50 protein-coding genes and 11 pseudogenes (1 of these 61 running past the window's edge) are annotated in these 55541 nt (G+C 69.4%); 34 read left to right on the forward strand and 27 right to left on the reverse strand.

Annotated elements, in window-relative coordinates:
* A pseudogene (locus tag ACFYT4_RS28320) lies at positions 1 to 78 on the reverse strand (GNAT family N-acetyltransferase); the annotation flags it as partial.
* 56 nt (positions 79 to 134) lie between these two features.
* Here ACFYT4_RS28320 and ACFYT4_RS28325 point away from each other — a divergent pair.
* From ACFYT4_RS28325 to ACFYT4_RS28340, 4 genes and pseudogenes are all read left to right on the forward strand, one after another.
* Positions 135 to 398, forward strand: coding sequence for a DUF3703 domain-containing protein (locus tag ACFYT4_RS28325; RefSeq protein ID WP_389275145.1), 264 nt, complete (start codon positions 135 to 137; stop codon positions 396 to 398).
* Between the two features lie 237 nt (positions 399 to 635).
* Positions 636 to 1862 carry an IS110 family transposase gene (locus ACFYT4_RS28330; protein WP_389274942.1) on the forward strand — a complete coding sequence of 409 codons (1227 nt, stop codon included), beginning with the start codon at positions 636 to 638 and terminating at the stop codon, positions 1860 to 1862.
* Between the two features lie 240 nt (positions 1863 to 2102).
* Positions 2103 to 2635 (forward strand): annotated as a pseudogene (locus ACFYT4_RS28335) (winged helix-turn-helix domain-containing protein).
* Positions 2551 to 3117, forward strand: coding sequence for a transposase (locus ACFYT4_RS28340; RefSeq protein WP_389275148.1), 567 nt, complete (start codon positions 2551 to 2553; stop codon positions 3115 to 3117). Before ACFYT4_RS28335 ends, ACFYT4_RS28340 begins: the two are co-directional and overlap by 85 nt.
* Before the next feature lie 272 nt (positions 3118 to 3389).
* Here the strand turns inward: ACFYT4_RS28340 and ACFYT4_RS28345 are convergent, their stop codons facing one another.
* Complete coding sequence (locus tag ACFYT4_RS28345; RefSeq protein WP_389274945.1) at positions 3390 to 4763, reverse strand: tannase/feruloyl esterase family alpha/beta hydrolase; 1374 nt, start codon at positions 4761 to 4763, stop codon at positions 3390 to 3392.
* 235 nt (positions 4764 to 4998) lie between these two features.
* Here ACFYT4_RS28345 and ACFYT4_RS28350 point away from each other — a divergent pair, with 235 nt between their 5' ends.
* The 6 genes and pseudogenes from ACFYT4_RS28350 (at position 4999) to ACFYT4_RS28375 (ending at position 7820) form a co-directional block, all read left to right on the forward strand.
* On the forward strand, positions 4999 to 6228 hold the full coding sequence (locus ACFYT4_RS28350) for a sensor histidine kinase (RefSeq protein WP_389274948.1): 1230 nt from the start codon (positions 4999 to 5001) through the stop codon (positions 6226 to 6228).
* Positions 6225 to 6920 (forward strand): response regulator, encoded by a 696-nt coding sequence (locus ACFYT4_RS28355; RefSeq protein ID WP_389274950.1) that lies wholly within the window; start codon positions 6225 to 6227, stop codon positions 6918 to 6920. The genes ACFYT4_RS28350 and ACFYT4_RS28355 overlap by 4 nt, the downstream gene beginning before the upstream one ends.
* A 21-nt stretch (positions 6921 to 6941) precedes the next feature.
* A pseudogene (locus tag ACFYT4_RS28360) lies at positions 6942 to 7148 on the forward strand (type I methionyl aminopeptidase); the annotation flags it as partial.
* 53 nt (positions 7149 to 7201) lie between these two features.
* Positions 7202 to 7444 carry an aminotransferase class III-fold pyridoxal phosphate-dependent enzyme gene (locus ACFYT4_RS28365; RefSeq protein ID WP_389274953.1) on the forward strand — a complete coding sequence of 81 codons (243 nt, stop codon included), beginning with the start codon at positions 7202 to 7204 and terminating at the stop codon, positions 7442 to 7444.
* Complete coding sequence (locus tag ACFYT4_RS28370) at positions 7441 to 7590, forward strand: hypothetical protein (RefSeq protein ID WP_389274955.1); 150 nt, start codon at positions 7441 to 7443, stop codon at positions 7588 to 7590. Before ACFYT4_RS28365 ends, ACFYT4_RS28370 begins: the two co-directional genes overlap by 4 nt.
* Positions 7587 to 7820 carry a hypothetical protein gene (locus ACFYT4_RS28375; protein WP_389274958.1) on the forward strand — a complete coding sequence of 78 codons (234 nt, stop codon included), beginning with the start codon at positions 7587 to 7589 and terminating at the stop codon, positions 7818 to 7820. Before ACFYT4_RS28370 ends, ACFYT4_RS28375 begins: the two co-directional genes overlap by 4 nt.
* Positions 7821 to 7931: 111 nt before the next feature.
* On the opposite strand, the pseudogene ACFYT4_RS28380 reads toward ACFYT4_RS28375, so the two are convergent.
* Both ACFYT4_RS28380 and ACFYT4_RS28385 read right to left on the reverse strand, forming a co-directional pair.
* Positions 7932 to 8093, reverse strand: a pseudogene (locus ACFYT4_RS28380) (hypothetical protein); the annotation flags it as partial.
* A gap of 31 nt (positions 8094 to 8124) precedes the next feature.
* Positions 8125 to 8701 (reverse strand): annotated as a pseudogene (locus tag ACFYT4_RS28385) (HNH endonuclease); the annotation flags it as partial.
* Between the two features lie 655 nt (positions 8702 to 9356).
* On the opposite strand from ACFYT4_RS28385, the gene ACFYT4_RS28390 reads away from it, so the two are divergent.
* The 3 genes from ACFYT4_RS28390 to ACFYT4_RS28400 all read left to right on the forward strand — a co-directional run bounded on the left by ACFYT4_RS28390 (position 9357) and on the right by ACFYT4_RS28400 (position 13223).
* Positions 9357 to 10325, forward strand: a complete 969-nt coding sequence (locus ACFYT4_RS28390; protein ID WP_389274961.1) for a 3-hydroxyacyl-CoA dehydrogenase NAD-binding domain-containing protein — start codon at positions 9357 to 9359, stop codon at positions 10323 to 10325.
* A gap of 42 nt (positions 10326 to 10367) precedes the next feature.
* On the forward strand, positions 10368 to 11261 hold the full coding sequence (locus ACFYT4_RS28395; protein WP_389274964.1) for a 3-hydroxyacyl-CoA dehydrogenase: 894 nt from the start codon (positions 10368 to 10370) through the stop codon (positions 11259 to 11261).
* Positions 11262 to 11717: 456 nt separating this feature from the next.
* Positions 11718 to 13223, forward strand: a complete 1506-nt coding sequence (locus ACFYT4_RS28400) for a long-chain fatty acid--CoA ligase (protein ID WP_389274967.1) — start codon at positions 11718 to 11720, stop codon at positions 13221 to 13223.
* Positions 13224 to 13296: 73 nt separating this feature from the next.
* Here ACFYT4_RS28400 and ACFYT4_RS28405 read toward each other — a convergent pair whose 3' ends face one another.
* Positions 13297 to 14562, reverse strand: a complete 1266-nt coding sequence (locus ACFYT4_RS28405) for a PucR family transcriptional regulator (protein ID WP_389274970.1) — start codon at positions 14560 to 14562, stop codon at positions 13297 to 13299.
* Between the two features lie 309 nt (positions 14563 to 14871).
* Here ACFYT4_RS28405 and ACFYT4_RS28410 point away from each other — a divergent pair, with 309 nt between their 5' ends.
* From ACFYT4_RS28410 to ACFYT4_RS28420, 3 genes are all read left to right on the forward strand, one after another.
* Entirely contained in the window at positions 14872 to 16155 is a 1284-nt protein-coding gene (locus ACFYT4_RS28410; protein WP_389274973.1) for an acyl-CoA dehydrogenase family protein, read from the forward strand.
* 187 nt (positions 16156 to 16342) lie between these two features.
* Complete coding sequence (locus ACFYT4_RS28415; protein ID WP_389274976.1) at positions 16343 to 17563, forward strand: CaiB/BaiF CoA transferase family protein; 1221 nt, start codon at positions 16343 to 16345, stop codon at positions 17561 to 17563.
* A gap of 225 nt (positions 17564 to 17788) precedes the next feature.
* Positions 17789 to 18574: a crotonase/enoyl-CoA hydratase family protein gene (locus ACFYT4_RS28420; RefSeq protein WP_389274979.1), complete on the forward strand. Its 786-nt coding sequence runs from the start codon at positions 17789 to 17791 to the stop codon at positions 18572 to 18574.
* A 306-nt stretch (positions 18575 to 18880) separates the two neighbouring features.
* On the opposite strand, the gene ACFYT4_RS28425 is transcribed toward ACFYT4_RS28420, so the two are convergent.
* The 4 genes and pseudogenes from ACFYT4_RS28425 to ACFYT4_RS28440 form a co-directional block, all read right to left on the reverse strand.
* Positions 18881 to 19255 carry an electron transfer flavoprotein subunit alpha/FixB family protein gene (locus ACFYT4_RS28425; protein WP_389275151.1) on the reverse strand — a complete coding sequence of 125 codons (375 nt, stop codon included), beginning with the start codon at positions 19253 to 19255 and terminating at the stop codon, positions 18881 to 18883.
* Between the two features lie 33 nt (positions 19256 to 19288).
* Positions 19289 to 19849 (reverse strand): annotated as a pseudogene (locus ACFYT4_RS28430) (electron transfer flavoprotein subunit beta/FixA family protein); the annotation flags it as partial.
* A gap of 47 nt (positions 19850 to 19896) precedes the next feature.
* The gene (locus ACFYT4_RS28435; protein ID WP_389274982.1) at positions 19897 to 21063 is read right to left on the reverse strand and encodes an acyl-CoA dehydrogenase family protein; all 1167 of its coding nucleotides are present in this window, start codon (positions 21061 to 21063) and stop codon (positions 19897 to 19899) included.
* A gap of 56 nt (positions 21064 to 21119) precedes the next feature.
* Positions 21120 to 22319 carry a CaiB/BaiF CoA transferase family protein gene (locus ACFYT4_RS28440; RefSeq protein WP_389274985.1) on the reverse strand — a complete coding sequence of 400 codons (1200 nt, stop codon included), beginning with the start codon at positions 22317 to 22319 and terminating at the stop codon, positions 21120 to 21122.
* Positions 22320 to 22475: 156 nt separating this feature from the next.
* On the opposite strand from ACFYT4_RS28440, the gene ACFYT4_RS28445 reads away from it, so the two are divergent.
* The 5 genes and pseudogenes from ACFYT4_RS28445 to ACFYT4_RS28465 all read left to right on the forward strand — a co-directional run bounded on the left by ACFYT4_RS28445 (position 22476) and on the right by ACFYT4_RS28465 (position 26557).
* A complete protein-coding gene (locus ACFYT4_RS28445; RefSeq protein ID WP_389274988.1) occupies positions 22476 to 23414 on the forward strand; it encodes a LysR family transcriptional regulator in 939 nt (312 codons plus the stop codon).
* Positions 23415 to 23733: 319 nt separating this feature from the next.
* The gene (locus tag ACFYT4_RS28450; protein WP_389274991.1) at positions 23734 to 24606 is read left to right on the forward strand and encodes a hypothetical protein; all 873 of its coding nucleotides are present in this window, start codon (positions 23734 to 23736) and stop codon (positions 24604 to 24606) included.
* On the forward strand, positions 24603 to 25430 hold the full coding sequence (locus ACFYT4_RS28455) for an HpcH/HpaI aldolase/citrate lyase family protein (RefSeq protein ID WP_389274994.1): 828 nt from the start codon (positions 24603 to 24605) through the stop codon (positions 25428 to 25430). Before ACFYT4_RS28450 ends, ACFYT4_RS28455 begins: the two co-directional genes overlap by 4 nt.
* A gap of 190 nt (positions 25431 to 25620) precedes the next feature.
* Positions 25621 to 26337, forward strand: a pseudogene (locus ACFYT4_RS28460) (alkyl sulfatase dimerization domain-containing protein); the annotation flags it as partial.
* 79 nt (positions 26338 to 26416) lie between these two features.
* Positions 26417 to 26557 (forward strand): hypothetical protein, encoded by a 141-nt coding sequence (locus ACFYT4_RS28465; RefSeq protein ID WP_389274997.1) that lies wholly within the window; start codon positions 26417 to 26419, stop codon positions 26555 to 26557.
* A 2-nt stretch (positions 26558 to 26559) separates the two neighbouring features.
* Here ACFYT4_RS28465 and ACFYT4_RS28470 read toward each other — a convergent pair whose 3' ends face one another.
* The 3 genes from ACFYT4_RS28470 to ACFYT4_RS28480 form a co-directional block, all read right to left on the reverse strand.
* Positions 26560 to 27192, reverse strand: coding sequence for a TetR family transcriptional regulator (locus tag ACFYT4_RS28470; protein WP_389275000.1), 633 nt, complete (start codon positions 27190 to 27192; stop codon positions 26560 to 26562).
* A 149-nt stretch (positions 27193 to 27341) separates the two neighbouring features.
* Positions 27342 to 28487 carry an acyl-CoA dehydrogenase family protein gene (locus ACFYT4_RS28475; RefSeq protein ID WP_389275003.1) on the reverse strand — a complete coding sequence of 382 codons (1146 nt, stop codon included), beginning with the start codon at positions 28485 to 28487 and terminating at the stop codon, positions 27342 to 27344.
* Between the two features lie 421 nt (positions 28488 to 28908).
* A complete protein-coding gene (locus tag ACFYT4_RS28480; RefSeq protein WP_389275006.1) occupies positions 28909 to 29901 on the reverse strand; it encodes a hypothetical protein in 993 nt (330 codons plus the stop codon).
* Positions 29902 to 30112: 211 nt separating this feature from the next.
* Here ACFYT4_RS28480 and ACFYT4_RS28485 point away from each other — a divergent pair.
* The 6 genes and pseudogenes from ACFYT4_RS28485 to ACFYT4_RS28510 form a co-directional block, all read left to right on the forward strand.
* A protein-coding gene (locus ACFYT4_RS28485) for an IS5 family transposase (RefSeq protein WP_389275154.1) occupies positions 30113 to 30909 on the forward strand; the annotation gives its coding sequence in 2 pieces (ribosomal slippage) (positions 30113 to 30448 and positions 30451 to 30909; 795 coding nt in all).
* A 149-nt stretch (positions 30910 to 31058) separates the two neighbouring features.
* Positions 31059 to 31745, forward strand: a complete 687-nt coding sequence (locus tag ACFYT4_RS28490) for a hypothetical protein (protein WP_389275009.1) — start codon at positions 31059 to 31061, stop codon at positions 31743 to 31745.
* A 78-nt stretch (positions 31746 to 31823) separates the two neighbouring features.
* Entirely contained in the window at positions 31824 to 32267 is a 444-nt protein-coding gene (locus tag ACFYT4_RS28495) for a GNAT family N-acetyltransferase (RefSeq protein WP_389275157.1), read from the forward strand.
* A gap of 468 nt (positions 32268 to 32735) precedes the next feature.
* A pseudogene (locus ACFYT4_RS28500) lies at positions 32736 to 32897 on the forward strand (WhiB family transcriptional regulator); the annotation flags it as partial.
* A 125-nt stretch (positions 32898 to 33022) separates the two neighbouring features.
* Positions 33023 to 33193: a hypothetical protein gene (locus tag ACFYT4_RS28505; protein WP_389275012.1), complete on the forward strand. Its 171-nt coding sequence runs from the start codon at positions 33023 to 33025 to the stop codon at positions 33191 to 33193.
* Positions 33194 to 33245: 52 nt separating this feature from the next.
* A pseudogene (locus ACFYT4_RS28510) lies at positions 33246 to 33632 on the forward strand (hypothetical protein); the annotation flags it as partial.
* Here ACFYT4_RS28510 and ACFYT4_RS28515 read toward each other — a convergent pair.
* The gene (locus ACFYT4_RS28515; RefSeq protein WP_389275163.1) at positions 33614 to 33922 is read right to left on the reverse strand and encodes a hypothetical protein; all 309 of its coding nucleotides are present in this window, start codon (positions 33920 to 33922) and stop codon (positions 33614 to 33616) included. The pseudogene ACFYT4_RS28510 and the gene ACFYT4_RS28515 sit on opposite strands and share 19 nt — an antisense overlap.
* Here ACFYT4_RS28515 and ACFYT4_RS28520 point away from each other — a divergent pair.
* Positions 33914 to 34174, forward strand: coding sequence for a hypothetical protein (locus tag ACFYT4_RS28520; RefSeq protein ID WP_389275015.1), 261 nt, complete (start codon positions 33914 to 33916; stop codon positions 34172 to 34174). The genes ACFYT4_RS28515 and ACFYT4_RS28520 overlap by 9 nt on opposite strands.
* Before the next feature lie 372 nt (positions 34175 to 34546).
* Here the strand turns inward: ACFYT4_RS28520 and ACFYT4_RS28525 are convergent, their stop codons facing one another.
* The 3 genes from ACFYT4_RS28525 to ACFYT4_RS28535 all read right to left on the reverse strand — a co-directional run bounded on the left by ACFYT4_RS28525 (position 34547) and on the right by ACFYT4_RS28535 (position 37269).
* On the reverse strand, positions 34547 to 34912 hold the full coding sequence (locus tag ACFYT4_RS28525; protein WP_389275018.1) for a hypothetical protein: 366 nt from the start codon (positions 34910 to 34912) through the stop codon (positions 34547 to 34549).
* A gap of 150 nt (positions 34913 to 35062) precedes the next feature.
* Positions 35063 to 36373, reverse strand: a complete 1311-nt coding sequence (locus tag ACFYT4_RS28530) for an FAD-binding oxidoreductase (protein ID WP_389275021.1) — start codon at positions 36371 to 36373, stop codon at positions 35063 to 35065.
* A complete protein-coding gene (locus ACFYT4_RS28535) occupies positions 36370 to 37269 on the reverse strand; it encodes an LLM class flavin-dependent oxidoreductase (RefSeq protein ID WP_389275024.1) in 900 nt (299 codons plus the stop codon). The genes ACFYT4_RS28530 and ACFYT4_RS28535 overlap by 4 nt, the downstream gene beginning before the upstream one ends.
* 64 nt (positions 37270 to 37333) lie before the next feature.
* Here ACFYT4_RS28535 and ACFYT4_RS28540 point away from each other — a divergent pair, with 64 nt between their 5' ends.
* Entirely contained in the window at positions 37334 to 37684 is a 351-nt protein-coding gene (locus ACFYT4_RS28540; RefSeq protein ID WP_389275027.1) for a winged helix-turn-helix transcriptional regulator, read from the forward strand.
* 458 nt (positions 37685 to 38142) lie between these two features.
* Here the strand turns inward: ACFYT4_RS28540 and ACFYT4_RS28545 are convergent, their stop codons facing one another.
* Positions 38143 to 39381: an IS701 family transposase gene (locus ACFYT4_RS28545; protein WP_389275160.1), complete on the reverse strand. Its 1239-nt coding sequence runs from the start codon at positions 39379 to 39381 to the stop codon at positions 38143 to 38145.
* 165 nt (positions 39382 to 39546) lie between these two features.
* Between ACFYT4_RS28545 and ACFYT4_RS28550 the strand changes: the two genes are divergently transcribed.
* Both ACFYT4_RS28550 and ACFYT4_RS28555 read left to right on the forward strand, forming a co-directional pair.
* Entirely contained in the window at positions 39547 to 39951 is a 405-nt protein-coding gene (locus tag ACFYT4_RS28550; RefSeq protein ID WP_389275030.1) for a type II toxin-antitoxin system PemK/MazF family toxin, read from the forward strand.
* 964 nt (positions 39952 to 40915) lie between these two features.
* Positions 40916 to 41575, forward strand: a complete 660-nt coding sequence (locus ACFYT4_RS28555; RefSeq protein ID WP_389275033.1) for a transposase — start codon at positions 40916 to 40918, stop codon at positions 41573 to 41575.
* 165 nt (positions 41576 to 41740) lie between these two features.
* Here ACFYT4_RS28555 and ACFYT4_RS28560 read toward each other — a convergent pair whose 3' ends face one another.
* The 5 genes from ACFYT4_RS28560 to ACFYT4_RS28580 are packed head-to-tail and all read right to left on the reverse strand — an operon-like array spanning position 41741 to position 48239.
* On the reverse strand, positions 41741 to 43114 hold the full coding sequence (locus ACFYT4_RS28560) for an aldehyde dehydrogenase family protein (protein WP_389275036.1): 1374 nt from the start codon (positions 43112 to 43114) through the stop codon (positions 41741 to 41743).
* A 10-nt stretch (positions 43115 to 43124) separates the two neighbouring features.
* Positions 43125 to 44612, reverse strand: a complete 1488-nt coding sequence (locus ACFYT4_RS28565; RefSeq protein WP_389275039.1) for an APC family permease — start codon at positions 44610 to 44612, stop codon at positions 43125 to 43127.
* 41 nt (positions 44613 to 44653) lie between these two features.
* Positions 44654 to 45766, reverse strand: coding sequence for an alcohol dehydrogenase catalytic domain-containing protein (locus ACFYT4_RS28570; protein WP_389275042.1), 1113 nt, complete (start codon positions 45764 to 45766; stop codon positions 44654 to 44656).
* Positions 45767 to 45810: 44 nt separating this feature from the next.
* Positions 45811 to 47148: an aspartate aminotransferase family protein gene (locus tag ACFYT4_RS28575; RefSeq protein ID WP_389275045.1), complete on the reverse strand. Its 1338-nt coding sequence runs from the start codon at positions 47146 to 47148 to the stop codon at positions 45811 to 45813.
* A 5-nt stretch (positions 47149 to 47153) separates the two neighbouring features.
* Positions 47154 to 48239 carry a phosphotransferase gene (locus ACFYT4_RS28580; protein WP_389275048.1) on the reverse strand — a complete coding sequence of 362 codons (1086 nt, stop codon included), beginning with the start codon at positions 48237 to 48239 and terminating at the stop codon, positions 47154 to 47156.
* Positions 48240 to 48381: 142 nt separating this feature from the next.
* Between ACFYT4_RS28580 and ACFYT4_RS28585 the strand changes: the two genes are divergently transcribed.
* The 3 genes and pseudogenes from ACFYT4_RS28585 to ACFYT4_RS28595 all read left to right on the forward strand — a co-directional run.
* Entirely contained in the window at positions 48382 to 49611 is a 1230-nt protein-coding gene (locus ACFYT4_RS28585; RefSeq protein WP_389275051.1) for a helix-turn-helix domain-containing protein, read from the forward strand.
* Positions 49612 to 49675: 64 nt separating this feature from the next.
* Positions 49676 to 49945: pseudogene (locus tag ACFYT4_RS28590) on the forward strand (Imm21 family immunity protein); the annotation flags it as partial.
* 63 nt (positions 49946 to 50008) lie between these two features.
* Positions 50009 to 50519: pseudogene (locus ACFYT4_RS28595) on the forward strand (IS5 family transposase); the annotation flags it as partial.
* Between the two features lie 335 nt (positions 50520 to 50854).
* On the opposite strand, the gene ACFYT4_RS28600 reads toward ACFYT4_RS28595, so the two are convergent.
* The 5 genes from ACFYT4_RS28600 to ACFYT4_RS28620 form a co-directional block, all read right to left on the reverse strand.
* Positions 50855 to 51334, reverse strand: coding sequence for a hypothetical protein (locus ACFYT4_RS28600; protein WP_389275054.1), 480 nt, complete (start codon positions 51332 to 51334; stop codon positions 50855 to 50857).
* 291 nt (positions 51335 to 51625) lie between these two features.
* Complete coding sequence (locus ACFYT4_RS28605; protein ID WP_389275057.1) at positions 51626 to 52009, reverse strand: fic family toxin-antitoxin system, toxin component; 384 nt, start codon at positions 52007 to 52009, stop codon at positions 51626 to 51628.
* A complete protein-coding gene (locus tag ACFYT4_RS28610) occupies positions 52006 to 52302 on the reverse strand; it encodes a DUF1778 domain-containing protein (RefSeq protein WP_389275060.1) in 297 nt (98 codons plus the stop codon). Before ACFYT4_RS28610 ends, ACFYT4_RS28605 begins: the two co-directional genes overlap by 4 nt.
* A gap of 1193 nt (positions 52303 to 53495) precedes the next feature.
* On the reverse strand, positions 53496 to 55139 hold the full coding sequence (locus ACFYT4_RS28615) for a long-chain fatty acid--CoA ligase (protein WP_389275062.1): 1644 nt from the start codon (positions 55137 to 55139) through the stop codon (positions 53496 to 53498).
* A 302-nt stretch (positions 55140 to 55441) separates the two neighbouring features.
* Positions 55442 to 55541 carry the 3' portion of an SDR family NAD(P)-dependent oxidoreductase gene (locus ACFYT4_RS28620; protein ID WP_389275065.1) on the reverse strand. Its footprint extends 659 nt past the window's final position, so 100 of the gene's 759 nt are visible here — the last part of the coding sequence; its start codon lies beyond the right edge, outside the window; its stop codon occupies positions 55442 to 55444.

Below are 55541 nucleotides of genomic sequence, written 5' to 3' on the forward strand. Positions count from 1 at the left end.
GTTGATGTCCGCCATGGGGGCGAGGTCGTCGTCGTGCCAGCGGCGGAGGATGAGGCGGGGAGTGCGGATCTCGGTCATGCCCCCATCCTGCCGGAACTCGCCGCCGCGCCACCCCACCCGCACCGCTGCGGACCCTGCCGACCGGTGGCACCACCTGGAGCGGGCCCACATCCCAGCCCTGGCCCTGCCCCCACATCCGCCACCACATCGCCATGCTCGGACTCACCCAGCGACAGCGCGATCAGCGCGAGGCCCTCGGTCAGGTCATCCGGATCATCGTCGCCGCCCCCGGATCGGCCCTCAGCCGCTATCCGGAAGGCAACACCGGCAGAGCCAACGTACCCCTCACGCAGCCCATGCCTTTGCCCGACGACCTCGCTGCCATCCTCACCACCTAATGGGAGCCACCGGGTCGGAGAGACTCGGTGCCGTAGCCGCCAGCAGGTGAGCACTATCACCGCCGGAACCGTTCGAGTTCTGGGTTCAGACCGTGCCCCTGCTGGTGGTCGGGAGGCCTGACCGCTGATGGGGTGGCGTGCCCGCCCTGCGGGGCGTGAGCACTGAATCCATGAGGCCGCGCGCCGCGCCTTCCGCAGGCTGCACCGCCGTGCGAAGTACGTGACTGGGAGGGTCTGTTGCTGCTGATCGGTGATGACTGGGCCGAGGAACACCACGACGTCGAGCTCCAGGACGAGACCGGCCGCAAGCTCGCCACGGCGAAGCTTTCCGAGGGAGTGGAGGGAATTGCCAGGCTGCACGAACTCGTGGCCCGGCACGGCGGCGGGGATCTTGACCCGGCCGGCGTGGTGGTCGGGATCGAGACCGACCGCGGGTCGTGGGTGCAGGCCCTGATCGCCTCGGGCTACCAGATCTACGCGATCAACCCACGGCAGGTCGCCCGCTTCAAAGAACGCTACGGAACCTCCGGGGCCAAGAGCGACCGAGGAGATGCCCACGCGCTCGCTGACATGGTCCGCATCGACCGGGCCCAGTTGCGGCCGGTGGCCGGGGACAGCGACCAGGCCCAGGCCGTCAAGGTCGTCGCCCGCGCCCACCAGACCCTGATCTGGGAACGGACCCGCACCTACCAGCGCCTGCGCACGGCGCTGCGCGAGTACTTCCCCGCCGCTCTGCACGCCTACGCGGACCTGACCCTGACCAGCACCGAAGCGATGGAGCTGCTGATCAAGGCACCCACCCCGCAGGCGGCGGCAAAGCTGACCCGCACCCAGATCACCGCGGTCCTGGCCCGGCATCGCCGCCGCAACCGGGACGCGAAAGCAGCCGCCATCCAGGCGGCCCTGCGTCAGCGGCAGCTCGGTCTGTCCGAGCCGGTCACCGCCGCCTACGCGGCCGCCGCCACCGCCCACGCACGCCTGATCACCGCGCTGAACGAACAGATCGCCGCGCTGGAGGAGCAGGTGAAGGCGCATTTTCTCGCGCATCCGGACGCTGAGATCTACCTCTCGATGCCCGGCATCGCGGAGATCACCGGCGCCCGGGTGCTCGCCGAGTTCGGAGACGACCCCACCCGCTACGCGTCCGCGAAGGCCCGGAAGAACTACGCCGGCACCAGTCCCGTCACCCGGGCCTCCGGCAAGAGCCACACCGTCCAGTCCCGCTACATCCGCAACAACCGCCTGGCCGACGCTTTGCAGAACCAGGCGTTCGCCGCCCTGCGCGCCTCACCCGGCGCCCGCCACTACTACGACAAGCAACGAGCCCGTGAGGCCGGCTACAACCCCGCCCTCCGCCAGGTTGGCAACCGGCTCGTCGGCATCCTCCACGGATGCCTCAAGACCCGCACCCACTACGACGAAGCGACCGCCTGGTCACACCACGCCCACCCCCACGCCGCTTGACCTCAAACGACATGGAGTGTCTGAACCTGCGGGCAGCGGTCAGTCTCAAAGTGCAGCCACAACCTGGACCACGCCCGCCACGTGCGACATACCACCCATTTACTGACTTCGGCTCGTTAGGGTGATCTTTCTCGAAGTCCCTGATGGACCCGGAGTGTTGTCTGTATCCCATGGTGTATGAGGTATGCGGACGGGGGCGGATTGACCGCTGCGGGTCAGCTGCGCCGGGAGACGGTACGGATGCAGGCGGCTGAGTTGTTTGAGCAGAGGATCCAGCCGTCGGAAGTGGCGCGGCGTCTGCGGGTGAGCCGGAAGTCGGCTTACCAGTGGCACGAGCTGTGGCGGGATGGCGGTGTGCGGGCTCTGGCCTCTCGCGGCCCGAGCGGTCGCGGTGCCGTCTGTCCCCGCGCTGCCTGGAGAAGCTCGCCGCGTATCTGGAACAGGGCCCGGCCGCGCATGGCTGGGTGGAGGACCAGGTGTGGACCGCGGCGCGGGTGGCTACGCTGATCGGCCGGAAGTTCCACGTCTCCTACAGCGTCTCGGGCGCGACAAGGCTGATGCACCGGCTCGGGTTCTCCCCGCGGGTTCCCGTCCGGCGGGTGGCAGAGCGTGACGAGGAAGCCGTCGCGGTGTGGAAGGAGGCGACCTGGGCGGAGGTAAAAGAGCCCGGGCGGCCTGCGGGGGCTGCATCTGCTTCGAGGACGGGGCAGGCTTCACCCGCAGACCGCCCCAAGGCCGTACCTGGGGACGGCGGGGCCGTACCCCGCAGGTGACGGTCGGCGGGCGCCGCTCGGGGCGGTTGTCGGTGGCCGGACTGATCGCGATACGGCCCGGCTCCCGCACCCGGCTGTGCCACCGCCTGCGCACCCACCCCGCGGGCGGAGGCACACGCCGCAGTATGAGCGAGCGCGACTTCATCGCACTGATCGACGGCGTCCACCAGCTCGTCAAGGCCCCGATCGTCCTGGTCTGGGACCGGCTCAACACCCACGTCTCCCACGCCATGCGTGAGCTGATCGCCGAGCACGAGTGGCTGACGGTGTTTCTCCTTCCCGCCTACTCGCCCGACCTCAACCCCGTGGAGTGGGTCTGGGTACACGTCAAGCGCAGCCTGGCCAACCTCGCCGTGGTCGCCCTCGACCGGCTCGAAGCCCTCGTCCGCAACCGGCTCAAACGACTTCAGTACCGGCCCGCCACCCTCGACGGCTTCATAGCCGGCATCGGCCTCACCCTCGACATCCCAACGTCACCCTAACGAGCCGAAGTCAGCAGTAATGGCTGGCACAGCGGGCGCGGGCGGCAGCCGCGGCGGTGTGGGCGCGGGTCCGTCCTCAGGCGCCGGACGGGGACTTTCCCTGTTCGGAGGGTCTGCGGCCCGGAAGTCAGGGCACGGAGTGAGCCGAGGTGGTGACCGTAGGTCGGGCACAACTCAATCGGCCTTGATCCGGACACCGGGTCGCCACTCCTCCGATGGCGCAGGCGGGCGCCGGTTCCCCCGGGGGCACTGGCGCCCGCGCGCCCGGTGGTTCAGAGGGTGCAGCCGGTGGTGGCGTTGCCGATGGGCAGGGGCACGGTGTGGCTGGGCGGCGGGGTGACACCGCGCCGGGTCCACGCCACCAGCTCGTCGAAGGCCGCGGTGAAGCACGACTGCATCGGCCGGACGGCCTTCGGCGCGAGGTCGTGGAAGCCGTCGGTGTGGGTGCCGTTCTCGATCCGGTAGTACCTGTGCAGCTCGCCGCGGCCCGAGCCCTTCACCATCCGGTCGTACACGTCGCCGGTCCGGGTGATCGGCAGCTGGACGTCGAAGGTGCCCTGGATGGTGATCAGAGGCCGGGTGATACGGCCGGTCAGCGAGACCCGCCCGACCGCGTCGTGGACGCTGTCGGGCCTGGAGGCGTAGTCGTAGTCGGTGTCGCAGCCGGCGCCCGTCCCTTCGGGGCAGAACGGCGTGCCGGCCTCGGTGGCGCCGTCGTAGTCGGGGTCGAACTCCTCGCGGAAGATGCGCTGCAGCGGGTCCCACTGGTTCAGGTAGTGGGCCTTCCACAGGGCCTCGGAGCCCTTGGGGTACCCCTCGGCGTACATGGCCTCGGCCGCGCCGGGTTCGCCCCGCTCCCAGCGGGGGAAGGCACGCAGTGCCGGGGGCAGGTTGGTCAGCAGGTTGGGCTCGTCCCGGGTGAGCAGCAGGCCGTTCCAGTCGATGCCACCCGAGTAGAGCTGCGGGAAGCGCTCAAGCTGCCAGCGCACCAGGTAGCCGGCGGCGGAGAGGCCGGCGGCGTACGTCCGGGCGGGCGGCTTGCCGTAATGCCTGGCGGCCACCTGCTTGGCGGCGACGGTCAGCTGGGTGAGCCGCAGGTGCCACTCCATGACCGCGTCACCCGGCTTCGCGCCGTCCTTGTACAGCTCGGGGCCGGTGTTGCCCTTGTCGGTGGCGGCGTACGCGAAGCCCTTCGCCAGCACCTGGTCGCTGATGATCCGGTCGTTGGCGTACTGGCGCCGGACGCCGGGCGGGCCGGCGACGACCAGGCCGCCGTTCCAGTGCTCGGGCAGCCGGATCACGAACTGGCTGTCGTGGTTCCAGCCGTTGTTGGTGTTGGTGCGGGAGGTGTCCGGGAAGTAGCCGTCGAGCTGGATGCCGGGCACGTGCGAGGGGTTGACGGTGTTCAGGGCCTGGAGCTGGGCGTAGTCCTGCGGGTTGGTGAGGCCGAGCGGACGGGTGCCGGCCGTGGTCAGGTCGTCCAGGCAGTGGCTGACCAGGCGCTCCGCGCCGGAGACGCGCAGCCGCTGCCCTTCACAGACCGAGTCGGCGGCGCTCGCCCCGGCTGCGGGGAGGAGGCCGACCGCCAGCAGGGCGGGTACGAGGGCGACGCGGAGGCGCCGACGTCGTGACATCGGGCGGGACATGGTTCCCACACTCCTTGGGATGGGTGGTGCGGTGACAGGGACAGGCGGACCGTAGGCCGCGCGACCGGATGCCGAGGAGTGCCGGACGGTCACTCCTCCCGGCATCCGGCACCCCGTCGCGGCCACCCCCGTGCCGATCGGCACATGACCTGTGGCCAGACTTCGCGCGAGACCCGCACCCAGCGGCCCCGGTCCCGTATCGTCCCTGGCGAAGCGCTGCTTGGAGGGGGGACGGATGGCCTCGCCGCCGACCGCCGTACCGTGGATACCGCCCGTCCTGTACACGGCGGTCCTGGCCGGTGGCATTTACCACGCCGTCGTTTCGGACGGCCCCGTGCGCGTCGGGCGCACCGGGGGCTTCGTGGCGGGGCTGGTCCTGCTCGTCGCCCTCGAACTCGTCGAACGGCGCCGCTGGTCGCCGAGCACCCCCGTCCGTCCGGCGGCAGCCCTGCTGGCCGCCCGCCTCGCGCTGTTCTCGGCCGTGGCCGTGCTGGACGGCTCGGGTGTCTCGCGGGCCCTGTTCGTCCTGGTGCCGTTCACCGCCTACCTCGTTTTCGGCCGACGGACGGGGCTGGCCTGCGGCGCGGGCTGCGTCGTCCTGCTGGTCACCGGCTACACGCTGTGGGTGCCCCGGTGGTGGGTGCGGGTGGAGTACGTCTCCGACCTGCTGATGTTCGGCCTGGGGCTGGCGCTGGCGGTGTCGATGGCAGCCGTCGCCGTACGGGAGCAGCAGGGGCGGTCGCGGCTGGAGGGCGTCCTGGCCGAGCTGGAGAACTCCCACGAGCGGCTGTCCGAGTACGCCCTGCGGGTGGCGGAGCTGTCCACGGCCGACGAGCGCAACCGGGTCGCCCGGGAGATCCACGACAGCCTCGGGCACCATCTCACCGCGGTCGCCATTCAGTTGGAGAAGGCCGAGGCGTTCCGGGAACGCGACCCGCGGGCCTCGGCCAAGGCGGTGTCGGACGCCCGCTGGTCCGCCGGGCGCGCGCTCACGGAGGTCCGCGAGTCCGTGAGCGCGCTGCGCGACGCCCGGCCCTTCTCCCTCACCCGCGCGCTCGCCGACCTGGTCCGCCACCTCGGCGACGACCGCCTGACCGTGACCCTCCACGTCACCGGGGACGAAGCCGGGTACGACGCCGCATCGCTCACCGCCCTGTACCGGACCGCCCAGGAGGCGCTCACCAACGCCCACCGGCACGGGCGGGCGACCCGCATCGACGTCACAGCCGCCTACGGTGAGTCCACGGCCCGGCTGGTCGTCGCCGACAACGGGCGGGGCTTCACCGCCGACCCGGCCGCGCGTCCGAGCGGCACCGGCTTCGGGATCCGCGGTATGCGCGAGCGGGTCGAACTCCTCGGCGGACGTGTCGACATCGACGACCACTCGGACCCCCGGGCAGCCGACGGAGCGGTGGTCACCGTCACCGTCCCGCGCAGCCCGCTGCTCGCGGGGAGCTCCGGATGACCGGCCCCGAGGATCCCGATGCGCCGGTGCGCGTCCTGGTCGTCGACGACCAGGAGCTCGTCCGGGAGGGGATCGCCTCGCTGCTGGGCATCCAGCCGGGCATCACCGTCGTCGCCGCCGCGTGCGACGGACCGCAGGCCGTCCAGGCCGCCGTTGTCCATCGGCCGGATGTCGCCCTGGTCGACGTCCGGATGCCGGGCATGGACGGCATCGACACCACCGCCGTCCTCGCCACCCGGGTGCCCTCGTGCCGAGTCGTCATGCTGACCACCTTCGACGACCAGGACTACGTCGCCCGCGCGCTCGGGGCCGGCGCCGTCGGCTACCTGCTCAAGAACCTCCCCTCCGCCGAACTCGCCCGCTCCGTACGCCTCGTCCACGCCGGTGTCGCCCCGCTCGACACCTCGGTGGTGGCCCGTCTCGCCACTGCCCTGACGTTCCCCGGTCCGGCGGCTCCCGCCCCGGAGTCGTCACCCGGCCCCCAGGGCCCGGGCCCGGCCGAGGCACTGACCGGACGCGAGGTGGACGTGCTGCGCCTGATCGCGCACGGCTCGACCAACCGGGAGATCGCCTCCCGGCTCTTCCTCAGCGAAGGCACCGTCAAGAACCACATCTCCCGTATCCTCGGCCGCCTCAACCTCCGCGACCGCACCCAGGCCGCCCTGTACGCCCGCGACCACGGCCTGCTCTGAACGAAGCGCTCGGATCTATCGATGGACGCGATGCGGGAGGCGGGTCGGCTCGTAGCCCAGGCGCTGACCGCCGCGCGTGAGGCGGCGGGCGTCGGCGTCAGCCTGCGGGAACTGGACCGGGCGGCCCGCGCCGTCCTCGACGGGGCCGGAGCGGGTTCGCCCTTCCTCGGCTACCACCCGCAGTGGGCGCCGATGCCTCTCCCCGCCGTGCTGTGCGCCTCCGTGAGCCCGTGCAGGGCGCGGGCGGCCTCGCGACCCCGCCGCCCGGCTTGTTCGCAGCGATGAAGGAGGTGCTCGACGAGTACGGCATCCTCCTGGTCTCCGACGAGGTCCAGACGGGCTGGGGCCGCACCGGCGCGTCCTTCCTCGGCATCGGGGCCCATGGCGTGACCCCCGACGCGATCACCTTCGCCAAGGGCCGCGGCGACGGGCCCGCCGTCGGCGGTGTCGTTGCGCGCTCCGAGCTGATGGACAGTCTCACCGCGAACTCCATCTCCACCGCGGGCGGCAACCCGTCGCCATGACGGCAGGGCTCGCCACTCTCGACCACCTGCTCTCGCACGACCACCAGGCCAACGCCGACAAGGTCGGCGAGCGGCTGCTGACCGGGCTGCGCGCCATCGCGGACGGCTGTCCGCTGGTGGGGGCGCACGCGGTACGGGACTCATGATCGGGGTGGAACTGGTCCGTCCCGGTACCAAGGAACCCCATCCGGAGGCGACCGGCGCCGTCCTGGAGCGGGCGCGTGAGCGCGGACTACTGGTCGGCAGGGGCGGCCTGCTGGGCAACGTCATCCGGGTCACCCCGCCGATGACCGTCACCGGGGACGAGACGGAGGAGGCCTTGGCCGTGCTCGGGGACGTGCTCACCAACGTGAGCGACTCGGTGCTGAACGCCTGATCCAGCCCGGGCCCTGTCGTCAATCCGCCGGTCCGGGCCCGCGAGCGTGCCGCGACCGGCGGATCCGGTCGTCTCACTGCCAGGAGTGCCCTCGCGTCCCGTGCCGCGGGATCACGCTCCCGGTACCGGCGCCACCGTGGCCTGCGGGCGTTCGTCCTTGCGCCAGGTGACCGTCGCCCTGAGCGTGGCCTTACCCCCCGCTTCGGTGAGGACGCTCACCAGCTGGCCGCTCTTGACCGCGACCTCGATGGCGAACTCCGGCGCGACCTCGTCGGGCGAGGTTGCGCGGGAGTGTCCCCTCGGTCCAGCGGAGTTCGGTGGCCGGCCACTCGGAGAGGTAGCGGCACAGGGCGTCGGGTGCGGGCGGCAGCCACTCGGAGGGGTCCCGGTCGGCCTTCGAGCGGTTGGACCGCGCGCTCACGGCCACGAGGCTGCCGGCCTGACCCTGGTCGTTGGCGTACGCCTTGCGGCGCGCCGCCGTCCAGCCGTACGCGCCGGAGTCCCACGCCTCGGCGAGCGGACCATGTGGTCGATGTCGACCGAGGAGGCCGATTTCACGGCGGTGTCGTTGAAGTACGACCACCAGGTCCGCCGCTCAGCCCACACTGGACGCCCACCGTCGGCGCTTGGACGGCCTCCGGGATCAGCACTTCGTTGCGGTTGTGGCAGCCGTCGGTCGGGTTCAGCCCGGCGTTCCAGTGCTTGAAGGAGTCCCGGGTGCAGCCCGTGCGGTCCTCGACGGCCACATCGAGGAGGCCCGCCCCAACTCCGATGCGAGCGGACTGCTCTGCGGGCGCGGTCGGAGAGGCGGCGGCGTGGGCGGGAGCGGTGAGAGTGAGCGACAAGGCGGGGACGGCCGCGGCGACGAAGGCACGCTTCATGATGGTGATGACATGGCAGAGACAGCAGCGCGGTGTTGGGCGGGGGAGTGGAGCGGCGGGACCCCACCGCAACGGGTGCCTGCGCGAACGGGAGTCCCCTGGGCGAGTGCGGGCTCACGCACCGCATCACCTGTGGAGGCGCGGGGGACTGCGTGGCCGGTCGGCGGAGGGTGGTCGCGGCCGCCGCCCACGCACCACTCCATCCCGTCGAGCGTTACAGACCACGGCGGCCCGCGTGCAGGCGGCGTGGGGCTGGCGCGAGCGCCGCCCGTGCCTCGCAGGCCGTCCGGGCCGGCACGACCCGACGTCGGAATGTGATGGGAGAAGCGGCTCCTCGGTGGTCCCCGAGATGCCCTGGACGGGCAAGCGCCGCATCCTGGAACGGAGCCGACGAGTCGGGATGGACCGCCGATGGCGAACCTCATGCGAGTGGTCTCGCGCTAGGGCAGACGCCTGCACCAGGGGCAACGGAGCGCGGGACGGACCCCGGCCGCATGTACCCACCGCGTGGGAGGGGAAGGGAGCGCCGCAGTGCAAGTGAACGGGGATTTTCCCTGGGCGACCGACAGCACGGCCGAGTCGTCCTGACCACCGACCGCCTGGCCGTGATTGCCCTTGCCCACAGGCACCACACAACCAGGAGCAACCACCAGCCATGAACGCGTACAAACCAGTCCATCGCGTAGCGATCGTCGGCACCGGCACCATCGGAGCGAGCTGGGCGACGCATTTTCTCGCTCGTGGCTTCGACGTCACAGCAACCGACCCTGCCCCGGCTGCGGAGAAGGCCCTCAGGTCGTACGTAGACGCAGCCTGGGAGTCGGCAGCCACGCTCGGAGCCGAACCCGGAACCTCACCCGATCGCCTGAGGTTCACCGCCGATATGCGACAGGCCGTCGCGGACGCCGATTTCGTGCAGGAGAACGCGCCGGAGCGCCCGGAGCTGAAGGTCAAGCTGTTCGCCGACATCGACGAGACGACACCGCCGGACTCGATCATCGCGTCGAGTTCGTCGGGCATCACGATGAGTGTCATCCAAGCGGAGTGCCGGCGTCCGGAGCGCACCCTCATCGGGCACCCCTTCAACCCGCCGCACATCATCCCGCTGGTCGAAGTCGTCGGCGGAACGAAGACCGCCCCGGAGACGATCCGGGACGCAATGTCCTTCTACGCCGCGATCGGCAAGAAGCCGATTCACCTCAAGAGGGAGCTCCCCGGGCACGTCGCCAACCGTCTCCAGGCCGCGCTGTATCGGGAGGTCGTCCACCTGATCGAGCAGGGTGTGCTCGACGTCGCGGACTCCGACGACGCGGTGTCCTGGGGTCCAGGACTCAGGTGGGGTGTCATGGGACCCAATCTGCTGTGGCATCTCGGCGGCGGCGAGGGCGGTATCCAGCACTTCATGGACACCCTCATGCCTCGATTGACCGGGATGTGGCAGGACCTGGGCACCCCGGAGCTCACACCCGAACTCAGAGAGAGGATCGTCGACGGTGTCCTGGAAGAGGTGAACGGCCACTCGGTCGACGAACTGGCCGCCCAGCGTGACGCGATGCTGCTCAGTCTGCTGGCTGTGCGCGCCGCATCCGGCCCGCACAGCGGCACAGCCGGCCGGTCGGCATGAGACGGCACCCGTGCACTGGGTTCTCACCCGAGAGGAGAGACGGTGACACAGCGGCAGGAAAGACTGTTCGTGCTGGAACTCAGCGGTGACGGCCGCGTGTTCCGTGTGAACCCCGACGGTTCCGACAAGAAGGTCATCGTCACCGGATGCAGGTACCCGGATGGTGTGGCCGTCGATGTCGGGGCAGGTCACATCTACTGGACGAACATGGGGTCTCCGCCGGTGAACGACGGCTCGATCGAGCGCGTCGACCTGGACGGAAGCGATAGGACGACGATCGTTCCCAGCGGCGGAACGCACACGCCGAAGCAGCTGCACTTCGAGGCCGCCGGCAAGAAGCTGTACTGGGGCGATCGCGAAGGGATGCGCGTCATGCGCTGCGACCTCGATGGGTCGAACGTAGAGACCCTCGTGCAGACAGGGCAGGGAGACGACGACAGCCGCGACCAGACCCGATGGTGCGTCGGAGTCGCCGTCGACCCTGGTGGCGGGCACTTGTACTGGACACAGAAGGGCCCGAGCGATGCGGGACTGGGGAAGATCCTGCGGGCCGCAATCGACCTTCCCGCCGGCGAATCTGCTGCCGACCGCAGCGACATCGAGGTGCTGCTCCAGGGGCTGCCGGAGCCGATCGATCTGCAGCTCGACCTCGCTGAGCGCACGCTGTACTGGACCGACCGAGGGGACCCGCCGCGAGGCAACTCCGTGAACCGCACGCCGATGGATCCGCCGGACGGACAGCGAGAGCCCGAGATCTTGTGGACCCATCTGATGGAAGGCATCGGCATCGCTCTCGATCTGGACGGCGGCCGCATGTTCGTGACCGACATGGCCGGGACCGTCTACGCGGCGGATCTCGACGGATCGAACCGGCGGGAGATCCTCATCGCGCAGGGCAACCTCACGGGGATCGCCCATGCCGTGATTCCCACGTGATTTCAGCGACGGTGGTGGTGGTGTCGGGCTGCTGCTGCTGCTGCTTGCGTCGTGGGGCAGCCCCGTGGCGGGCGTCACCGCACATTGCACCCGACGTGACGGTGAGACCTGAGATGCGGCACCCGTGTGGTGCGGCAGAATGGACAGCGGAGCCTTCGTGCAGGCAAGCGGTGCATGCTTGGGGATTCGGTCGGCGATCGCTCGAGAGTCCGACGGCCCGGGCGCACATCCCGGGCGAGGTGTTGGCTCCGCCCGGGCGTCAGGGAGACCACACACCGCTGGGGACGCCGATGTCGCCATGGAGAAGGCCGCGGAGCGCAAGCCGCAACCAATGAGGTGATCTCGACGGCGATCACTTCCGGGTTCCGCCGAGCATGAGGGCGGCGCGGGCGAGTTCCTGCTCCTGCTGAGGCTACGCAGCCGACGAAGGCGAGCATGCTGAAGGGTGGCCCTGCCATGAACCTCGCGTCGAACGTCGGGCGAAGCGCCAGCGCCCGCCCGGACCGCGCCGCGCTGCGTCTGGGGGACGACATCCTCTCGTATCACGCGCTTGACCAGGTCAGTGCCCGCATGGCGGGACTGCTCCGGGACCGCGGCGTCAAACCAGGCGACCAAGTCGCGATCATGCTGCCCAACAGTCCGGATTTTGCCATCGCCTACTTCGGCGTGCTCCGGGTCGGCGGCGTCGTCGTTCCGATGAACCCCCTGCTCAAGGCCCGGGAGGTCGCCTACTACCTCGGTGACTCGGGCGCCCGGCTGCTGTTCGCCCGGCCCGCCTTCCCCGACGAGGTACGCACCGGCGCACAGCAGGCCGAGGCCGATGCGGTGGTCGTCGATCCCGGTGGATTCGACGCGCTGCTCGCCTCCGCCCCACTCGCTGAGGGCGTGATCGAGAGGCGCGAGGACGACACCGCGGTGATCCTCTACACATCGGGGACGACCGGTGAGCCGAAGGGCGCGGAACTGACCCACGCCAACCTCACCCGAAACTGCGACGTCGTGGCGGCCGAGTTGCTTCATCTCACCTCGGACGACGTGATCTTCGGTGGGCTCCCTCTGTTCCACGCGTTCGGGCAGAGCTGCACGCTCAACGCCACCGTCGCCTCCGGCGCGTGTCTGACATTGCTACCGCGCTTCGACGCCGGGCAGGCGCTGCAGATGCTGGCCGAGCACGGGGTGACGGTCTTCGCCGGGGTGCCGACGATCTTCAGCAGGCTGTTGCAGCCGCCGGACCGGGACGCCTATGACGTCTCCCGGCTCCGGCTGGCCGTCTCCGGTGGCGCGGCCATTCCGGTCGGGGTGCTGCGTTCCTTCGAGGCCGCGTTCGATTGCGTCGTGCTCGAAGGGTACGGGCTGTCGGAGACCTCGCCGGTCGCCTCGTTCAGCCGCGTGGACGCCCCGCGCAAGCCCGGCTCGATCGGCACCCCGATCCCTGGCGTGCAGATGCGGGTCGTCGACGACAGCGGCAACGAGGTGCCGCAGGGCGAGACCGGCGAGATCGTGATCCGCGGTCACAACGTGATGAAGGGGTACTGGCAGCGTCCCGAGGCCACGTCCGCCGCGATCCGCAACGGCTGGTTCCACACCGGAGACCTCGCCCGGGTCGACCCGGACGGGTACTTCTGGATCGTCGGCCGGCAGAAGGATCTGATCATTCGTGGCGGGTACAACGTGTACCCGCGCGAGGTTGAAGACGTGCTGTACGAGCATCCGGCGGTGGCCGATGCCGCGGTCATCGGCCTGCCCAATCCGGATCTCGGCGAAGAGATCGGCGCAGCCGTCGTTCTCAAGCCAGGCGCCGCTGCCACAGCCCAGGAACTGCGCGATTACGTCAAGCGCCAGGTCGCCGCGTACGAATATCCGCGGAAGGTATGGATCGTGGACGTGCTGCCGAAAGGGCCGACCGGCAAGATCCTCAAGCGGGAGATCGTCCCGCCGGCCGCCGGGCAAGCGCCGAGCTGACGCCGCGGGGCGAGGTTGTGGGCATCTGCTCATGCAGCCGGCGGGGTCGCCAGGATGTGCGGTCGGTGTACCGTCAGGAGGGGTTCGTTCGCAGGACGGACGGGCCGAGGTACTGAACGGCGAGCAGCGCCATCTCCAGATCGCGGCGCCGTTCCTGCAGTGGACGCCCTAGGGTTTGCTCGGCTTTTCGAATGCGGTATTGCACGGTGTTCCTGTGCAGAATCTGCTGGCTGGCGGTGGCGGTGTAGCTGCAGCCGGTGGCGAGGAAGGTCTGCAAGGTCTCCCGGAGTCGTGCGCAGTGTTCGTCGTCGACGGCCAGGGCACCCAGCACGCTCCACACCCAGGCGCGGGTGTCGTCCATGTTCGTGCACATCAATGCGATCGGGGCGACCTGGGCGTAAGCGGTGACCCTGGCTCCGGGACCTGCGGCCATGGCCAGTTCCTGCGCGCGGACAGCCTGGCGATGAGTGCGGCGGAAGCCTTCGACGCCGGGTTCCACGTCCCCCACGGCCGCCCTCGCCATGGGGTCGCCGTCCTCGATCGCACTCGCCAGCACGTCCCAGGAAAGGTCCCGGCGCGAGCGGAAGGGCAGCCAGGCCCAGGCCAGGGTTTCTTCCCGGGCGGCGAACAGCGGGTTGGCACAGCAGTTGAGTTCCGCGGCGATCCGGCGTGTCAGCCGGTCGAGCCGGGCGAGACCTTCACCGCCAAGGGGCCGCCGGGGCAGCCAGAGGATCAACCCCACGTGATGATGTTGACGTATACGGTAGTCGAGGGCTGATTCCGCCGAGTCGGCGTCCACGTGCTTTTCGGCCAGGACCTCTCGCACACGTATGGCGCGCACAGCGGTCTGGCCCTGCAGCCAATGGTCCCGTTCCAACTGGTAGACCTCGATGACCCGCTCGCTGACGCGGTCGATGTACTCGAAACTCAACTCCAGCATGAGGCGTGCGGTAGCCGTGCAGACATCCTCATCGGGTCCCTGACGGCGGAGCTCGTCCAGGCACCACTGCAGGAAGCGGCAGTGGCCGAGCCGGTAGGACCGGATGAGCGAGCTGATGGGAACATTGCGCTGAGCCAGCCGTCGCGCATAATCCAATGCAGCCGCAGGTCCCTCTACATTTCCCAGCGGCATGTCGTTCTCAAAACCGTGCAGCAATGTGGCGATATTCTCCTCGACGCTCGCTCTGAGAGTGCTGACGATTATTCCGTCGCCTCTCAGTTCCGGTATTTCGGAAATCACGAGCTCCCACACGTCCTGGCTGACTTCCGGCATGCGCACCGCAACGTTCGACGCCACGACGGACAGGCATTTTGCTGCTTCGATGCTGCCCACAGCCATGTCGTCACGCTATCGCGACCGTCTCGGCCACGCCATCCAGCGCACCCGGAGGATCTCCAGAAGCCGGCTCCTGCAGCGGAGGGGGCACCCATGCGCCACAGGTTGACGGACAGTTACCCACCTTTCGCGCCGCACGCCTATCTGTGCTTGGGTAGTCACCCCGAGTATATCGGGTCGCGGGTACGAACTCCTTCGGAAAGTTCATACTCTGCGTCCGATGATTTCTCTCCGTCCGGCCCCTAGCGTCGTCCCATGGGGGCGTATCGAACCGAGGTCGAGAAAAGCCGAGGAAAAAGGAGCGTCGGACGGATGAACGCAAAAAGCCAGGACACGATGACGCCCGTCGACGTCACCACCGTCGGCCCCGGAAACGGGCATCCGGTCATCCAGCCCCCTGTGCTGGGTGGTCCCGAGTACACGGACTACTACCTGCTGAGCGAGCTGCTCACGGATGACCAGCAGGCACTGCGTCAGCGCGTGCGTGAGTTCATGGACCAGGAAGTCATCCCCGTCATCAACCCCTACTGGGAGCGCGCGGAGTTCCCGCACGAACTGGTCCCCAAGCTGGCCCAGCTGGACATTGCGGGTTTCCAGGTGCCCGGCTACGGCTCGCCCGGAATGAGCAACGTGACGGCCGGCGTGGTGATCATGGAGCTGGCCCGCGGTGATCTGAGCATGTCCACGTTCATGGGAGTGCACTCGGCGCTGGCCATGATGTCGATCGCGCTGCTGGGCTCGGAGGAGCAGAAGCAGCGCTTCCTGCCGCCGATGGCGCGCCTCGAGAAGATCGGCGCCTTCGGTCTGACCGAGCCGGCCCACGGCACGGACGTGGTCAAACTGGAGACGACCGCGCACAGGGACGGCGACTCGTACGTACTCAACGGCCACAAGCGCTGGATCGGCAACGCGACCTTCGCCGACTACGTGATCGTCTGGGCCCGCGGTGACGACGGCCACGTGGGCGGTTACGTCGTCGAGAAGGGCACCCCGGGGTACGAGGCCGAGGTGATCACCGGCAAGACGGCGCTGCGCTGCGTGCAGAACGCGCAGATCTCCCTCACCGACGTCCGCGTGCCCGCCGAGAACCGGCTGGCGAACGTCCACACCTTCCGCGACACCGAGAAAGTCCTGCTGGCCTCGCGCTTCTGCGTCGCCTGGGAAGCGATCGGAGCCGCCGTCGCGGGCTACGAGACCGCGCTGGCCTACGCCAAGCAACGCAAGCAGTTCGGCATACCGCTGGCCGCCTACCAGCTCGTCCAGTACCGGCTGGCACGGATGCTGGCGGACATCACCGACATGGTGTGCATGCAGTACCGGCTCAGTCAGCTCATGGACGAAGGCAAGTATTCGATGCCGCGCGTCGCGCTGGCCAAGATGCACTACACGGAACGTGCGAGCGCCATCCTCTCCGACGCTCGCGACCTGCTCGGCGGCAACGGCATCCTGCTCGACTACCACGTGGCCCGGCACCTCTGTGACATCGAGGCCATCGACACCTACGAGGGCACCGACACGGTGCAGGCACTGATCGTCGGCCGCGACATCACCGGATACAGCGCCTTCGTGCCCATGGCCCCCAACGGCCACCACTAATGCCGGTGCGCGTCGCAGCCGCGCCGCACAACGCCGAGCCCTGCGACCGCGGGACCGGCCGCGGTCAGTACCCGCTTTGCCGCTGCGCCGCCTGCCGTACATCCCCCACAGCGGCCCGCGTGCAGGCAGCGCCGGCGAGGAGGACACCCACATGTCCGCCGATCATCCCGCGGAAGAGGACCCTGTCATGGAGAACACGCCCTTGCTGGAGGGACTGCACGTCGTCGATATCGCCAGCTTCATCGCCGGGCCGGCCGCGGCCACCGTGCTCGGCGACTTCGGCGCCGATGTCGTCAAGGTCGAACCGCCGCGCACCGGCGACAGCTACCGTGGCCTCAGCCGGATACCCCCCAATCCCCAGGTCGAAGGGGTCAACTACCCCTGGCAGCTGGACAACCGCAACAAGCGCAGCATCGAGCTCAACCTGAAATCCTCCGACGCCCGGTCTGTACTCGAGCGACTGGTGCGGTGGGCCGACGTCCTGGTCACCAACTTCCCGCCTCGCACCCGGGACAAGCTCGGCCTGGACTACGACAATCTTGCCTCCCTCAATCCCCGGCTGGTCTACGCCGACGTCACCGGCTTCGGCGAGCAGGGCCCGGACGCGCACCTGCCCGGCTTCGATGTCACGTCATTCTGGGCACGCAGCGGTCTGATGGACTTCACTCACCAGCGCGACGCGGCCCCGGCCATCAGCGCGTTCGGCTCGGGCGACCACCCCACGGGGATCACACTGTTCGCCGGGATCATGACCGCCCTGTACCGACGCGAGAAGACCGGCCAGGGCGCACGCGTCAGCGCGTCCCTGATCGCGGAAGGCGCCTGGGCCGCCGGGATGTGGCTGCAGGCCGCCCTGCTCGGTGCGAAACCACCCCGCCCCGTCGACCGCTCCGACCCGCCCAACGCCCTGGCCAATGTGTACCGCACCGCGGACGACCGCTGGATCCTGCTGGCCTTCGCCAACGAAGACAAGCAAGTACCCCTCTTCCTCACGGCCATCGGCCACCCCGAGGCCGCCGGTGATCCCCGGTGCCACGACACCGCCAGCCGACGCGCCCACGCCGCCGACATCGTCACTCTGCTGGACAAACGGTTCGCCACACGTCCCCTGGCCGAATGGCGCGAGGTACTCGATGCCGCGGGCCTCACCTACGGGGTCGTCCAGACACTCGAGGAATGCGCCCACGACCCCCAACTCCTGGCCAACCAGATCGTGGTGCCGATCGAGGACGGCAGCAGCGAGCCGCACATGACCCTCAACAGCCCCGTGCACCTGGACCAGGAACAGAAAGTCCCCGCACGCCCGGCTCCCGATCTGGGGGAGCACACCGAAGAGGTCCTCACAGAACTCGGCTTCACTGCCGACGACATCGAATCCCTGCGTACCGGCGGAGCGATCCCGCGCTAGGGCGTGTTGCGAAAGTCCCGCCTGGCCTGCGACGCCCAGCACGCACCGGACGCCGCAGGCCCCGCCCTCCGGGCGGACGGCGCTACTTTCGATACACGCCCTAGCAGGGGTCGCGAACCGACAGCACCCGGCACCGGCGATGAACAGCCCCGAGAAGCCCTCCACTGTCAGCGGTCGGTGATCCACACCGGCGGGAAAGACCGGGAAAGACAAGGAATCCCCACCATGACCACCAAACCCACCACGGGCGCCCCCACCGTGCACACCGAAGAACAAGACGGCGTCCTCGTGATCACCATTGACCGGCCAAAGGTACGCAATGCTGTAGACGGCGCCACCGCGCGGGCGCTGGCGGATGCCTTCGACCAACTCGACAGCCGCGACGACCTGATGGTCGGTGTCCTCACCGGTGCCGGTGGCACCTTCAGCGCGGGGATGGACCTCAAGGCGTTCGCGAAGGGAGACACCCCAGTCCTTCCTGGGCGAGGCTTCGCAGGCCTCACCCGAACCCAGCTCCGCACCCCGCTCGTCGCTGCCGTCGAGGGCTGGGCGCTGGGCGGTGGCACAGAGATGGCGCTCGCCTGCGACCTGATCGTGGCCGCCGAGGACGCCACCTTCGGCCTCACCGAGGTGACGTTCGGCCTGGTTCCCCCCGAAGGTGGAATCGTGCGGCTGCCCGAACGCATCCCCCGCAACATCGCCGTGGAAATCCTCCTCACCGGCGACCCCCTCCCCGCCGAACGGGCTCATCAGCTCGGCCTCGTCAACCACCTCACCCCACCGGGCGAGACGCTCACCAAGGCCGTGGAACTGGCCCACCGCATCGCCCGCAATGCCCCACTGTCCATCGCAGCCGTCAAGCGCGCCGTCAACGAGCGGACCGCATACGGCGACCAGGACGCCTTCCGCCAGCAGGATCAGCTCGTCGCTCCGGTCCTCGCGTCCCACGACGCACAGGAAGGCGCCCACGCCTTCGCCGAAAGGCGCGCACCCCACTGGGAAGGTCGCTGACCGCACCCCCGCGAGGCCCTCGTGGCGCGCCACCGCAGCCCGTCCAACCGGCCGGGCGCCGAGGCGCGCCTGGTGGCGCTCATGTTCACGCTGCGGGCGGTCCGTGTGCGCTCGTAGCGTCGGGTGCAAGCGTCGGCAGCCGGCGAGCCAGTGGTCTCGGGGGTCGCTCGTCGCCGCGTCGATCACGACCGCCGCCGCTTCCCGGGCCGCTTGCACACGAGCCGTGTCGGCCATCGCATGCCGGGCAACCTTCTCTGCCGGACCGCGGTCGGGGTCGTCAGAGCGGGAGAGGGCGTCGGTGTCGATTCAGCTCCTGCGGGACTCGATCTCCTCGGTCAGCCGGGGGAGGACGTCGAAGAGGTCGCCGATCACGCCGTAGTCGGCCAGGTCGAAGATCGGGGCTTCGGGGTCCTTGTTGATCGCGACGATGGTCTTCGAGGTCTGCATGCCGGCCCGGTGCTGGATCGCGCCCGAGATGCCGGTGGCGATGTAGAGCTGCGGGGAGACGGACTTGCCGGTCTGGCCGACCTGGCTGGAGTGCGGGTACCAGCCTGCGTCCACGGCAGCGCGGGAGGCGCCGACGGCCGCGCCGAGGGAGTCGGCGAGCGCCTCGATCACCTGGAAGTTCTCGGCGCCGTTGACGCCTCGGCCGCCGGCGACGACGATCGCGGCCTCGGTCAGCTCGGGGCGGCCGGTCGACTCGCGCGGGGCGCGGGAGACGACCCTGGTGCCGGTGGACTTGTCGGTGAAGGTGACGTTCAGCGCTTCGACCGCGCCGGCGGCCGAGGCGGTGTCGCCGTCACGGCGGCCCGTGACGGTGCCGTTCTCGACGGACAGTTCGGAGAGCAGGGTCATCTGCGGAACGCCGAGCCGCTCGGCCAGGACCGCCGGGAGCACCCCCATGGCGCCGTCCGTCGAGGCCATACCGCAGACCACCAGGTCGTAGCCCGTCTGCTCGATCGCCCTGGCCAGCACCAGCGACGTGCCCATCAGGTCGGTGCCGTGCAGATCGTCGTCCTCGATGTGGACGGCCTTGTCGGCGCCTGTGGACAGGGCCTTGCGCAGCGCGTCCTTGGCGTCCTCGGGGCCGACGGTCAGCACGGTGACCTCGGCGTCGTCCGTCGCCTCGGCGATCCGCAGCGCCTGCTCGACCGCGTATTCGTCGAGCTCCGAGAGCAGGCCGTCGACACTGTCGCGGTCGACGGTCAGGTCGTCGGCGAAGCGCCGGTCGCCGGTGGCGTCGGGCACGTACTTCACACAGACAACGATTCTCATCCCGGGTACAGCTCCCGTGGTCGAAGGTGGCAGGGTTCACGAGGGGGTCAGGCGTCGAGTCCGCCTCGTTTGACGAGCTGGCTTGCGATCACATTGCGCTGGATCTCGTTGGTGCCTTCTCCGACGATCATCAGCGGTGCGTCACGGAAGTACCGCTCGACGTCGAACTCCGTGGAGTAGCCGTAACCGCCGTGGATACGGACGGCGTTGAGGGCGATCTGCATGGCCGTTTCGGAGGCGAACAGCTTTGCCATACCGGCCTCCATGTCCACGCGGCGTCCCGCGTCCGCCTCCCGTGCCGCGAACAGCGTGAGCTGGCGCGCCGCGGACAGTGAGGTGACCATGTCGGCGAGGTAGTTGCCGATGGCCTGGTGCTGCCAGATCGGTTTCCCGAACGACTCGCGCACCTGGGCGTAGGCGAGCGAGTCCTCCAGCGCCGCGCGTCCCACGCCCAGAGCCCGCGCGGCGACCTGGAGCCGTCCGGTTTCCAGTCCTTTCATCATCTGCGCGAATCCCTTGCCTTCGACGCCCCCGAGCAGAGCGTCGGCGGGCGCCTGGTACCCGTCGAAGGCCAGTTCGCAGCTCTCCACTCCCTTGTATCCGAGTTTGGGCAGATCGCGTGAGACCGTCAGACCGGGCCCGTGCTCGACAAGGAGAATGGAAATGCCCTTGTGGGGTGGAGTGGCCAGGGGGTCCGTCTTGCACAGCAATGCGATGAGCTGTGAACGGCGGGAATTGGTGATCCACGTCTTGGCCCCGTTGACGAGATAGCCGTCCGCGTTCCTGCGGGCGACGGTGCGCATGGCCTGCAGATCGGATCCGCCCCCGGGTTCGGTGAGGGCCATGGTGGCCCGGATCTCGCCGTTGGCCATCCGCGGCAGATACCGGCGCTTCTGCTCCTCGGTGCCGAAGTGCAGCAGCAGTTTTGCGACGACGGTGTGCCCGCCCATCGCGCCGGCCAGACTCATCCAGCCGCGGGCGAGCTCTTCGGTGATCAGCACATAGCAGGAGGTGGAAACGAGTGTGCCACCGTATTCCTCGGGAATGGCCAGGCCGAAGATCCCGAGCTGTTTCATCTGGTCGATCAGCACACCCGGGTAGGTATCGGCGTGCTCAAGTTCCTGGACGACCGGCTTCACCTCCTTGTCGACGAATTCGCGCACCGTACGCACGATGAACCGGTCTTCCTCGGACAGGACGTCAAGCGTGCTCATGCTGTCGCGCTCCCTCTCCATCGCATGGGTGTTGTTGATGTCCGTGGAAAGGGCACTCAGGTGACGTGGTCGCTTCGCAGCCTGTCGATCTCGGGTCCGTCGTATCCCAGCTCGGACAGGATCGTCTCGGTGTGCTCGCCAACGGCGGGTACGGCCCCCATGCGGGCGTCGCTTCCGGCCAGGTCCACCGGCGGGAGCAGCGCCGGCACCGTCGTGCCTCCCGGAATCCCGATGTCCGTCCAGCGATTGCGGGCACTGAGGACGGGGTGTGCCAGGAAGTCCTCGACGTCGTTCACTCCGGCGTTCGCGATGCCTGATGCGTCCAGCAGTCGCATCACTTCACCGCTGTCCGATCTGCCGAACCGTTCGGCCACGATCTCGTTGAGCTCCCGGCGGTGAGCCACCCGGTCGGATCCGGTGGCGAAGCGCGGGTCCGTGACCAGGTCGGGACGCAGGAGGAACTGTTCGCACAGCGCGGTCCATTCACGCTCGTTCTGGATGGAGAACAGCACGTCCTTGCCGTCGGCCGTGGTGTACGCGCCATAGGGGGCGATCGTGGCGTGCTGGGTTCCCACGCGCGGGGGCTGGGTGCCGCCGTGGCGGGTGTAGTAGGAGGGCTGACTCATCCATTCGGCGAGCGCCTCGAACAACGACACTTCCACGGCGCGGGCGACACCGGTGACGGCACGTGTGTACAGAGCGGTGAGAATGCCTGAGTAGGCGTACATACCCGCGGCGATGTCGGCGATGGAGATTCCCACACGGGCAGGCTCACGAGGAGTACCCGTCAGGGAGACCAAGCCGGTCTGGCACTGCACCAGCAGGTCGTATGCCTTGCGGTCCGCCCACGGCCCACTGGATCCGTACCCGGAGATGGAGCACGGGATGAGGGCCGGGAAGCGCTCGGCGAGCACATCCGCGCCCAGCCCCATCCTGCGGGTCGCCCCGGGGGCCAGATTCTGTACGAACACATCCGCCCCGGCGAGCAGCCGTTCCAGAATCTCCCGCCCCCGGTCCGACTTGAGGTCGAGCGTCATGGACTCCTTCGACCGGTTGAGCCAGACGAAGTAGCTGGACTCCCCGTGGACCGTGGTGTCGTACCGGCGGGCGAAGTCGCCGCCTCCCGGCCGCTCCACCTTGATGATCCGGGCACCGAGATCGGCCAGTTGGCGGGTGGCGAAGGGCGCCGCCACCGCCTGTTCGACGCTGACGACGGTCAGGCCGGAAAGCGGAAGCTCTCGGGGTGTCTCGGTCATGTGCGACCTCCTGGGCGGTGGCGCGGCATCGCGTACCTGCGCGAGTCTGCGCAGCGGAGCCTGGTGCACTCGGGGGTACCATCATGAACACACATGCCAGGACGTGTGAAATGCCAATTCCTGATACCTCCATGCGCGGCGCGGATAGGAGAGCCCGTGGACATCAAGCAGCTCAAGGCCCTCGTCACGGTGGCCGAAGCAGGCAGCGTCACGCGGGCGGCCGAACTGCTGCATCTGGTGCAGCCCGCGGTCACCCGGCAGATCCGCGCGCTCGAAGAGGAAATCGGCGTGCCGTTGTTCGAACGGACTCGGCAGGGGATGAGACCCACCGAGGCCGGGGCGATCATGGTGGACCGCGCACGGCGTGCCCTGGGCGAACTGGAACGGGCCCGTGCCGAAGTGCAGCCCGCTCCCGGCGCCGTGACCGGCATCGTCACCGTCGGCCTGCTGGAGAGTACGGCTGATCTGCTGGCCGAGCCGCTCGTCTCGGCCATGAGCCACGATCACCCTGGAGTCGAGCTCCGTCTCATGACCGCGTACTCCGGCCATCTGCAGCGGTGGCTCGACGACGGGGACCTGGATCTGGCCCTGCTCTACAACCTGGACAGCACTCCCTCCCTCAACGCCCAGCCGCTGGTGCGGGAGCGCTTGTGGGCTGTCGCGCCCCCGGACGCCGGCCTGCGTGCCGATCGGCCGGTCGCCTTCGCGCAGGTCGCGGCTCACCCGATCGTGATGCCCGCTCCCGGCCATGCTCTGCGTGTGCTGATCGATGCCGCGGCGGCCCGCGCCGGCGTCCGGATGAATGTCGCCGTGCAGACGAACTCGATGCGACTTCAGAAGCGGCTCGCCCTGGCCGGCCACGGGTGGACCATCCTCCCGGGTGGCGGCATCGCCGAGGACATGACGCACGGCCGACTGAGCGCGGCGGCGCTGTACGAGCCGGATGTGTGGCGCTCCGTCGTCCTCGGGACGCCGCGATTCCGCCGAAGCCCGCATGCCGTCGAGGTGGTCGCCCGGACGCTGGTGGAAAGGATCCGCCTGGCGGTGACGGCAGGGCGGTGGCCCTCGGCGCAGTTGCACGGAGCCCAGGACTGACGGCCGACCACGGTCGAGCGCGCGCCACCGCGTGCGCCGCGGCGTCGGGCCGGTGCGATGAACCGCCTCATGGGCCGTGCGTGTGTGCTGTTGCGGGCAGTCGGTGACGCGGGCGTGCCGGACGTATTCCCGCCGGGCATGGGTACATCAGCGTTTTCTATTGGGATGCCTCTGCCATCAGTGCCCATGATGGTGGCGCGTACAGCGAGGCACCGGAGCCGCAGCGACGGGCTGAAGGGCCGTGGCGGCACAGCCCGCCCCGCCCTCCTGAGGCCGGACCTCGCGCCCGTGCCCCCGCCAACCGCAGAAGGAGCCCGCGATGCCACCAGCCTCCCCGTCCCTCGCCTCGTACGTCGAGCAGTGGAATCCCTCGCCCCGCACGGCTGACGATCCATTGCCTCCGGGCCCGGTAGCGGCCCTGTCGGCAGTTCTCGACCTTCCAGGACCGGCGGCCACGGCCGGAGGGCCGGTACCCCCGCTGTGGCATTGGCTCTACTTTCTGCACCGGCCCGCGCAGCGCGAACTCGGAGCCGACGGGCACCCGCTGCACGGCCACTTTCTGCCGCCACTGCCCGAGCGGCAGCGCATGTTCGCCGGCGGGCGCTGCGACATCCGGCAGCCATTGCGCCTCGGTGAACCGGCGGAACGCATCAGCAGCCTGGGCACGGTGACGGCCAGGCACGGCAGGACGGGAGAGCTCCTGTTCGTCACCCAGCGCAACGAATTCCGTCAGCAAGGCCGCACCTGCGTCATCGAGGAACAGGACATCGTCTACCGTTCGGGGCGCGGCTCCGGAGCACACGTATCTCCCGTGCCCGACCACTCCCGTCGCCCCGCTGCCAAGGCGTCGTGGCAGATACCGCTCCGCCCGGACGCGCCGTTGCTGTTCCGGTTCAGCGCCCTGACCGCCAATACTCACCGCATCCACTACGACGAGGTCTACGCGCGGGACGAGGAGGGATACCCCGGCCTCGTTGTGCACGGGCCGCTCCTGGCACTGCTCATGCTCGAACTCGTTCGGCGCAATGCCCCGCGCCGGCAGGTGAGATCGCTGAGCTACCGGCTGCGCCGCCCCCTCTTCGCCGGCGAGCACCTGCTCGCGAGCGGCGACAGTGCGGGCGACCGCGCCGACCTGCGTATCGGCACGCACCGCGAGGCGCGGCACGCCACCGCGGAGGTGACCTTCGCGTGAACGACGTCCCACAGATGGTCACCGCGGCCCGCAGCCTGCTCTTCGTCCCCGCCCACCGGCCCGACCGCTTCGGCAAGGCCGTCTCTTCGGGGGCCGACCTGGTCATCATCGACCTTGAGGACGCGGTCGCGGCCGACGACAAGGGCCGGGCGCGCGACAATGCCTCCGCATGGCTGGCTCAGGGGAACCAGGCGATCGTCCGGATCAACGCACCCGGCACGCCCTGGTCGGACGACGACCTTGCCATGGCGGCCGAACACGGTTGCGTGATCATGGTGCCCAAAGCCGAGGACCGGGCACTGTTCGCTGCCATCGCGGCCCGAACAGAGGGCCGTTGCGCGGCGATTCCCCTCATCGAGACTCCCCTGGGGGTGCACAGGGCACTCGACGTGTGCTCGGCTCCGGGGACTCTCCGGGCGGCCTTCGGGAACGTCGATCTCGCCGGTCGGCTCGGTGTGGACCCGAGCGATCACGCCGCGCTGGCATACGCGCGCTCCCGGCTGGTCTGCGCCTCCGCCGCCGCCGGGATCGCTCCACCCGTCGACGGGGTCACCACCGCCATCGCGGAGGCCGCGGCGCTCGACGGCGACATCGCCCATGCCAGAAGCCTCGGCTTCACGGGAAAACTGTGCATTCATCCCGCTCAGACCGACGCCACGACCGCGGGGTTCGCACCCACGGCCGACGAACTCCGGTGGGCGCGGGCGATCGTCCGGGCGGGTGAGCAGGTCACCACCGTCGCGGGACATATGGTCGACAAACCGGTGCTGGACCGCGCACGGCGGATCCTGGCATCGGTACGGAAACCTCGCACCGCATCCTGAAACACCCTGCCGGGCCCAGCCGGAACCGCTTGTCGCCGTATCCCCCCTTCGCTTGAGGGCGCGCGGGCGGCGATGGCGCGGGTCGCGCTGACGTTCTGCAGGAGGGTTGACAGCCCCGCACGACTTGGCGGCCCATGAGGCCCTGGCCGGGCGGTTCGCCCGCTACGCGCGTACCTCCGGCTACAACAGCGTGATCAACCGCCGTCAGTTCCGACCGCCCCGCCTGTCCTGGCCCACCGAGTACCGGATGCCCGACACCACCTTCCGCGAGACCCTGACACTCCAGCGAGGCGACCTGACCTTCGAACTGGCGCACGCGCGCGGCGAGACCGACGACGCCACATGGGTGTGGATCCCCGAACTGCGCACCCTGTGCACCGGCGACCTGTTCATCTGGAGCTCGCCCAACGCGGGCAACCCGCAGAAGGTCCAGCGGTACGCCGAGGACTGGGCCCGCGCGCTGCGGCGGATGGCGGAGCTGGGCGCCGAGACCCTGCTGCCCGGTCACGGCGTGCCGATCGTGGGCGCCGAACGGGTCCGTGAGGCGCTGGGCAACACGGCGGCGCTGCTGGAGACGCTGGTCGAGCAGACCTTGGAGCTGATGAACAGGGGCGCGGGCCTGGACGACGTGCTGCACGGCGTCAAGGCCCCGCGCGAGCTGCTGGAGCTGCCCTACCTCAAGCCCGCGTACGACGAGCCGGAGTTCGTCGTACGCAACCTCTGGCGGCTGTACGGCGGCTGGTACGACCAGAACCCGGCGCACCTCAAGCCGGCCCCCGAGGCCGAGATCGCCGCCGAGCTCGCCGCGCTGGCGGGCGGAGCACAGGTGCTGGCCGACCGGGCGCGGCAACTGCTCGCCGACGGATCGGAGCGCCTCGCCGCACATCTGGTGGAGTGGGCGGCGCGCGCGGAGCCCGAGGACGCTGCGATCGCGGCGGTGCGCGCCGAGGTGTACGAGCACCGGGGCCCAGCGGGCGACCTCGACGATGGCCAGGGGCGTGTTCTCGTGGGCGGCTTCCGAGTCGCGGGCCAAGGCGTCGGGGCGAGGAATGCTGGAGGTCATGTCGGACCTGCCCCAGGGCGAGGACGAGAGCATGGGCGCCCGGATCTCGCGCCGTCCGGCGTAGCGTCACCCGGCGGGTGCTGCCGAGGCGTGGCTGGTGCCGAGCATGGTGAGCACCAGACCCGCGTACAGCCGACCGACGCCGACGGGCGTGCGTGGTCCGCCGGGCACGTACCAGCGGCTGACGTCGATGCCGAGCGACAGCACCGCCAGCGCCGCGCCGTCCACGTCGTCGGTACGGAAGTCTCCGGCCTCCACCCCGGCCAGGATCTCGTGCCGGAACAGCCGCTCGGTACGGTGGCGCAGTTCCGTGATCCGGTTCCGGTGCTCGGGGAGCAGTGCGTCGAGCTCGTACTGCACGACGCGGGCGAGCTGGTGGTGCCGGGCGTGCCAGGCGGTGAAGTCGTGCACCAGGGCGCGGATCCGCGCGACCGGGGTGGTCTCCTCCGCCAGAGCCCGCTCGCAGACGGTCAGGCTGTGCCGGTGACCGGCCTCGCTGATCGCGAAGAGCAGCCCGGCCTTGGTGCGGTGGTGGGCGTACACCGCCGCCGGGCTCATCCCCGCCGCGGCGGCGATGTCCCGGGTCGAGGCGCCGTGGTAGCCGCGGGCCGCGAAAGCGGCCAGAGCCGCCTGGAGCAGCCTGCGCGATCCCGGGCCCGCCCCGGCCCACAGCTCGTCGTCGGCCGTGCTCACAGTCATCGGGTCATTCTCCAGGAAGGGGCGGCGTCAGGTGACGGACGGGCCGCCGTCGGCGGTCAGGGTGGTGGACGTACCCGGACGCCTCGGGGCCGGGAAGCCGGGCGCCGGGCCTGTCGTGTGCTGATCCACCAGGGATTGCGGGATGGCCCTCAGAGGCCGAGATCGCGGCCGATGAGCTCCTTCATGATCTCGTTGGAGCCTGCCCAGATCTTCGTCACCCGCGCGTCCTGCCAGGCGCGGGCGACCCGGTACTCGTTCATGTAGCCGTATCCGCCGTGCAGCTGGACGCAGGCGTCGATGACGTCGTTCTGCACCTGGGCCGACCACCACTTGGCCTTGGCCGCATCCACGGCCGTCAGTTCGTCCGCGACGTGCGCGGCCACGCACTGGTCGACGAAGGCCCGGGTGACATCGACCGTCGTGACGAGCTCCGCCAGCCGGAACTTGTTGTACTGGAACGAGCCGACGGCCTGCCCGAAGGCGTGCCGCTCCTTGGCGTACCCGATGGTCTCCGTGAGGATCTGCGCCGCGTGGGCGATGTTCGTGACCGCCGCGCCGATCCGCTCCTGGGGCAGCCGCTCCATCATGTGCACGAAACCGCGGTCCAGCTCGCCGATCACGTTCTCGGCCGGCACCCGCACCCGGTCGAAGAACAGTTCGGCGGTGTCCGCCTCGTGCTGCCCGACCTTGTCGAGCTTGCGGCCCCGCTCGAATCCGGGCATGCCCTCCTCGACGGCGAACAGGGTGATGCCCTTGGCCCGCTTCTCCGGTCCGGTCCGGGCCGCGACGATCACCAGGTCCGCACCGTAGCCGTTGGTGATGAAGGTCTTGGACCCGTCCAGGATCCAGTCGGAGCCGTCCCGTACGGCCGTGGTCCGCAGGGCGGCCAGGTCCGACCCCGCCGAGGGCTCGGTCATCCCGATCGCCGCCACCAGCTCGCCCGCGCAGAAGCGGGGCAGCCAGCGCCGGCGCTGCTCCTCGGTGGTCAGTTCGACGAGGTACGGGGCGACGACCTCGCTGTGGATGGTGAAGGAGGAGGCGAACGCGACCGAGAGCCGGGCCAGTTCCTCGCCCAGCACCGCGCTGAACCGGTAGTCGCCGGCGGCGCTGCCGCCGTACTCCTCCGGCACCAGGAGCCCGAGCAGCCCCTGCTTGCCGGCCTCGCGCCACACGGCACGTTCGATCGACCGTGCCCGGATGAACTCCTCCTGCCGCGGACGCAGTTCCCGGTCCACGAACTCCCGGGCGGAAGCGCGGAACGCGGTGTGATCGTCGTCGAACAGGGTGCGGCGCACGGTCTCTCCCGGGCAGGCTGGGGACAGAAACTAAGCACTCGCATAGTTACTATGCGAGTGCTTACTCTGCGCCGGGCTCCCCGCATCCGTCAACCGCGCTGCGACGCTCAGTGACCCGGCGGGCCGACCAGTGACCCGGCGGGCCGACGCGCCGGGCGGCGCACGCGCGGGCGCTTCCTCGGCGGCCGTCTCCGCCTGTTTCGGGAGGCCGAGAAGGCTTCCCAGGCTTCCCACGGGCGAGCGGGATGGCACCCGGGCCCTGATCGAGCACGGCCCGCACGCGGGCGGGACCGGCGGCGTCGAAGCCGGCGCGTACGGCGATGCCCCGGCCGCCGGCCCTCACCGCCGGGCGGGCGTTGTGCCCGCGCCGCGCCCGGCGGCGATGGGTGCGGCACGGACGCCTGAGCAGCGCGTCACGGTGTCACCGCTGGTGTGGGGCGCTCCCGGCGCGATCCGCCCGCTCGGTGTCGCGCTCGGGCCGTTCGGCCGGCGCCGGGGTGCCCGGTGCGGGCCGGGTGGGGGCGACCATGACCTGGAGCGCGAGACCTTTGTCGAGTCCGTCACCCGTGACCGTGAACAGATGGCGCCGGTCCGGGGCCCAGGCGAGGGCGGGCGACACCACCCTGTTGTTGCCGAAGGTGTCGGCCTTTCCGAAGTCGTACGCCCGGATCGGGGTGGTGGACCCGGGCCGGAACACGTACACGTCCGGTGAGGCCTGGCTGTCCGCGCCCGCGGCCACGGTGCCGTCCGGGGCGATGTCGACCGCGATGGGCCGGTAGCCGGTCGGGTAGGAGTTCTCCTCGGCGAGGTCCGACGTCCGGAACACCTGGTGGCGGTGCGGGAACAAGCTCGCCAGCACGACCTGGTCGCCGTCGGGGCTGAGAGCGATGTCGCGTGGGGGCCCGGCGTCGACATCCCGGGACGCCTGGGGGCGCAGCGTTCCGCCCTTCGTGCGGTACGTCCCGACATGGATTCCGCTGACGACCGTGTTCGCCAGGGTCAGGGTGCCGGCCTCGGGGGCCACTTCGACGAGGGGGGCGTAGCCCCGTTCCGGGCCCGTCAGGTTCAGCCGGACGGCCGGGTCGTCCTCGCCGGACAGGTCGATCGAGCCGATGCCGCCATGCCTTCCGATGCGGTACCCGAACCAGAGTGTGTCGTCGGCCAGCGCCGGATAGCGGGGGTAGGTGCCCGCGCCGGTGGGGTGGCGTGCGGACTCCTTCAGTGTCTCGGTGTCGATCGCGACGACGGCGCTGCCGTAACTGAGGGCGGCGTACACCGTTTCGGAGTCCTCGGAGAGCTCCAGCCCCCACACCTGGGGGAGATCGGGGACCGTGCCCACGACCCGGCCCGAGTAGTCGGTGACCAGGACCACCAGTACGAATGACGCCGCCGCCCCATGCCGATCCCGCCCCATGCCTGCCTCCCGGCTGGGACGTCCAGAGCCGGCCATGCGCCTGGGGAGCGGATCGACGGCCGGGTGGTGGTCAGGGGGGGGCGCTCGTGTTGTTGAGCTCCTGCCGCACTGTCGGAGTGATCGTTTGAGGGGTAGGGAGGTCAGGGCCCAGTTGGTCCAAACTCTAAGAGGTCATCTCATTTGGGGGTGCCGGTAGCCTGGTTGTGTGTTGATGGTGGAGCGTCTGGTGCCGGACGGGTTGTGGGAGTTGTTCCAGCGGGTGGTTCCGGAGGTGCCGATCCGCCCGCAGGGCGGAGGCCGGCGCCGGTACGGAGACCGTGAGGTGCTGGCCGCGATCGTCTTTGTGGCGACCACGGGCTGCACGTGGGCACAGGTCCCGCCGGTGTTCGGCCCGTCCGGTGCCACCGCTCACCGCCGGTTCGCGGAGTGGTCGAAGGCCCGGGTGTGGGCGAAGCTGCATCGCCTGGTCCTGGACGAGCTCGGTTCGCGCGGCGATCTGGACTGGTCGCGGTGCGCGATCGACTCGGTGAACATGCGGGCCCTGAAAGGGGGGAGCTGACGGGTCCGAATCCTGTGGACAGGGGCAAGAAGGGTTCGAAGATGCACTTGATCACCGAGCGGACCGGTCTGCCCGTCTCCATCGGCATCTCGGGCGCCAACCTGCACGACAGCCAGGCCCTCGAACCCCTCGTGCGCGGTATCCCGCCCATCCGCTCCCGTCGCGGTCCGCGCCGACGACGGCCGGCCAAGCTCCACGGCGACAAGGGCTACGACTACGACCACCTGAGCCGATGGCTGCGTCAGCGCGGCATCCGCCACCGCATCGCCCGCAAGGGCATCGAGTCCTCCAAGCGGCTGGGGCGGCACCGCTGGACCATCGAACGCACGATGGCCTGGCTCGCCGGATGCCGCCGCCTGCACCGTCGCTACGAACGCAAGGCCGAACACTTCCTCGCCTTCACCAGCATCGCCTGCACCCTCATCTGCTACCGCCGACTCACCAAATGAGATGACCTCTGAGGAGTGGTGCGGGCGCTCGGCCATGGGCCGTTTGCGCCTCCCATGTGAAGATCGTCCGGGACCGTCATGGTGACTGGTCCCGCTCACGTCGGCATCGGTGAAGATCGAGGGACGGGGGCGCGTATCTGGGAGTGCCGATGAAGCCGTTGGACCTGCTGGTCAAGCAGTATGTGGCGCCAGTGATGAGAGACGCCGGGTTCAAGAGGTCCGGCCGCACCTTCCGCCTCGTCGCAGACAATGGTGATCAGGCCGTCCTCGGGTTTGCCCGCCAGCACATCGATCCTGATGCCGATGTCTTCGATGTCGGCTACCGCATTGTGCCCGCGCCGTACTGGGAGTGGATCAACCGCCAGCACTGGGAGAGCGGTGAGGTGAGGCCGCCCCTCGCTTTCAGTGGCGGGGTGATGTCCGGCGATGTGATCCCGCCGCCTCAGGCGGCGCGCGAACCTGGCCACGAGGTCCCGTTCTTCCGTTCGCGGTGGGCCCTGCGCGAGGACAACAGCCGCGTCTGCGGTGAGGCACTGGCGACCGCTCTGCGCGACGACGCTGTCCCGCAGATGGCCCACCTCCTCGATCGGACCCGCCTTCTGCAGGAGTGCCGCAACCCGTCCCTGCTAGCGGTGCGACTCGTGCCGCTCACGAGAGTGGAGATCCTCCTACGGGTCGACGACGCTCCGCGGGAGGAGATCGAAGCCCTGCTGGCCGACGTGCAGCCAGCAGGCCCCGGCGACAACTTCACCGCCTGGACGCGCCAACGACTGGCGAAGCGAGACGGCACAGACAGAGGAACGGAAGAAGGTTTGCGAGGTCGAGGCCAGCAGTAGGCCCTAGTTGGCCGGTGTCAGTGTCTTGAGGGGGCCTGTCGGCAAGCGGCGGCCCGGCCGCCAGGGGTCTCTCGCTGGCTGAGTCCGGCCATGGATCTCGTCCCTGATGTCGGTGCCATGCGGCTGGTGCTACAGCAGTGGATGGGGGAGGACAACAGACTCATGTGGCCCGCAGGGCGGTGGGCCGTCGAACTACGTGACGAACAGCGCCTCATCGGGGGCGCCGTACTTCTGCCGCTGCCGCCTCGTGGTGACGACCTGGAGATGGGGTGGCAATTGCTGCCCAGTGCCTGGGGGCACGGTTACGCCACTGAGGCTGGCCTTGCCATCGCCAAGTGGGCCGTTGACGAAGGTCTCGACGAGATCCTCGCCGTAGTCCGCCCGGCCAACAGCCGGGGTGAAGCCACCATCCGCCGCATCGGCATGGAGTGGGTCGGGGAGACCGACAAGTACTACGACATGAGGCTTCAGATTTTCCGCCTCCGAGCCAGTGACCTTGCCGCCCGTGAGCCACACCTGTGAGCATGCCGAAACCTGCCCGCCCCTATGAGGACGGGGCCCGCGGGTGGTCGTCCGGGGAGCGGTGCACTGCCTGCTGGAGCAGGTGAACGACTTCGTAGCGCGGAAGGTGGCCCGTGAGATGGAACGAATGCAGCGCGCGGATCGTGCTGACCGGCCGGGCCCTCAAGGACGGCCTGTGCAGCTGTGCCGCGAGGGAGCCGCCGCCCTGGCCGCCGACCAGGTGCCCGCAGCTTCCATTGTAGCTGTGGACCAGGTCTGTTCGGGCCGGGACGGAGATGTCCCGTGCAGCCACACGGCCCTGCCGAGCCGCAGCGTGTGCACCCGCCACCGGGTCCAGGAGCTTTCCGGGGCGGTGGCCTGAAGTCCCAAGACCCGCCCCGCGCGCTTCCCGTACCGTTTACGGACTGCGACTGCCCAGGGAGGGCGGTGGGCCGGACCGGGGCGAGGACGGCGTCTGGGTGGTTGGGGATGATAAGGAGTCCTGGGGTGAGCGGTCTGCCGAGCGCTGATCCGGACGAGCTGTTCGTTGACGGCGCGGCTCAGAACCAGGCCAAGGCCATCTGCACCGGCTGCCGGGTGGGCACCGAGTGCCTTGACTACACCCTTGATCACAGTATCGAGCACGGAATGCATCAGCTATGGTCGTCCTGACTGCCCCTGAGCTGCGGAAACTCCAACCGCACACGTGCGATGCCCTAGAGAATGGTCGGCTACTTCGACTGTTCCGGTGAGGACATCGAGCGGGACTGGGTGGCGTGTACGGGCTGCTGGAGCCGGATGAGTTCCAGCGCCTGGTTCTCGCCGCCGTCGCCCCGTACGTCGCCGTGACGTCCTCGCCCGGCAGGTCGCCCGCGAGGAAGAGCAACGCCGCACCCTCGCCACCCTTCCTGGAGGGCTGGGACGCGGCGGGCGGAGCATCGTCGTAGCCCCGGCCGGATGCCCGGCGACGGCACCGGCTGTTGGTGGAGGCTGAGAGGCATGGACTGGGATGAGGAGTTGCCGCGCGGCCGGGTCTACAGACAGGACGACGACCCTCCCGCCCCGGCCCCAAGCCCGGTCGAGACTACGCCGAACTGGTCGGCGCCCGCTGGACGGCCTACTGCTCGACATCACCGGCTGACAGCGGACGAGATCCAGACCGGCACCGCCTGCAGACGGAGCTCGGGCAGTTCGGCCCCGGCGGCCGGGCCCTGTACGACCCGTGCCCCGGCGAGCGGTGCCCCAGGGACTCGTCCGGCGACACACCCTGACAGTTCTGCAGCAGAGCGAGCGTCACCGCGAGTTAGCGTCTTGAACGCTCTCGACGCGAACGCCACGCAGGTCGACATCCAATTTCAGCGCTCCGCTCAGGGCGCCGTCTCGCAGGTCGTGGTGACGGACAACGGCCACGGCATGACGCTGACCAGGCTCGTGAGTCCTTTCAGGGCTACGGAACCACCTGGAAGGCGGGCAAGACGCACACCAAGGGAGCCACCCGCATCCTGCACGGCCGGAACGGCGAAGGACGCCTCAACGCCTTCGCTCTTGGAGACCAGCTCACCTGCGACTCGGCGGCCCTGGTCGACGACGCGCTGGTCGGCGTCCGCGCCAGCGGCGACGCAGATCACCGGGCGGGACAGGAGGACCAGCTCGGCACGCTCGGCCTGGTGCTGCACGCCGCCGTGCTGTGGACCATCCGTCACCTCGACGCGGCCGGGGCCACCCTACGGGTCCTGCCCGCTGATCAGCGCGAGCACGACGTCCTGGACGAGGACGTGGCCCGGCTGTCCCCGCGCAAGCACGCCGATCTGAACGTGCTGGGCCGTTACAGCTTCCGCGGCTCCACTCCGGTCGGCGGGGGGTGCTTCGGCCCCTGCTCGACCCGGCCGAGGTCGAAGCGGAGGAGGACGAGGCCGCCAAGGGGCTGACCGGACGCCGGGACCCCGGCGGGCGCACGCTGGAGGTACGGCCAGGCGAGCCGCCAGGTGCTGCGATGAGTGCGCCGTCGAGCTGCCGGAGGGGCTGGAGGCCCGGCGCGAAGCGTCAGACAAGCGTTGGCGTGGGGGGCAGGTAGGGGGTGATGCTGCGCCAGGCACGCTCGATGTACTCATCCTTCTCGCCGACCGGGGCGGCATAGTGCAATGCGCCCTCGGCGGCGTCCTTGCCTTCCAGTCGGGTGATGATCCAGGCGGCGAGGTAGTGCGAAGCCAGGCAGCCGCCGGCGGTGGCGACGTTGTCCTTGGCGTAGAAGGGCTGGTTGAGTACCTCGACGCCGGCCGCGATGACCCAGGGCTTGGTGATCAGGTCGGTGCAGGCGGGGATGTCATTGAGCAGCCCGAGCCTGGCCAGTACGAGCGCGCCGGAGCACTGTGCCGCGATGAGTTGGCGCGAGGGGTCCAGCCCCCCCGCAGGATACCCATGATCGCCGGATCTTCGACGACCTCACGGGTGGCGATGCCGCTACCGATGATGACGGCGTCAGCGGTGCACGCCTCCTCCAGTGTGGACATCTGCTCGATGGTCACCCCGTTCATGGACGTCACCTTGGGGCCGGGGGTGGCGATGGTGACGCGCCAGTCGTCGGTCTTGACGCGGTTGAGCACTCCGAGCGCGATCAGGGAGTCGAGCTCGTTGTACCCCTCGAAAGTGAGGATGGCGATGTGCATGGCGGCTGTCCTTCCAGGTGAGCGCGGATTGACTGTGACGGTACGGACCTGTGAACAGGACAGTCAAAGAATTGTCATGGGTACAGTCCGACCCATGGCGGCCCCGCGCTCACCACCGACTACGGAAGAGAGCCGTTCCTTTGACAGTCCTCAGGCTGGGGGTTGGGGGCGCAGGACGCTGTCGGGGTCGTAGCGCTGCCACAGGTCGGTGACGCGGGTGCCGGTCGGTCCGGGGTAGGCGTGGGCGAACGTGGTCTCGTCGGGTGCGCTCTCGAAGTTCACATAGGCACCGTCGGTGTGCCGGGCGAGCGGGGCCCAGGCGGCGGCCAGCGTGGCACGGTCGTCCGGCGGGAACGCCGAGACGACGACGAGTGTGTTCTGGTGGCGGTGGGCGAACGCCGTGGCCGAGGGGGCCGGATCGTGGGTCGCGCCGCCGAGCGACCGCAGCTGGATCAGGACCGGGTGGGGGGCAGGCGACGCGGTGACCAGCGCGTGGGCGGCGTCAGGAGTCATGTCGGTGAGCAGCCCGTTGGTCGTGCTGGACCGCATCTGCCCGGAGTTGGCGTGCATATGGTGTGGTGGGACCAAGTCCGTGTACGGGACGATGCGGGCCTGCTGGGCCATCACATCACCGATGCCGAGGAGGGGTTCGACAGCGTCACGGATGACAGACGGACTGTCCGAGGTCACCACCGCGGTGATGAACGCGGCGGTAGTGGTGCTCTGCGAGGCCAGCGTCACCGCCGTCGACAGCTCGCGCGGTGCCCGCGCCATGACCTCGGCCCAGCGCCGCAGTGTCTCCCCGGCCGGGTCCATCACGGCGACCAGCTGCGCGTGGCCGACGCCATGGAGCTCCATGGCCTCGATCTCGAAGGCCACCGCGATCCCGGCTCCCGCGCCGGCCCCTCGCATCACCCACAGCAGGTCGGGCTCGGCTTCCGCATCGGCGCGCACGAACGTTCCGTCGGGAAGGACGACTTCCACGGCACGGATGTGGTCGACGGTGAGCCCGTACCGTCGTACCAGCCAGCCGACGCCACCCCCGGTCGCGATGCCGCCGACGCCGACGTTGCCGTGGTCACCCGAGCTGATGGCGAGCCCGTGCGGAGCGAGCGCCTGAGCGACCTGGGCCCAGCGGGCACCCGCCTCGACACGGACCAGACGGGAGCCGCGGTCGAGGACATCGACCCGGTGCATTGCGCTCAGGTCGATGACGAGCCCGCCGTCGTTGGTGCCGCTGCCGGACAGGCCGTGTCCGCCACTGCGGACCGCGATGCGAAGTCCCGTCTCCCGCGCGAGCCTCAGGGCTGCGGCGATGTCGCCCGCGGACTCGGGCAGGACGACGGCGGCCGGGCGGCCCACGGTGGTGTAGGTGGACCGGAGCATCCGGTAGCGCCGGTCGTCGGGCATGACCGCCTTTCCGGCCAGCTCGGTCGGCAGTGTGCCGAGGGTGCCGTTCATCGCCCGCTCCTGACGGCGTCGACGCGCTCGCGCACGGCGGGCACGACCTCTTCGGCGAAGAGTGCAAGCTGCCGCTCCGGATCGGTGGCGGGCCAGAAGACGAAGGTGTCGAAGCCGAGTTCCACGGTCCACTCGGTGAGGGTGTCCACCCATTGCCGTGCATCGCCGACGAGCCCGGGGCCGTCCCGGTGCTCGCCGATCACACCGATGACGTTGTAGATGCGCCGCAGCGTCCTCGGGTCGCGACCCGCGTCGGTGGCCGCCTCGTCGACGATCCGCTGCCGTGAGGGCACCTCCTGCGGCGGGACATAGATGTTGAGCGGGGAGATCCAGCCGTCGGCCCCCCGGCCGGTGAGCGCGAGCATCCTGGGCTTCTGGGCGCCGAGCCAGAGTTCGACGGGCTTCGGGGGCACCGGTCCGGCGCGGTAGCCGTCGACGGAGTGGTACGGGCTGTGCAGTTGTACGGCACCTCCGGACAGGGCCGTGCGCAGCAGCCCCAGGGACTCCTCGGCGTACGCCACCATGTCCTGGCCTCGTCTCGCCGGTCCGCCCATCGAGGCGATGGCATCGGGGATGCCGCCCCCGCCGAGACCGAGCCGGATCCGTCCGTCGGTGATCACGCTCAGCGACGCGGCGGCCTTGGCGAGCATCACCGGCGGCCGCAGCTGCAGATCGGCGACGTCGGTGAGGAAGGAGATCCGGTGCGTGAGCGCGGACAGATGTGTGATCAGGGTCAAGGCGTCGAGGTGACCGGGCTGATAGGGGTGGTCCTGCACGGCGAGGTAGTCGAGGCCCGAGTCTTCTGCTCTCCGGGCGAGGAGACGGGTCTGCGGCCATGCCCCGGCAGAAGGTTCGAGGCTCACTCCGAAGGAGAGCGGGCGTTGGTAGTCGGTCATGCGTCTACGGTGCGCCGGACCGCTCCCACGCCAAAACGATAGGTAAGGTGCTAATCTTTTGTAAGTGGACACTATTCATGACGACACCTGCCCAAGCTTCGAAGGCACCCTCGAAATGATCGGACGCCGCTGGACGGGTTCGGTACTGCAGGCCGCGGCCCAGGGCGCCCGGCGCTTCGGCGAGTACCGGGCGGTGATCAACGGCATCTCCGACCGGTTGCTCTCTCAGCGCCTGAAGGAACTCGAGGCGGCTGGTCTCATCGATCGCACCGTCATCCCCACCACGCCCGTACAGATCCGCTATCGGCTGGCCCCGGACGGCCAGGCGCTGGTGGACGCCCTGGTGCCACTCGCGCAGTGGAGCCTGCGACGAGGCTCTGGTGCCAGGGGCGCCGGACGGATCCCGGCGGCCTGACCTGTCGTCGGCCAGCGCGATCAGCCCGCCGATCCGGCCGGACCAAGGCCGCTCTCGGGTCGGACAAGCTCACCGGCCCGCCCGGCTGTCCGCAACCTTCCCGGTTCAGGCCGGTACTGGTCGCGTCGGTCCACCGGCGCGGTCCAAGGACTGCGCGCCATGAGGTGATGGTCCACGCCGGCGATCCCGGCCAGCGCGCCGACGACCGCGAACGAGGTGGTCACCATCCTCGTAACTCGGGGGAACAACTCAGTCCCACAGGCGCAGACGCCACCAGGCAGGCGTCCAGGGGGACGGCCGAGCTTGGTCTCGCAGGCCGGTTCGGTCCTGTTGGTCGAAACGGTCCGCAAGATCGGCTGACCAGCACGTTCCTGTCCCTACGATCACTACACCCCGACCGGAGCCGTGGAACCCGGCGCCCACCCGACGCGACAGCCGGGCCATCACCCTGCCCACCCTCACCCCGGACAGCCGAAACGGCCCGCCAGATGACCCGACGATCGGGCCTGGTGGCGGCGTCGCCAGTCGGACCAGCCGAGCCGGTGGACCGGGTCAAAGGCGGGCCGGATGACGAGCGTGATGAACAGCCGTTGGATCTCGTTGCAGGTGAGCGGTATGAGGGCGTCTGGTGCGGGATCGCGGTTGTGTTCGTTCGCGCGGACGACGGCGAGGAAGGCGTGCGCCAGCATGGCCAGGGTGACCCAGCGGGACCAGGACGGGTAGCGGCGGACCTGGTGCTCGTCCAAGGCCGCCAGGCCCTTGCTGGACTGGAAAAACTCCTCGACCCGCCACCTTGATCCAGCGATGTGCACCAGGGTGGTCAGCGGCACTGCGGCGGCCGGCGAGTAGCAGCGGTAGTACGCGAGTTCGCCGGTGCTGCGGTTGCGGCGGATCAGCAACTGCCGGCTCCCGGGCCGGGGGTCGGTGAGGTCGATGACGGCCCAGTCGTAGAAGCGGTGGCCCTTGGCTCCGCTCCCTGCGGACAGCTTCTGCCAGGCCCTCTTGGGCACCTTTCTGGCCAGCGTGTCCGCGCGGAACTTCCCGGCGCCTGTGGTGACTTCGTGCGAGCAGGGCACCGCGAGGACGTGGCCGGTGCCGCGTTCTTCCAGCGCGGCGCGTAGCGTCGGGTTGCCGCCGTAGACCTCGTCTCCCGCGACCCGGGCGGCCCGGTGGCCGGCGTCCAGGAATCGGGTGACCATGCGGGCGGCAAGCTGCGGTTTGGTCGCGAATTCGGTCTTGTCACCGAGTCCGGCGGCCCGGCAGCGGTCGGGGTCCGAGGTCCAGGAACGCGGAACGTACAGTTCCCGGTCTACCGCGGCGTGTCCGCGGTGGCCGGCGTAAACGAGATAGACGGCGACCTGCGCGTTCTCGATCCTGCCCGCAGTGCCGGTGTACTGGCGCTGGACACCGACGGTGTCGGTGCCCTTCTTCACGTCGCCGGTCTCGTCGACCACCAGAACCGTCTGGTCGTCCCGCAGATGCTCCACCACGTAGGCGCGCACGTCGTCGCGGACCTGGTCGGCGTCCCACTTGGCCCGCCCGAGCAGGTGCTGCATGCCGTCCGGGGTCCTCTCTCCGGCCCACTCGGCGATGGTCCAGCAGTTCTTGCGCGGCAGGTCCGACAGCAGCCCGAGCACCAACCGCCCGACCCGACGTCGGGGTTCGACCCGTGCGAACCGGCCCGCGATCAGGGCCATCAGGCCCTCGAACGCCTCCTGCCAGCGGGCAGGGTCTACGCTGTGACCTGCGGCCACCGCATGATCGTTTGTCTTCACACACCGATGATCAACGGTGGCCGCACCCGTCTCCACAGCGCGCCAGGGTCGCCCAGGTTCGCCTGCCGTCCCGTGTCAGGAGGACATATGCAACGTGGCGAAGTCTGGTGGGTCCAGTTCGACGAGCGGAGGTTGGTCGTACTGCTGTCGGGAGAGGACACGTCCGGGATCCGGGTGATGCAGGTCGTCGCTCCGGCAGGCGTCGACATCAGCGGTCTGGGCATCGAAGTGACGGTCGGCGACGGTGAAGGACTGCCGTTCGAAGGCGTGTTGCGGCTCGCGTTCCCGCGTCCAGGCTTCACGCCGTGCACGTGGCTGACCACCGTGGCCCGGGACGACCTGATCGAGCGGGCAGGCGTCCTGCCCTCCGCAAAGCTCAGCGAGATTGACGACGCCCTCCGACTCGCTGAACAAGCGCAGGAGCGGACCCCGGCCACGACCGCGAAGCTCAGCGAGATAAGGGATGCCCCCCGTCTCGGTGAACTCGGGTAGACGGAGAAGGAGCCGACGCCCGCGACGGCGTGGGCGATCTCGGGCGAGATGATCGACGCTGGCCACCTGCCGCCTCGGCGCCTCTCACCACCGAGATCACGATCTACGGCTGGAGTACTTGAAAGGACGGCCACAACGGCAAAGACGGCCATGACGGCGACGTCCTGCACCACGGCGGATACTTCTTCCACTGCGAGGCCAGCGCGGGGCACACTGCGAGGCGGCCCGCCGACGGGGAGTACGGCCTGAGAACCGGGGCCGAGAGCGCGGGAGCGCCCGTATCGGTCGCGACGGGGCAGGTGTCGGGCCCGGTCCTCCGGGCCCGGGGAGGACCGCCGTTCGCCGGGCCCCAGGTTCCGGGAGTCGCTGGGGTGATGCCGTGGAACCGCTCGGGCGCGGGCACGCCCTCCGTACTGAACTCCGTCACCAGAACCATGTCCACATCCCGCGTATCGGTCCGGCTGTTCAGCAGTACACGGTGAGGGCGGCTGGCGCACCGGCACAAGAGTGCGGTGTCCACGACATGCGGTCGTGGCCGGGACCAGGGGACCGGGAGGGGCGAGCACCCCGCGGGCGCACCCCCGCGATCCCGGCGCCCGTGCCCGAGTCCGCCCTCCCGGCCTCCGGTGCGGCTCGGCACGGTCGGACGACGCTGGCCCTTCGGCTGCGGGCGGTGGCCGCTCTGGTGGCGGCCCGGACTTGCGAGGCTGTCGCGGCGGCGCCCCAAGTCTCACTCAAGGCGGTGGACAACTGGTAGTCGAAGTGGTCGGCAGGCGGGCGCGAGGCACTCGTGGCCCAGCCGCGTGGGCGCCGGGCCGGCGGACATCAGGTCCTCGGCAGGGTCGAGCAGTAGGCGGTCCGGCAGGGCGGACTGGATCACTGTCCCTGGGCCCTGGGGCTGGCCGGGCAGCTGTGGACACGTGCCGGTGTGGGGGATCCGATTGCGAAGTTGTACCGGGTGCGGATGGCCGAGCAGGTGGTGGGCACGTACGTGCGCCGGTGCACCGTCGAGGGCCGACCGGTACAGCAGGTCTGGACGGTCGCCTCGACGACCAACGCGATCCTGGAGCTCGGGGACCGGCTGGTCTGCCAGGGTGTTCAGCGTGTGCTGATGGAGGCGACGGCGAGTTACTGGAGGCCGTTCTTCTTTCTCCTGGAGGCCCGGGGACTGGAGTGCTGGCTGGTCAACGCTCGTGATGTGAAGAACGTCCCGGGCAGGCCGAAGACGGACAAGCTGGATGCGGTCTGGCTGGCGAAGCTCGCCGAACGCGGAATGGTGAGGGCTTCGTTCGTCCCCCCGAAGCAGGTCCGTCAGTTGCGGGACTTCACCCGCACCCGGACGGTGTTCGTCCAGGAGCGGACCCGGCACAAGCACCGGGTGGAGAAGGCTCTGGAAAACGCGCAGATCAAGCTGTCCACCGTCGTCTCCGATCTGTTCGGCATGTCGGGCCGGGCCATGCCCGACGCCCTGGTCGCCGGCGAAGGACCTCGTCCGCCAGCTCCAAGCCCTCGGCCACCAGGTCACCCTCGCCCCCACTACCGCAGCCTGATCGTCTCCACCACCTCGCAGTGCGACCGTCCGGCTCCGCCGAACGGCGCTACCGCCTGCCTACGTGAACGTTGATCTTCCGTTCAGCTTCAGAGTCAAGCCCTTAGGACTTCTGTGAAAATTCTCTGAGCCTGCGCGTTTCATCAGCCTTCCTACGGTTTACGCAAACCCCCTTGTGAACGGGCCTCCTGCCGGTCCTCGAGTACTACGCCTCGCTCCCGGATTTCCCCGGCGTCTGGGTCAGACCGTGCGGATGAGCTGGTGGTTCACGAATTCGCGGATGCCCAGTGCGCCGAGTTCACGGCCGACCCCGGATCGCTTGCTCCCGCCGAAGGGGAGTTCCACGGCGTCCAGTCCGACGCCGTTGACGTACACCATCCCGGTCTCCAGCGCGTTCGCGACCCGGTTCGCCTGGGCCGCGTCATCGGTGAAGACGTACGAGCCGAGACCGAACGGGGTGTCGTTGGCGATGCGGACCGCGTCGGCCTCGTCGGCGGCACGGTAGACGATCGCCACGGGGCCGAAGAGTTCCTCGTGGTGCACCGGGTTGGCGCCGGTGACGTCCGCCAGTACCCCGCAGGTGTGGAACGCGCCGGTGCGCGAGCTCGGCAGCAGCACCTTCGCTCCGGCCGTCACCGCTCGCTCCACTTGGGATGCGAGGGTCTCGGCGGCGCGCACCGAGGAGAGCGGACCCAGCACGGTTGCGTCGTCCAACGGATCGCCCGGCGCGATGTCTGCCAGCTTCCCGACGAAAGCCTGCACGAACCGGTCGTAGCGGTCCTCAAGGATGATGAACCGCTTCGCGCCGTTGCAGGACTGGCCGCTGTTGTCCAGCCGAGCCTCGACCGCGGCGTCGACGACCGGGGCGAGATCGGCGACGTCGAGTACAAGGAACGGGTCCGAGCCGCCGAGTTCCAGCACGGTCTTCTTCACCGACCCGCCGGCGAGCCCGCCCACGATGGCGCCGGCTCGTTCGGATCCGGTGAAACTGACTCCGGCCAGGCGCCGGTCACCGATGATCCCGGCGAGCTGGTCCTCGGAGGCGAGGATCCGGTGGAGAACTCCCTCGGGGGCGGCCGCCGCGGTGAACGCGTCCGCGATCAGCCGGGAGGAGTCCGGGCACTGCGGGGCGGGCTTGAACAGCACCGCGTTGCCGGCGGCGAGGCTCGGTGCGGCGAACCGGGCGACCTGGTAGTAGGGGAAGTTCCAGGGCATGATCCCCAGCACGACGCCGAGCGCCTGTTTCCGGATGACCGCGGTGCCGCTGCCCTGCTGGAGCGCGATCGGCTCGTCGGCGAGGAACGCCGCGGCGTTCTCGGCGTAGTAGTCGTTGATGTCGGCACTGAACTCCACCTCGGCCAGTGCCTGGCTGATCGGCTTGCCCATCTCGCGAACGGCGGTCGTCGCGAAGTCGCGGAGGTGGTCGCGGTGGAACCGCGCGGCCCGCTTGAGCACCGCCGCCCGCGCCTGGACCCCGGTGCGTGCCCAGAGCTTCTGCGCCGCCACCGCGCCGCTGATCACTTCTTCGAGTTCGGTCTCGCTCGCGTAGGGGTGCGGGCTGCCGGCGGCACCGGTGGCCGGGTTCACTACGCGAAATGGTGCTGCGGAAGACATCGTCGATCTCCTAGTTGGACAGCTGCGGGGTGTTCTCGGTGACCGGGCCAGGTCGGCTTGTGCTGTCGTCGAGCCGCGCGTAGACGCCGGGGCGGCGGCGCCGCGTGATCAGGGCGCCCCCCGCGCCGGCCAGGAAGGCCGCGAGGACGAATCCCATGACGCCGTAGGCCTGGGCCTGGGTACCGGTCATGAGATTGAAATTGGCGATGACGAGAACAAGGATCACCGCCAGCCCGAGGGTCGAGATCATCGGGGCCACTGTCGTGGACCAGCGGCTCCTCCCGGTCTCCACCTTCCGGAAGTAGACGACTGTGGCAAGGCCGACCAGCGTCATCAGGATCACCACACCCAGCGACGAGGCCGCCCCGGCCAGGGTGAACACGACGGTCACCGGATCGAGCCCGGTGCCGATCGCTGCCAGCAGAACCACCACGGACACCACCGAGACCAGCAGCGAGGACCGCGACGGCGCGTGATGCCTGGTGCTGACCTCGCCCAGCCGCGCGGGCAGCATCTTCGTCCGGCCGAGTGCGAACACGTACCGGGTCACGATGTTGTGGAACGACAACGCGCAGGCCAGGAAGCTCGACACGAGCAGGACCTTGGCCACGTCCGCGACGATCGGGCCGACCACCGTACTGATCAGGTCGAGGACCACGTTCTCCGGATCGTCCGCCGACCGGGACACGATCTGGCCCGTGCCGACCCCGGTCACCACAAACCAGGCCGATACAGCCGAGAACAGGCCGATCGCCACGACCGCGATGTAGGTGGCCCGGGGAATGGTCCGGTCCGGGTCCCGGGCTTCGTTACGGAAGACCGCGGTCGCCTCGAACCCGATGAAGCTGTAGAACGCGAACATCACCCCGAGCGCCGGTACGCCTTCCCCCAAGGTGCTCAGGGGCACCGTGGCCGCGGCACTGGTGCGTCCGCTGTGGATGAGGACGCCGATGTCCAGTGCGATGACCACGAGGGTCTCCAGCGCCAGTGCCACGAGCAGCACCTTGGAGCTGAGCTCGATGTCGCGGTAGCCCAGCACCGCGACCAGCGCGAGCAGGCCCAGCGAGAACACCCACCACGGGATGCCGCCGGGGAGCAGGTTGCCGGCCGCCACGCCGAAGTAGGCGGTCACTCCGATCAGCAGCAGCAGATAGGACGCGATGGCGACCGCGGCCGCCCCGGTTCCGGTGACGCGGCCGAGACCGGCCTGGATGTAGGAGTAGAACGCGCCGGCGTTGGGCACGTAGCGGCTCATCAGCGTGAAGCCGATCGAGAACAGCAGCAGCAGCGCGGTGCACGCGAGGAAGTAGTACGGCGCACCGGCGTTCGCGCTCTGCGCGATCAGCACCGGCAGATTGGCGGCGACCACGGCGAGCGGCGCCGCCGCGGCCACGACCATGAACACGATGGGGCCGACGCCCAGGTTGCGGCTGAGCAGTGAGGTCGCGCCGGGATCGGCGGCTGCGGGGCGGGGTGTCGAAGAGTGCGGACTGTCCATCGGAGGTGTTCCTTCGAGGCGAGGGGTGCCCGGGACAGCCCTTAGCGCTGTGACCGGCCGGGGATGAGCAGTGTGCGCAGCGAGGCGCCGGTGGCGAGTTCGTCGAGTGCCGCGCCGGCTTCGGCCAGCGGTCGGCGTGCCGAGACCAGCTCATCGATCTTCAGTTCGCCGTTCATGTACTGGTCGACCAGCGCGGGGAAATCGATGGCGGGACGGACGCTGCCGTAGTTGGAACCGAGGATCCGCTGGTCGGCTTCGGCCAGTGCGAGCGGTTCGAACGACGCCTTCGCACCGGCCGCGGGGAGCCCGACCACCACGGCGGCGCCGCCCATGCCGAGCATCGCGATGGCCTGCTCGGTGGTGGCGATCTTGCCGATGGCGTCGAACACGTAGTCGGCGCCGTCGGGCAGCGACTCGCGCAGCGCGGCGACCGGATCGCCGGCGGAGGCGTCGATCTCTTCGGTGGCGCCGAGCGTGCGGGCCAGCTCGGTCTTGTGCGGCTGCACATCGATGGCCACGATCCGCTCGGCTCCAGCCATCCGGGCCCCCTGAACCACCGAGAGGCCCACGCCACCGCATCCGATGACAGCGACCGTGGCACCCTTCTCGACCTTCGCGGTGTTGGTGACCGCGCCGACGCCGGTGGCGATTGCGCAACCGACCAGACACAGGACGTCGAGCGGTGCGTCCTTCCGGACGCGGATCGCACCGCTCGCGGGCACGATGGCTTCCTCGGCGAACGAGGAGACGCCCTGGTAGTGGTAGATCCGCTCACCGCCCCGGTGGAGGCGCGAAGTACCGTCGTACAGCACACCCCCGGGGGCGACGAGGTTCATCGCTACCGTGCACCGGGCGATGTGGCCCGATTTGCAGTAACGACACTCGTTGCACGGGGCGACCCACGACAGCACGACGTGGTCACCGACTTCGAGCTCGGTGACACCGGCACCGAGTTCGGTGACGATCCCGCTGCCCTCGTGGCCGAGGACCATCGGCACCGGAAGAGTCCACTCGTTCCGGATGATGTGCAGATCCGAATGGCACACGCCGGTGGCCGCGATCTGCACCCGGACCTCGCCGGGGCCCGGCCCATCGAGGTCCACCTCGGCGAATTCGACTTCGCCCGCATTTCCTGAGAACAGTACTGCGTACACTTTCTCCTCCAGATTTTCTCGATGGCCCGTGGCACCTGGCGGGGTCAGCACGACAGGATGTCGTCGATCCCCGTGAGCAGGCGGTCCGCGTGCCGGACCGCGAACGGCAGCGGCGGCCGGATCTTCAGCACGTTCTCGTGCCGCCCCGACGAACTGATCAGGATCCTCCGCTCGCGCAGTTCGTTGACGACCGCCGAGGCCGTGGCCGCGTCCGGTGACTTGAGGTCCGGATCGGCGACGAACTCCACTGCGACGAACAGGCCGTCGCCCCGGACGTCGCCGATACCCGGGTGCCGGCCGGCCAGTTCCCGCAGGCCGGTGATCAGATGCTGTCCGACCTCGCGGGCGTGGGCGATCAGCTGGTCCCCTTCGACGACGTCCAGCACCGCGGTCGCCGCCGCGATGCTGACGGAGTTGCCGCCGAAGGTGTTGAAGTAGCGGACGTCGCCGCCGAACCGGTCCATCGCCGCCTCGGTCCCGACGAGCGCGCCGATCGGGATCCCGTTGCCCATCGGCTTGCCGAGCACCACGAGGTCGGGCCGCAGCCCGTGCCGGGTGAACCCCCACCAGCCGCTGCCCAGGCGGCCGAAGCCGGACTGCACCTCGTCCGCGATCCACATGCCCCCGGCTTCCCGGACCACGTCGGCAGCGGGTGCGAGCAGGCCGGTCTGCCCGGTCTGCCGGGTCTGCACCCCGTCGCTCGACATCACCGAGTCGACGATCACGGCCGCCAGCCCGATTCCGCGCTGTCGAAGGGTGTCGATCGCCTGCCGCACCCGGTCGGCGAAGTCCTCGGCGGCGGTTGCCGGGTCCTCCCGGTAAAGGTCCGGCGCATCCACCAGCACGACGTTCGAACCGATGTCGTTGTTCGGCCCCAGACTCGGCGAGATCTCCGCCGCCGCGGACGTGGTGCCGTGGTAGCTGTGGGAGGTGCAGATGACTCCGCCGGCCCCCGTCTCGTAGCGCGCCACCCGCAGCGCCAGGTCGACCGCCTCGCTGCCGGTGCATGTGTAGACGACCCGCGAAAGCTCTTGCGGGAAAAGCGAAAGCAGCCGCTCCGAGTAGGCCACCACCGGTTCGGTGAGGTATCTCGTGTGGGTGTTCAACATCCCCAACTGCGCTGACACGAGGCGTTGTACGTGGGGATGGCTGTGCCCGACGGCCGGCACGTTGTTGTACGCGTCGAGGTACTCGTTGCCCTCAGCGTCGAAGAGCAGCACGCCCTCGCCCCGAGTGAGGGTGACCGGACGGGAGTAGAACAGCCGGTAGCTGGAGGCGAGCACGCGCTCGCGCCGGGCGTGGAGCTTCTCGGTCGCCGGATCGAGGCGGCCGTGAACGCGGCCGTCGAAGGCGTTCGCCATGTACTGGGGTCGAGTGTTCATCGCGTTCACCGTCCCTCTCGGATGGTCGGCCGGTGCGGACCCATGAGCGCGGCGCCACGTCCGCACACTCTTCTGATATGTGCCTCGGCCACACCCCGCTCGATGGCCAGCGCCTGCCGAAGGGCCGGCATGGTGTGTTCCACGCGCATGCTCCCGTAGACGGTCGGGCTCGCCCGCTCACGAGTGGTCCATGTCAGCGCTTGCACGCACAGCCGTGCCACGGCCAGGGGGTAGACCACCCGGAGTTCGTCGTCGGTCAGCGCGAGGACCCGGTCGTAGCCGGCCACCACGTGCCCGAGCGCGGCGAGCGGATCCGCTTTCCGGAGCATCGCGTACGCCCCGGCGACCGCCAGTTCGGCGATGCGCACGCTGTACAGGGCGTCGTTGAAATCGAGTACCCCCACCACGCTTCCCGCATCGTCGGCCGACCCGACGAGGACGTTGCTGTCGTTGAGGTCGTGGTGGACCACGGCTCGCGGCAACGAGGCCAGCACCGGCTCGAAATCCCCGATCCAGGCGAGAACCTCGTGCGCACAAGACTCTTCCGCGAGACCCGGGTCGGTCTCGGCGCACGACTGGATCGCCTCACGGGCCCGTGTCAGGTCCCAGTGGTGCGTTTCGTCGAGCAACGACGCCGGGAAACCCTCAAGCGCCTTCGTGATCTCGGCCGCCACCGCACCCCATTGGCGCAGCAGGGAGCCGTCATGGATTTTGACCTTGCGCAGTTCGGTCCCGTGCACCCAGTCGAAAACCGTGAGCGACCCGGTCACGGAACCAGCGCTGATGGGCAGGCGTACCGCACCGTCGCGGGTCTTCACGATGGTCGGTACCTTGAATTCCAGCGCACGCCCGGCCAGGTGGAGCAGGATCTCCTCCTGCCACCGCGCAACACCGCCGTTCCCGGCGGACAGCTTGATCTTGGCCAGGCGCAATTCACCCGTGGCCGTGGCGACCCGGAAGTTGAGGTCGCGTTCGCCACCCAGAAAGGTCACGCCGCAGGCGTGGAGACCGTAGGCCCGGCCCAGGCATTCCGCCAGCGCGACCGGCCAGGCCGTCTCCCCAGTGTGCGGATCCTCGGGCAACTGCGACATCGATCATCCCTTCCACGGCTTCGAGCAACCATTGCCGACCATGCGCCGGGTGTGTGGTTCCCCGCAGTCAACCTGACAGCCTGATGCACCTCAATGCCCAGATCAGTGCGAAACGGAGAAGATACTGTGCACTTCGCACAGTATGCTGTTCTGGGTGATCGTTGACCGCGCAGTGGAAGGGAAGCCGATGCCGGAGTCGGACCGGACGGCCGAGCTGGTTCGCGCCGCAGCCCGCGCGCTCCTTGGAGAGCGGCTCGGCCGGATCGTCGACAAGGGCGTACAGAAGACGATCGAAGACGAACCCAGCTATACCGGCGGACCCGTCAGCCGAGACGATCTCCGTTTCCATATGGACCGCAGCATGCGGCTCGCCCTGGCTCGACTGGAAGAAGATCCGCTGCCACCGGACCTGGAATCGGCCGCGCTCGACATCGGGGCGACCCGTGCCCGGCAAGGAATCCCGCTCGCGAGCGTGCTGCACGCGTTCAGGATCGATCTGAGGACGCTGTGGGAAGCGCTGATCGACGAGAGCAGGGAAATCGGCGCCGAACAGCGTGCGGAGTTCCTCGAACGCTCTTCGCTGATGGTGTGGGAAGCCGTCGAGCGCAATGCGGAAGAAGTCGTCCGCGGATACCGCATGGCCAAGGAGAGCATCGATGAGATCCGCTCGGCCGCATTCGACCAGCTGCTCCTCGACGGTGATCGCCACCCCCCGTCGGTGGAGAACGCGGCACGAGCGCTGGACCTGCCGGCGTCCGGGCGGTACGTCTGCGTCGTCGGGACGTTCACCACACCACGCCCGGAACTCGTCGCCGAGTGTGCGACCCGCCTCGAAGCCCGGGGACTGCCGTTCTACTTCAGCTGGTTCGCCCAGGAACTTCGCGGGGCCGTCCACGTTCCCACTCACCGTGACAACTTGGCGGACGAGCTTTCCCCGTTGCGGGAGCATGTCTGCTCAACCGCCGAGGCCGACGGTCTGCGCAACGTCGCGCGGGCCATCCGGCTCGCGCGGATGGCCGTGCGCGGCAGGACCGAACCGGGCCTCCAGCGGCTGGACCAGAGCTGGCTCAACGCGGTCGCCGCCGCCGACCCCGAACTGTCAGAAGCATTGCACCTGGCGGTTTTCGCACCACTTGCGGCCCTGAGTCGGAGCGAACGAACCGGAATCCTGGAAACCGTGGGCGATCTCGTATCGCACGGTGGGACGATCGCACAGATCGCCGAGCGGACCTACCGGCACCGGAACACCGTGCGCGCCCGGCTCCGGTCATTCACCGAACTGACCGGCTTGGACCTGTCGACGACGAAGGACCTGGCCACGACCGCCATCGCGTTCGCGATCGACGCCCTCCGGCGTAAGAAGGCGGCGTAGGCAGCCACGCCGTGCGCCTCGGCACCCTTCGCCCTCCGCATGCCGGACGTGGGCCGCCGAGGCCGTCCTCAGCGACCCGGAGACGGTGTGGGAGGAGTACGGGGTCGGGGAGACCGATGCCCCCGCCGTTCTCATGGACTCGGCCGAGGCCGGCAAGGAACTCGGTGTGCCCTACCCCGACGGCAGAGGACAACCGGACGAAGCCCCGGTTGCGGTGCCCACAGGACGATGGGAAGTCCGTGCGTGCCACAAGACCGGCAAGTTCCCCTGGGGCGGGGTAGTCCAACTCCTCCCAGCCGATGCTCAGCCGACAGCTACCGCTTGGAGGAGCTAACACAAAGCCTTCGGTCGGCTATGTCTCGTTGTCTGTCCGCTCGTTGGTCCGTCCGTGGGGAGGCTGAAGGGTCCGCCGTGGGTGGTGTCGGATGGTCTGTGGTCGCGTATCGAGCCGTTGCTTCCGGTGCGGCAGCGCCGGTCACGCAATGCGGGCCGGGTGTCTGCAGGGGATCCTGTTCGTTCTGCATACCGGGATCCAGTGGGAGTGGTTGCCGCAGGAGCTGGGCTTCGGGTCGGGGATGACGTGCTGGCGTCGGCTGCGGGACTGGCACGAGGCCGGTGTCTGGGACCGGCTGCACCAGGTGCTGCTGACCGAGCTGCATCGCGCGGGGAAGACTGGACTGGTCGCGGGCGGTGATTGACGGCTCGCACCGGCAGGCCCGTCGGGGCGGCCCAAAACCGGGCCGAGCCCGGTCGACCGCGGCCGGCCGGGCTCGAAGCACCACATCGTCACCGACGGGCGCGGCACCCCGCTAGCCATCACTTTGACCGGCGGCAACCGCCACGACGTCACCCAGCTCCTTCCGCTCTTGGACGCGATACCCCGCATCCGAGGCGTTACCGGCCGACCGCGACCCGAAACCGGTCTGGCTGTGGCGCTCGGCCACCGGCGCGGACGTCGACCGCTGTGGCAGGTGTTCCTCCGCCGCTTCGACCTGGAGCACACCTTGCATCCGGCCTGTTACTGACCCGGCGCCCAGGAGGGTGCTGTTCTGCCGGGTTCCTCTGTGAGGGCCTGTGCGGCGGCTTCGCTGACGGCTTCGGTCCGGCCGGGGGAGTCGCCGGCTGCTTGGCTGCCGTCCGGTCGTCGTCCCGGGAGGCCTCCTTCCGTTTCCGATGCGCGGGCAGGAGCGGACGTCTTCGTCGGTGCCGGCCAGCTCCCGGGGCCACGGTTCCAGGCGGCGGCTCAGAGGAATGCCAACCACGCGGTGAGTTCGACAGACAACGCGAGGGTGCCCCAGAGGAGGATGTGCCCGACTGGCCGGACCGGGTGTCCTGCGTCTTCACGCAGGACTGCCATGTGGACGGCAATGGAGGCCGGTGTCGAGGCGGCCCAGAGTGCACCCGCGAAAACGAGCCCGTCCATGGTGAGTTGCCGCCAGTCGCGGAACTCGCTGTGCAGTATGCGGGCCATTGTGGGCAGACCGGCTGCGGGCAGCAGCCCCAGTGCGGTGCTGGCCGCCACCCACCACCATCGTTTCCCGTGGCCTGTGAGCCGCCCGAACCAGTGGCCCAGGGCCACGGCCGGCAGGATGTACGCGGCGGTCAGCAGCGCGCTCGCACCCCACAGCACCGGCAGCCCGACCGCCAGTGTGACAGGGAACAGTGCAACCGCCGTCGGTTGACTGCCGGACCGCCCGGTCCACGCCAGCGCCAGCGCGGCCATGACCACACACAGCACAGCCATCGATACCGATGACGGCGCGGACCCCGGCCTGCTGGTCCCACGTCTGCCCAGTAGTTGGGCCATGTCAACCCCCCGACACGCCTATGCCCGCGCACTGCTTCCACTTACCCCGAGCGGTCGCTTCGGCACCACCCTACGCACACTGCTGAACGCGTTCAATAATGGTTTCAGGCGCGGTGCGCCCGATATCGGGACCCGGTCCGGTGGAGAACGGACCGCGGCACCGCCGGTGCCTGACGCGGGACGGGCAGCGGTCGTCCGGGGTGGTGCTCAGGCGGTCCAGTCGCGGAGGCGGCGGGCTGTGCGGGCGACACCGAGGGTGCCGGAGGCGGTTTCTCTCACGAGGCCGACGGCGTCTTTGGGCGGGTAGTCGAGGCGGTGGCCGCTGAGGGCGAGGTAGGCCTCGGTGCTGTGCCAGGCGAATGCCTCGTTGGAGTGCTCGAGGCACGGCAGTCTGGCAAGGGTCTGGAGCAGGGCGGCGGCTTTGAGGTGGGGCGAGCCGTAGACGTCGCGGCCCATCGCCCGGGCGTTCACGCGCGTGACGGCGGCGTACAGGACTCCCAGGTCGTCGACTTGGGGATCGCCGTCGAGGAGTTCGGCGGCGTGCAGGAGGAAGGTGACATCGAGAGGGTGCGGCACTGCGGGCTGGGTCACGCGGCGCGGCCCCGCCCCTGCTTCTCCGCTCCGGCTCGCGCCTCCAGCTCGGCGGCCCGCTCCTCCGGCGTGGCATCGATACTGCTGGGCTCGGCCGTGAACACGGCCCCGCTGCGGGCCATCGACTCCCGGAACCCTTCCAGGAACCGCTGCTCGACCGCGGTCGCACGGGTATAGGCGGCGGACAGGATGTACTCCTGCATGCTCACACCTTCCTGCTTCGCGGCGGCCGCAATCGCGGCCCGCTGCTCCGGGTCGGGGAAGCGCAGGTTCATCGCTTTCGGATCCGTCATGGTACCCACGGTACCAGCGATACCATCCGGAGGTTGCCGCAGCGCCCGACGCGTCCCGGACCGCGACGGGGCACCCCGCGGATTCCTCAATCAGCCGCACGACCAGGTCTCCGCTTGTATAGGCGTCCACCAGTTCCGGGCCGAACGTCAGGCGCTGCAGCACGCGGCCATCATTGCTGCCCGCGTCGAGCGCGTACACGACGCGATCACCGTCCTCGGCCTCTCGTGCCAGATCGCGCAATGTCTGCTGCTCACGGGCGGTGAGGCGGTCCGGTACTCGGATTCGCTTGGTGTGTGGGCTTGTGAGCAGGTGCCGGACTTGGGCATAGATCCCAGGTGTTCCTGGCGATGTGGCGTAGGTTTCCCAGTACTCCGCCCACAAGGTGCCTACCGCCAGCAGCCCCGGACCTTGGCTGAGAGCCTCCTCCAGCAGCACGGCAGCACGGGAGCCCATCTCCCCGTCCAAGAAGCGCTGCGCCTCATCCAGCCACAGCACCGTTCGCGCAGGCAGCGGCGGACCCGACAACAGGTCCGCCAAATCCTGTGCGCTGCTTGGCCGCGCCACCGACCATTGCGGAGCCATCCGCAACAGCGCCTCGTACACCGTCCGTGTTTTTCCCGTGGTCGACTCGCCTGTCAGCACAGTGAACACTGAGGCGTGGCCAGCTACTGCGGGTTCCAACGCGTCACGCAGTTCCACGTCGTGTGCGCATCGTGTACGGCGTCAACTCCGGCGTCGACTGGCCTGGCTGCCCACCCGGTGAAGCAGAAATGGAGTGCACCCGCAACTCCAGAGGATCACACATCTCTACCGATGACCAGTCAGAACCACGTGGCGCCCGGCCCCCGGCGACCGCAAATGAATGCTTCGCGGCACCACTCGCGGCAGGTAGGTCCTCAGCGCTGAGAGGACGGCAGAACACCTCCATAGTCGCTGGACCGAAGTAGCGGCGCACAAGGTGCGGCACTTTGTGCAAGATGTCCGACAGTTGCTGCCGTCCCCACAGATCGATCACCAGGTCGCTGTGCCGCTTCCGCAGGTCCGCGAGCTCCTCATCGATCTCGGTGTCGGCGACCCTGGCGGTGGTCACCACGACAAGGCGGTGCGCTCCGAAGGGGCGGCGCCCGCTGGCGTAGGAGGGGAGCCCGCTCGACCGGAGCCGACGGGGATCCCTGCGGTCGGCGCGGCCGATTCACGGGCGCTGGACGTCCAGCTTCCCCTCCGCGTAGATCGCGCGCATGCGCTTCTTGTCGAACTTGCCGACGCTGGTCAGCGGCAGCTCGTCGAGCTCCACCCAGCGCTCGGGTACCCACCACTTGGGCACCGAGCCGAGCAGGGTGTCGCGCAGGTCGGCCAGGGTCGTCTCGGCGCCGTCGCGCATCACGACCAGGACGCACGGGCGTTCGTCCCAGCGGTCGTCGGGCACGCCGATCACCGCCGCCTGGAGTACGTCGGGGTGCCGGGCGATGGTGAGTTCCAGCTCGTTGGAGGAGATCCACTCGCCGCCGGACTTGATGACGTCCTTGGCCCGGTCGGTGAGGGTCGCGTACCCGAGTGGGTCGAGCGTGCCGACGTCTCCGGTGCGCAGCCAGCCGTTCCGGAACCTGTCGTCGGATTCGAGGCCGTAGTACGAGTCGGCGATCCAGGGCCCGCGGAGTTCGAACTCGCCGACCGCGTGCCCGTCCGCGGGCAGGATCTCGCCGGTGTCCGGCTGGACGAGGCGGATCTCCACACCGGCGAGGACGCGGCCCTGGCCGTCGGCGCGGCGCTCCGGGTCAGTGTCCTCCTCGGCCCGTGGCGGCCGGTTCATCGTGATGAGCGGCGAGGTCTCCGTCATGCCCCAGCCCTGCAGCGCCGCCACCCCGTAGCGGTCCAATCCGGCGCGCAGCGTGCGCGGGATGGGCGCGCCTCCGAGGATGACGCGGTTGAGCGTCTTTAGGTCGCGCGACGGGTCCGCGTCCGCGTAGTTGAGGATCTCGTTCCAGACGGTGGGCACCCCGTTGGAGAACGTCGGCTGGTAGCGCTCGATCGCCTCGACCACGGTTGCGGGGTCCACGTGGCGGTTGCACAGCAGCAGATCGCCGCCGGCCCAGAACGTTGCGAACGGGTAGCCCCACGCGTTGGCGTGGAACATCGGCGTGATGATGTAGCCGCAGTCCCGCGAGTTGAGCGCGACGGCGTTGGCCGTGCACAGCGACATCGCGTGGAGCCAGATCGACCGGTGACTGTAGGCGACGCCCTTGGGGTCGCCGGTGGTCCCGGTCGTGAAGCACAGGGTCGCGGGGGCCTTCTCGTGGACCTCGGGCCACGGGAAGTCGGTCGGCTGCCCGGCGACAACGTCTTGGTAGCGCAGCACCTCGCCGGGCCAGGCACCCAGGGCGCCGTCCTCGAACCCGCCGACCACGACGACGGCGCGGACGGTGGGCAGTCGGTCGGCGATCTCCGCGAGGCGGTCGAGGAACGAGGCGTCCGCGATCACGACTTCGTCGGCGGCGTGGTTGATGGTGAACACGAGCTGTTCCGCGGACAGGCGCGGGTTGATCGTGTGTAGCAGCGCGCCCATGGCCGGGACCGCGAAGTACGCCTCGAAGTGCTCGCGGGTATTCCACAGGAACGAGCCCACGACGGAACCGGCCCGGACCCCCAGCGCCTGGAGGCCACGAGCGAGGGCCGCCACCTGCCCGGCCACGTCGCCGTAGAGCATTTCGGAGGCGTCGGCACCGACCGTCCGGACCGACCGCCGGGAATGCCAGGTCGAGCCGTGCCGGAGGATGTTGGCGACGGTGAGGTCGCCGTCGCCGATGTTGCCCAGGGGGTGGCTCGACGGGTGGCTCACAGATGTTCTCCTTCGCATGATCCGGCTGAGTTGGCTGATCGGGCTGTGGTACCTGTAGCAACAGCGATCGGTGCGACGTCCGGGGCGGTTAACTGCACGGCGCCGTTGGCTGGACGACGGACAGCGGTCGTTGAGCATGCCCACGAGTGCGCATAGCAGAACTTTATTCTGTCTTGAGGAATTTACCCGGTCAATAAGCGCCGAGTGAACGTCTTTGCAGTGAATGCCTCTTCCGTCCGTGCGATGCGCGGCACCAGGCGGGGCGGCTTACTCGGCGGGGGGATGGAAGCACAGCTCGGGGGTCAGGCGCGCCAGAGTTCGGCGCCGGACCGGACCACCGGCAGCTCGGGCACGACGGCGTGCCGGGACAACCTCGTGACTGCGAAGCCGAGTTCGGCGATG

The organism is Streptomyces sp. NPDC004609, from assembly GCF_042873655.1.
GTDB lineage: Bacteria > Actinomycetota > Actinomycetes > Streptomycetales > Streptomycetaceae > Streptomyces.

Bases quoted from the DNA above. Each gene is read 5' to 3' on its own strand.
- ACFYT4_RS28345 (WP_389274945.1), bottom strand. From the start codon at position 4,763: ATGTCCCGCCCGATGTCACGACGTCGGCGCCTCCGCGTCGCCCTCGTA.
- ACFYT4_RS28350 (WP_389274948.1), top strand. From the start codon at position 4,999: ATGGCCTCGCCGCCGACCGCCGTACCGTGGATACCGCCCGTCCTGTAC.
- ACFYT4_RS28355 (WP_389274950.1), top strand. From the start codon at position 6,225: ATGACCGGCCCCGAGGATCCCGATGCGCCGGTGCGCGTCCTGGTCGTC.
- ACFYT4_RS28365 (WP_389274953.1), top strand. From the start codon at position 7,202: ATGAAGGAGGTGCTCGACGAGTACGGCATCCTCCTGGTCTCCGACGAG.
- ACFYT4_RS28370 (WP_389274955.1), top strand. From the start codon at position 7,441: ATGACGGCAGGGCTCGCCACTCTCGACCACCTGCTCTCGCACGACCAC.
- ACFYT4_RS28375 (WP_389274958.1), top strand. From the start codon at position 7,587: ATGATCGGGGTGGAACTGGTCCGTCCCGGTACCAAGGAACCCCATCCG.
- ACFYT4_RS28390 (WP_389274961.1), top strand. From the start codon at position 9,357: ATGAACGCGTACAAACCAGTCCATCGCGTAGCGATCGTCGGCACCGGC.
- ACFYT4_RS28400 (WP_389274967.1), top strand. From the start codon at position 11,718: ATGAACCTCGCGTCGAACGTCGGGCGAAGCGCCAGCGCCCGCCCGGAC.
- ACFYT4_RS28405 (WP_389274970.1), bottom strand. From the start codon at position 14,562: ATGGCTGTGGGCAGCATCGAAGCAGCAAAATGCCTGTCCGTCGTGGCG.
- ACFYT4_RS28410 (WP_389274973.1), top strand. From the start codon at position 14,872: ATGAACGCAAAAAGCCAGGACACGATGACGCCCGTCGACGTCACCACC.
- ACFYT4_RS28415 (WP_389274976.1), top strand. From the start codon at position 16,343: ATGGAGAACACGCCCTTGCTGGAGGGACTGCACGTCGTCGATATCGCC.
- ACFYT4_RS28420 (WP_389274979.1), top strand. From the start codon at position 17,789: ATGACCACCAAACCCACCACGGGCGCCCCCACCGTGCACACCGAAGAA.
- ACFYT4_RS28435 (WP_389274982.1), bottom strand. From the start codon at position 21,063: ATGAGCACGCTTGACGTCCTGTCCGAGGAAGACCGGTTCATCGTGCGT.
- ACFYT4_RS28440 (WP_389274985.1), bottom strand. From the start codon at position 22,319: ATGACCGAGACACCCCGAGAGCTTCCGCTTTCCGGCCTGACCGTCGTC.
- ACFYT4_RS28450 (WP_389274991.1), top strand. From the start codon at position 23,734: ATGCCACCAGCCTCCCCGTCCCTCGCCTCGTACGTCGAGCAGTGGAAT.
- ACFYT4_RS28465 (WP_389274997.1), top strand. From the start codon at position 26,417: ATGGCCAGGGGCGTGTTCTCGTGGGCGGCTTCCGAGTCGCGGGCCAAG.
- ACFYT4_RS28470 (WP_389275000.1), bottom strand. From the start codon at position 27,192: ATGACTGTGAGCACGGCCGACGACGAGCTGTGGGCCGGGGCGGGCCCG.
- ACFYT4_RS28480 (WP_389275006.1), bottom strand. From the start codon at position 29,901: ATGGGGCGGGATCGGCATGGGGCGGCGGCGTCATTCGTACTGGTGGTC.
- ACFYT4_RS28490 (WP_389275009.1), top strand. From the start codon at position 31,059: ATGAAGCCGTTGGACCTGCTGGTCAAGCAGTATGTGGCGCCAGTGATG.
- ACFYT4_RS28525 (WP_389275018.1), bottom strand. From the start codon at position 34,912: ATGCACATCGCCATCCTCACTTTCGAGGGGTACAACGAGCTCGACTCC.
- ACFYT4_RS28530 (WP_389275021.1), bottom strand. From the start codon at position 36,373: ATGAACGGCACCCTCGGCACACTGCCGACCGAGCTGGCCGGAAAGGCG.
- ACFYT4_RS28535 (WP_389275024.1), bottom strand. From the start codon at position 37,269: ATGACCGACTACCAACGCCCGCTCTCCTTCGGAGTGAGCCTCGAACCT.
- ACFYT4_RS28545 (WP_389275160.1), bottom strand. From the start codon at position 39,381: ATGGCCCTGATCGCGGGCCGGTTCGCACGGGTCGAACCCCGACGTCGG.
- ACFYT4_RS28550 (WP_389275030.1), top strand. From the start codon at position 39,547: ATGCAACGTGGCGAAGTCTGGTGGGTCCAGTTCGACGAGCGGAGGTTG.
- ACFYT4_RS28555 (WP_389275033.1), top strand. From the start codon at position 40,916: ATGGCCGAGCAGGTGGTGGGCACGTACGTGCGCCGGTGCACCGTCGAG.
- ACFYT4_RS28560 (WP_389275036.1), bottom strand. From the start codon at position 43,114: ATGTCTTCCGCAGCACCATTTCGCGTAGTGAACCCGGCCACCGGTGCC.
- ACFYT4_RS28565 (WP_389275039.1), bottom strand. From the start codon at position 44,612: ATGGACAGTCCGCACTCTTCGACACCCCGCCCCGCAGCCGCCGATCCC.
- ACFYT4_RS28575 (WP_389275045.1), bottom strand. From the start codon at position 47,148: ATGAACACTCGACCCCAGTACATGGCGAACGCCTTCGACGGCCGCGTT.
- ACFYT4_RS28580 (WP_389275048.1), bottom strand. From the start codon at position 48,239: ATGTCGCAGTTGCCCGAGGATCCGCACACTGGGGAGACGGCCTGGCCG.
- ACFYT4_RS28585 (WP_389275051.1), top strand. From the start codon at position 48,382: ATGCTGTTCTGGGTGATCGTTGACCGCGCAGTGGAAGGGAAGCCGATG.
- ACFYT4_RS28600 (WP_389275054.1), bottom strand. From the start codon at position 51,334: ATGGCCGCGCTGGCGCTGGCGTGGACCGGGCGGTCCGGCAGTCAACCG.
- ACFYT4_RS28610 (WP_389275060.1), bottom strand. From the start codon at position 52,302: ATGACGGATCCGAAAGCGATGAACCTGCGCTTCCCCGACCCGGAGCAG.